Source organism: Bradyrhizobium acaciae (genome assembly GCF_020889785.1).
GTDB lineage: Bacteria > Pseudomonadota > Alphaproteobacteria > Rhizobiales > Xanthobacteraceae > Bradyrhizobium > Bradyrhizobium acaciae.
In genome coordinates this window covers 1-42854 of record NZ_JACMYK010000058.1, presented here as the reverse complement: position 1 = coordinate 42854, position 42854 = coordinate 1, and the positions used below count along the sequence as shown (strand labels likewise).

The 42854-nt window shown below is 65.3% G+C and carries 38 protein-coding genes and 1 pseudogene; 16 read left to right on the top strand and 23 right to left on the bottom strand.

Annotation, left to right across the window (positions count from 1 at the left end):
* Positions 1 to 128: 128 nt before the first annotated feature.
* Both H8A92_RS21895 and H8A92_RS21890 read right to left on the bottom strand, forming a co-directional pair.
* The gene (locus tag H8A92_RS21895; protein WP_229197661.1) at positions 129 to 827 is read right to left on the bottom strand and encodes an RlmE family RNA methyltransferase; all 699 of its coding nucleotides are present in this window, start codon (positions 825 to 827) and stop codon (positions 129 to 131) included.
* A gap of 33 nt (positions 828 to 860) precedes the next feature.
* Positions 861 to 1904 (bottom strand): Ppx/GppA phosphatase family protein, encoded by a 1044-nt coding sequence (locus H8A92_RS21890; protein ID WP_175068452.1) that lies wholly within the window; start codon positions 1902 to 1904, stop codon positions 861 to 863.
* Between the two features lie 218 nt (positions 1905 to 2122).
* Between H8A92_RS21890 and H8A92_RS21885 the strand changes: the two genes are divergently transcribed.
* Positions 2123 to 4495, top strand: a complete 2373-nt coding sequence (locus tag H8A92_RS21885; protein ID WP_229197660.1) for a xanthine dehydrogenase family protein molybdopterin-binding subunit — start codon at positions 2123 to 2125, stop codon at positions 4493 to 4495.
* Positions 4496 to 4659: 164 nt separating this feature from the next.
* Here the strand turns inward: H8A92_RS21885 and H8A92_RS21880 are convergent, their stop codons facing one another.
* Entirely contained in the window at positions 4660 to 5460 is an 801-nt protein-coding gene (locus H8A92_RS21880) for a hotdog family protein (protein ID WP_229197659.1), read from the bottom strand.
* 135 nt (positions 5461 to 5595) lie between these two features.
* Between H8A92_RS21880 and H8A92_RS21875 the strand changes: the two genes are divergently transcribed.
* From H8A92_RS21875 to H8A92_RS21865, 3 genes are all read left to right on the top strand, one after another.
* Entirely contained in the window at positions 5596 to 6093 is a 498-nt protein-coding gene (locus H8A92_RS21875; protein WP_229197658.1) for a YaiI/YqxD family protein, read from the top strand.
* A gap of 4 nt (positions 6094 to 6097) precedes the next feature.
* The gene (locus H8A92_RS21870; protein ID WP_229197657.1) at positions 6098 to 7915 is read left to right on the top strand and encodes an ABC-F family ATP-binding cassette domain-containing protein; all 1818 of its coding nucleotides are present in this window, start codon (positions 6098 to 6100) and stop codon (positions 7913 to 7915) included.
* A gap of 123 nt (positions 7916 to 8038) precedes the next feature.
* Entirely contained in the window at positions 8039 to 9118 is a 1080-nt protein-coding gene (locus H8A92_RS21865; RefSeq protein ID WP_229197656.1) for a D-TA family PLP-dependent enzyme, read from the top strand.
* Here H8A92_RS21865 and H8A92_RS21860 read toward each other — a convergent pair.
* Positions 9115 to 10017 (bottom strand): LysR family transcriptional regulator, encoded by a 903-nt coding sequence (locus tag H8A92_RS21860; RefSeq protein WP_229197655.1) that lies wholly within the window; start codon positions 10015 to 10017, stop codon positions 9115 to 9117. The genes H8A92_RS21865 and H8A92_RS21860 overlap by 4 nt on opposite strands.
* Before the next feature lie 93 nt (positions 10018 to 10110).
* Between H8A92_RS21860 and H8A92_RS21855 the strand changes: the two genes are divergently transcribed.
* Complete coding sequence (locus H8A92_RS21855; RefSeq protein ID WP_229197654.1) at positions 10111 to 11328, top strand: MFS transporter; 1218 nt, start codon at positions 10111 to 10113, stop codon at positions 11326 to 11328.
* Between the two features lie 86 nt (positions 11329 to 11414).
* Here the strand turns inward: H8A92_RS21855 and H8A92_RS21850 are convergent, their stop codons facing one another.
* From H8A92_RS21850 to H8A92_RS21810, 9 genes are all read right to left on the bottom strand, one after another.
* Positions 11415 to 12635, bottom strand: a complete 1221-nt coding sequence (locus tag H8A92_RS21850) for a TIGR03862 family flavoprotein (RefSeq protein WP_229197653.1) — start codon at positions 12633 to 12635, stop codon at positions 11415 to 11417.
* Between the two features lie 2 nt (positions 12636 to 12637).
* Positions 12638 to 13555, bottom strand: coding sequence for an SDR family NAD(P)-dependent oxidoreductase (locus H8A92_RS21845; RefSeq protein ID WP_229182806.1), 918 nt, complete (start codon positions 13553 to 13555; stop codon positions 12638 to 12640).
* A gap of 273 nt (positions 13556 to 13828) precedes the next feature.
* Positions 13829 to 13975 (bottom strand): hypothetical protein, encoded by a 147-nt coding sequence (locus H8A92_RS21840; protein ID WP_229182807.1) that lies wholly within the window; start codon positions 13973 to 13975, stop codon positions 13829 to 13831.
* 242 nt (positions 13976 to 14217) lie between these two features.
* On the bottom strand, positions 14218 to 14697 hold the full coding sequence (locus H8A92_RS21835) for a MaoC family dehydratase (protein ID WP_229197652.1): 480 nt from the start codon (positions 14695 to 14697) through the stop codon (positions 14218 to 14220).
* Between the two features lie 14 nt (positions 14698 to 14711).
* Positions 14712 to 16436, bottom strand: a complete 1725-nt coding sequence (locus H8A92_RS21830) for an AMP-binding protein (RefSeq protein ID WP_229197651.1) — start codon at positions 16434 to 16436, stop codon at positions 14712 to 14714.
* A gap of 135 nt (positions 16437 to 16571) precedes the next feature.
* The gene (gene mmsB, locus H8A92_RS21825) at positions 16572 to 17459 is read right to left on the bottom strand and encodes a 3-hydroxyisobutyrate dehydrogenase (RefSeq protein WP_229197650.1); all 888 of its coding nucleotides are present in this window, start codon (positions 17457 to 17459) and stop codon (positions 16572 to 16574) included.
* A gap of 24 nt (positions 17460 to 17483) precedes the next feature.
* On the bottom strand, positions 17484 to 18566 hold the full coding sequence (locus H8A92_RS21820; RefSeq protein ID WP_229197649.1) for an enoyl-CoA hydratase/isomerase family protein: 1083 nt from the start codon (positions 18564 to 18566) through the stop codon (positions 17484 to 17486).
* Complete coding sequence (locus H8A92_RS21815) at positions 18563 to 19708, bottom strand: isobutyryl-CoA dehydrogenase (protein WP_229197648.1); 1146 nt, start codon at positions 19706 to 19708, stop codon at positions 18563 to 18565. The genes H8A92_RS21820 and H8A92_RS21815 overlap by 4 nt, the downstream gene beginning before the upstream one ends.
* Before the next feature lie 119 nt (positions 19709 to 19827).
* The gene (locus H8A92_RS21810; RefSeq protein ID WP_229197647.1) at positions 19828 to 21324 is read right to left on the bottom strand and encodes a CoA-acylating methylmalonate-semialdehyde dehydrogenase; all 1497 of its coding nucleotides are present in this window, start codon (positions 21322 to 21324) and stop codon (positions 19828 to 19830) included.
* A 120-nt stretch (positions 21325 to 21444) separates the two neighbouring features.
* Between H8A92_RS21810 and H8A92_RS21805 the strand changes: the two genes are divergently transcribed.
* Complete coding sequence (locus tag H8A92_RS21805) at positions 21445 to 22362, top strand: LysR family transcriptional regulator (protein ID WP_229197646.1); 918 nt, start codon at positions 21445 to 21447, stop codon at positions 22360 to 22362.
* A 100-nt stretch (positions 22363 to 22462) separates the two neighbouring features.
* The gene (locus H8A92_RS21800) at positions 22463 to 22957 is read left to right on the top strand and encodes a ParB N-terminal domain-containing protein (protein WP_229197645.1); all 495 of its coding nucleotides are present in this window, start codon (positions 22463 to 22465) and stop codon (positions 22955 to 22957) included.
* Positions 22958 to 23011: 54 nt separating this feature from the next.
* Here H8A92_RS21800 and H8A92_RS21795 read toward each other — a convergent pair whose 3' ends face one another.
* Both H8A92_RS21795 and H8A92_RS21790 read right to left on the bottom strand, forming a co-directional pair.
* Positions 23012 to 23620, bottom strand: coding sequence for a TetR/AcrR family transcriptional regulator (locus H8A92_RS21795; RefSeq protein WP_163161018.1), 609 nt, complete (start codon positions 23618 to 23620; stop codon positions 23012 to 23014).
* Positions 23621 to 23680: 60 nt separating this feature from the next.
* Positions 23681 to 24220 carry a PaaI family thioesterase gene (locus H8A92_RS21790; RefSeq protein ID WP_229197644.1) on the bottom strand — a complete coding sequence of 180 codons (540 nt, stop codon included), beginning with the start codon at positions 24218 to 24220 and terminating at the stop codon, positions 23681 to 23683.
* 132 nt (positions 24221 to 24352) lie between these two features.
* Here H8A92_RS21790 and H8A92_RS21785 point away from each other — a divergent pair, with 132 nt between their 5' ends.
* Together H8A92_RS21785 and H8A92_RS21780 are read left to right on the top strand one after the other, a co-directional pair.
* The gene (locus tag H8A92_RS21785; protein WP_229197643.1) at positions 24353 to 25123 is read left to right on the top strand and encodes an enoyl-CoA hydratase; all 771 of its coding nucleotides are present in this window, start codon (positions 24353 to 24355) and stop codon (positions 25121 to 25123) included.
* A gap of 321 nt (positions 25124 to 25444) precedes the next feature.
* A complete protein-coding gene (locus tag H8A92_RS21780; protein WP_229197642.1) occupies positions 25445 to 27724 on the top strand; it encodes an FdhF/YdeP family oxidoreductase in 2280 nt (759 codons plus the stop codon).
* A 104-nt stretch (positions 27725 to 27828) separates the two neighbouring features.
* On the opposite strand, the gene H8A92_RS21775 is transcribed toward H8A92_RS21780, so the two are convergent.
* From H8A92_RS21775 to H8A92_RS40840, 3 genes are all read right to left on the bottom strand, one after another.
* A complete protein-coding gene (locus H8A92_RS21775) occupies positions 27829 to 29415 on the bottom strand; it encodes a hypothetical protein (protein WP_229197641.1) in 1587 nt (528 codons plus the stop codon).
* Positions 29416 to 29648: 233 nt separating this feature from the next.
* Positions 29649 to 30908, bottom strand: coding sequence for an MFS transporter (locus tag H8A92_RS21770; RefSeq protein WP_229197640.1), 1260 nt, complete (start codon positions 30906 to 30908; stop codon positions 29649 to 29651).
* 138 nt (positions 30909 to 31046) lie between these two features.
* Entirely contained in the window at positions 31047 to 31175 is a 129-nt protein-coding gene (locus tag H8A92_RS40840) for a hypothetical protein (protein WP_274613443.1), read from the bottom strand.
* A 27-nt stretch (positions 31176 to 31202) separates the two neighbouring features.
* On the opposite strand from H8A92_RS40840, the gene H8A92_RS21765 reads away from it, so the two are divergent.
* From H8A92_RS21765 to H8A92_RS21745, 5 genes and pseudogenes are all read left to right on the top strand, one after another.
* Entirely contained in the window at positions 31203 to 31370 is a 168-nt protein-coding gene (locus H8A92_RS21765; RefSeq protein ID WP_229197639.1) for a hypothetical protein, read from the top strand.
* 245 nt (positions 31371 to 31615) lie between these two features.
* Positions 31616 to 31861 (top strand): hypothetical protein, encoded by a 246-nt coding sequence (locus H8A92_RS21760; RefSeq protein WP_229197638.1) that lies wholly within the window; start codon positions 31616 to 31618, stop codon positions 31859 to 31861.
* A gap of 45 nt (positions 31862 to 31906) precedes the next feature.
* On the top strand, positions 31907 to 33103 hold the full coding sequence (locus tag H8A92_RS21755; protein WP_229197637.1) for an acetyl-CoA C-acyltransferase: 1197 nt from the start codon (positions 31907 to 31909) through the stop codon (positions 33101 to 33103).
* Positions 33104 to 33313: 210 nt separating this feature from the next.
* Positions 33314 to 34618: an MFS transporter gene (locus H8A92_RS21750; RefSeq protein WP_229197636.1), complete on the top strand. Its 1305-nt coding sequence runs from the start codon at positions 33314 to 33316 to the stop codon at positions 34616 to 34618.
* Positions 34619 to 35064: pseudogene (locus tag H8A92_RS21745) on the top strand (DUF3734 domain-containing protein); the annotation flags it as partial.
* 149 nt (positions 35065 to 35213) lie between these two features.
* Here H8A92_RS21745 and H8A92_RS21740 read toward each other — a convergent pair.
* The gene (locus H8A92_RS21740; protein ID WP_163161937.1) at positions 35214 to 36773 is read right to left on the bottom strand and encodes an acyl-CoA carboxylase subunit beta; all 1560 of its coding nucleotides are present in this window, start codon (positions 36771 to 36773) and stop codon (positions 35214 to 35216) included.
* A complete protein-coding gene (locus H8A92_RS21735) occupies positions 36703 to 37677 on the bottom strand; it encodes an IclR family transcriptional regulator (RefSeq protein ID WP_229197635.1) in 975 nt (324 codons plus the stop codon). The genes H8A92_RS21740 and H8A92_RS21735 overlap by 71 nt, the downstream gene beginning before the upstream one ends.
* A 130-nt stretch (positions 37678 to 37807) precedes the next feature.
* On the opposite strand from H8A92_RS21735, the gene H8A92_RS21730 reads away from it, so the two are divergent.
* Positions 37808 to 38029 carry an acyl-CoA carboxylase biotin carboxyl carrier protein subunit gene (locus tag H8A92_RS21730; protein WP_229197634.1) on the top strand — a complete coding sequence of 74 codons (222 nt, stop codon included), beginning with the start codon at positions 37808 to 37810 and terminating at the stop codon, positions 38027 to 38029.
* Positions 38030 to 38312: 283 nt separating this feature from the next.
* A complete protein-coding gene (gene glsA, locus H8A92_RS21725) occupies positions 38313 to 40172 on the top strand; it encodes a glutaminase A (RefSeq protein ID WP_229197633.1) in 1860 nt (619 codons plus the stop codon).
* Positions 40173 to 40360: 188 nt separating this feature from the next.
* Here the strand turns inward: glsA and H8A92_RS21720 are convergent, their stop codons facing one another.
* The 3 genes from H8A92_RS21720 to H8A92_RS21710 all read right to left on the bottom strand — a co-directional run bounded on the left by H8A92_RS21720 (position 40361) and on the right by H8A92_RS21710 (position 42801).
* Positions 40361 to 40888: a carboxymuconolactone decarboxylase family protein gene (locus H8A92_RS21720; protein ID WP_229197632.1), complete on the bottom strand. Its 528-nt coding sequence runs from the start codon at positions 40886 to 40888 to the stop codon at positions 40361 to 40363.
* A 420-nt stretch (positions 40889 to 41308) separates the two neighbouring features.
* On the bottom strand, positions 41309 to 41668 hold the full coding sequence (locus tag H8A92_RS21715) for a Zn-ribbon domain-containing OB-fold protein (protein WP_229197631.1): 360 nt from the start codon (positions 41666 to 41668) through the stop codon (positions 41309 to 41311).
* Positions 41665 to 42801 (bottom strand): thiolase family protein, encoded by a 1137-nt coding sequence (locus H8A92_RS21710; protein ID WP_229197630.1) that lies wholly within the window; start codon positions 42799 to 42801, stop codon positions 41665 to 41667. The genes H8A92_RS21715 and H8A92_RS21710 overlap by 4 nt, the downstream gene beginning before the upstream one ends.
* Positions 42802 to 42854: the final 53 nt, after the last annotated feature.

Here is a 42854-nt window from a genome sequence, read left to right as displayed (position 1 = left end):
GAGCCTCTTCGGCGAGCCTCGAAGGATGGACGGGCACCAGCCGGACCGCGCTCCCTTCGAGACGCGCGGAGCCTGTCATCGGGCCGCACTGTGCGCGGACCCGTTGGCGCTCCTCAGGGTGACGGTCACTACGCTCCGCGCAATGACGACTGCTGCCCGCGAAACCCCGTCGCCAGCACGTAGCGCTCGGACGAATCCTGCCGGCTGGCGGACGGCTTGACGTGGCGGACGGCGGCGAAATCGCGCTTCAGCTGCGCTACCAGCTCGGCGTCGGCACCGCTCTGAAACACCTTCGCCAGGAACGTGCCGCCGGGATTGAGCACCTCGCCGGCAAAATGCGCGGCGGTCTCGACCAGGCCGATGATGCGGAGCTGATCGGTCTTGCGATGGCCCGTGGTGTTGGCGGCCATGTCGGACATCACGAAATCGGCGCGGCCGCCCATCATCGCGATCAGCTTTTCCGGCGCGTCATGGTCGAGGAAGTCGAGCTGCGCAAAGGTGACGCCGGGAATCTCGCCCATCTCGAGCAGATCGATCGCGATCACCTTGCCCTTGCCGTCGGCGGCGCCGGTGCGCTTGGCCGCGATCTGGCTCCAGCCGCCGGGCGCCGCGCCGAGGTCGACCACGGTCATGCCCGGCTTGAGCAGGCGATACTTGTCGTCGATCTCGAGCAGCTTGAACGCCGCGCGCGAGCGGTAGCCCAACGCCCTGGCCTTGGCGACGTAGGGATCGTTGAGCTGGCGTTCGAGCCAGAGTTTCGACGACAGCTTTCGCTTGCCGCCGCTCTTGACCGTGACGTGCAGCCGCCCGGTGGTGTCTTTCGCCATGATCTTTCTTGGATTGGTGTGATTGGGCGTGTTCTAGCACGCCCGCAGCGCGCCGTCCTCGCGCATCATCTCGACCAGCATGCCCTCGCGCAGGCCGCGATCGGCGACGCGCAGCCGCGGCATCGGGAACGCGTTGCGGATCGCATCGAGGATCGCGCATCCGGCGAGCACCAGATCGGCCCGCTCGACGCTGATGCAGTTGTTGCTGACGCGCGCCTCATAGCTCATGCCGAGCAGCTTCTGGATCGTCGCGGTCACGTCGCAATCGTTCATCCAGATGCCGTCGATCCGGCGGCGGTCGTAGCGCGACAGATTGAGGAAGACGCCGGCGAGCGTGGTCACGGTGCCCGAGGTGCCGAGCATGTGCATGTCGCGCAGATCCTTGCCGTGCTCGGCCGCGAACGGCGCGACATGGCGCGCGACCTCGTCGATCATCTGCGCATACAAATCCCTGGTGACGTTCTTGCCGCCGAAATGCTCGGCCAGCGTCACGACGCCGAGCGGGATCGACATCCACGCCTTGATGCGCGGCGGCGCATCGGGCGCGTCGGGGTCGCGCTCGATCCGCACCAGCTCGGTCGAGCCGCCGCCGATGTCGAACAGGATGGCGCCCCGCCCCTTCGGGTCGAGCAGCGGCGAGCAGCCGATCACAGCGAGCGTCGCCTCGGTCTCGCGATTGATCACCTCGAGCTCGATGCCGGTCTCGGCTGCAACACGCGCGCGAAAGCTCTCGGCGTTGCCGGCGGCGCGACAGGCCTCGGTGGCGATCAGCCGCAGCCGGCGGGCCTTGCGATAGCGGATCTTGTCGCTGCAAATGGCAAGCGCGGCAATCGCCCGCTCGATCGCCGCCTCGCTGATCGAGCCGGTCGCGGCGATCCCCTCGCCCAGCCGGATGATCCGCGAGAAGGAGTCGACCACGCGGAACCCGTCGCCAGTGGGACAGGCAATCAAGAGTCGGCAATTGTTGGTGCCAAGATCGAGCGCGGCGTAGACGCCGCTTTCCGCGGCTGCCGCAACCAACCCTGACGGGGCTTCGCCGGCCGGAGGGCCGTCGCAAAGCCGCACATGGTCGTTCATCAAAACTGTCTTTCCGCAGCACCCCAAGGTCGATCCATGGGGATCCTTGGGCCCGCCGAATAATTGTCGTTCACGGAAACTTTAGCAGCGTCAAAGCCCTGCGCAACTCCGTTCACATTGGGTCCATGTCCAATCGGGCGTTGTCGTTAAGGGGGGTGTGCGTTATCTCCTCAGCGCCCCCAAACGCCACCAAATCCGGGCTTTTCAGGTCATTTTCGATGCAAGATCATACGTCGCCCGCCTCCCTCGAAAACGCTATCGCACTGCAAAAATACGGTGTCGGACAGCCTGTTCGACGAAAGGAGGACGACACCCTGGTGCGCGGCAAGGGCAAATACACCGACGATTTCTCCCTGCCCGGTCAGGCTTACTGCTGGATGGTTCGCTCCTCCCATGCCCACGGGACCATCAAGGGGATCGACACCGAAGCCGCCAAGACGATGCCGGGCGTGCTCGGGGTGTGGACCGGAGCCGACCTCGCAGCCGCCGGCTACAAGCCCTTCACCTGCGGCCTGCCGCTGAAGAACCGCGACGGCTCGCCGCTGCTGCAGACCAACCGCCCTGCGCTGGTGACCGACAAGGTGCGTTTCGTCGGCGATCCCATCGCCTTCGTCGTGGCCGAAACCGCGGCACAGGCGCGCGATGCGGCCGAGGCCGTCGAGGTCGACATCGAGCCGCTGCCGGCCGTGACCGACGCGGCAGAAGCTGCCAAGCCCGGCGCACCGCAGCTCTATGACAACATCCCCAACAACGTCGCGCTCGATTACCACTATGGCGACACCGCCAGGATCGAGGCAGCGTTCGCCGGCGCCGCGCATGTGACGAAACTCGACATCGTCAATACCCGCGTCGCGGTGGTCTCGATGGAGCCGCGCGTCGCGCTCGCGCACTACGACAAGAAGTCCGAGCGCTTCACGCTGCAGGTGCCGACCCAGGGCGTGTCCGGCAACAAGGCGATCCTGGCGCGCCTGCTCAACGTACCCGCCGACAAGGTCCGCATCCTCACCGGCAATGTCGGCGGCTCGTTCGGGATGAAGAACCTCAACTATCCCGAATACACCTGCATCGCGCATGCGGCGCGCGAACTCGGCCGGCCGGTGAAGTGGCTGGATGAGCGTTCGACCAGCTTCCTCTCAGACAGCCAGGGCCGCGCCCAGCTGATCCATGCCGAGCTCGCGCTCGACGCCGACGGCAAGTTCCTCGCGGTGAGGCTCTCCGGCTACGGCAATCTCGGCGCCTACATCACCGGCGTCGCGCCGGGCCCGCTGTCGCTCAACACCGGCAAGAACCTCGCCAGCGTCTATCGCACGCCGCTGCTCGGCGTCGACATCAAGACGGTTTTGACCAACACCACATTGATGGGCGCCTATCGCGGCGCCGGCCGGCCCGAGGCGAACTATTACATGGAACGGCTGATCGACGCCGCTGCCGACGAGATGGGCATCAATCGCTTCACCTTGCGCAAGCGCAACTTCATCAAGCCGTCGCAGCTGCCGTTCCCGGCCGCCTCCGGCGTCACCTATGACAGCGGCGATTTCGCCGGCGTGTTCCAGAAGGCGTTGGAGATCTCCGACTACGAGAACTTCGCCAAGCGCAAGAAGGAGAGCAGGAAGAGCGGCAAGCTGCGCGGCATCGCGGTCGGCTCCTATCTCGAGGTCACGGCGCCGCCGTCCGGCGAACTCGGCAAGATCACCTTCGAGCCCGACGGCTCGGTGAAGCTCACCACCGGCACGCTCGACTACGGCCAGGGTCACGCCACCCCGTTTGCGCAGGTGCTGTCCGAGCAGCTCGGGGTACCCTTCGAGAAGATCACGCTCGAACAGGGCGACAGCGATCTCGTCCGCTTCGGCAACGGCACCGGCGGCTCGCGCTCGATCACCGCGACGGGACAGGCGATCGTCGAGGCCTCCGCGCTGGTGGTCGAGAAGGGCAAGAAGGCCGCCGCGCACATGCTGGAGGCGTCCGAGGCCGACATCGAATTCGGCCAGGGCCGCTTCACCATCGCCGGCACCGACCGCTCGATCGGCATCATGGAGCTCGCCGAGCGGATGCGCGACAGCAAGATGCCGGAAGGCACACCCGAGACGCTCGACGTCGATCACGCCACCAAGGAGACCGCGTCGACCTTCCCGAACGGCTGCCACGTCGCCGAGGTCGAGATCGATCCCGACACCGGCGTGACGCGGATCGTGCGTTACTCCGCGGTCAACGACTTCGGCACGGTGGTCAATCCGATGATCGTCGCCGGTCAGCTCCATGGCGGCGTCGCGCAGGGCATCGGCCAGGCGCTGATGGAGGAGGTCAGCTACGACGCCTCGGGCCAGCCGATCACCGGCTCCTTCATGGACTATGCGCTGCCGCGCGCCGGCGACGTGCCGTCGATGGAGGTCGGCGATCACCCCTCGCCGGCGAAGTCCAACCCGCTCGGCACCAAGGGCTGCGGCGAAGCCGGTTGCGCCGGCAGCCTGGTCTGCATCGTCAACGCCGTGGTCGACGCGCTGTCGGAGTACGGCATCAAGCACATCAACATGCCGCTGACGCCGGAACGCGTCTGGCGCGCGATCCAGGACGCCAAGGCGAACGCGGCGTAAGGGCGCGCCGCTTCACCACCATCCTCCGCTGTCACCACCCGCGAAAGCGGGTGGTCCAGTATTCCAGAGACAGCAGTTGTTGAGCCGAGAGGCCGCGGCGTACTGGATACCCCGCCTGCGCGGGGTATGACACCGTTGGTGCGGGAGGGCCTTGCCCCTTCCTGCTACGCCGCCGCCTGCTCGCGCGGCTGGGTGATCGCGATGTGCCAGCAATGCGCGAGCGGCACGCCGTTGCCGAGCACCAGCGCGTCGAGCTCGACGAAGCGATGGCCCTTCTTGTCGTAATTGCCGATCACCTTGGCACGCGCCGTCAGCTCGTCGCCGATCTTGCCGGCCGACAGCAGCTGCATCCTTGTGCCGACATGGATCCAGGGTCCGAGGATCGCGTTGTCGACCAGCACCTTGTTCATCACCCGCGGCAGCAGGCCGGGATGGCCGAGACCTTCGCGCAAATAGATCGGGTCAGTCTCCCTGATGTCGGCGAGATACTCCTTCGCGGCATCGCCGGACCAGTCGCGCGGGATGGTGCCGAGCCATTTGCCCTCTTCATAGGATGAGGCGCTGACCGGCTTGCGTTCGGCGACCGCGGCGACCTGCTTGTAATCGTCGAGCACGAATTTCGGCGCTGAGGCCGGCAACGATGCGGTGCCGGTGGCGCAGAGTTCGCCGCGGCTGGTGAGCTCGATCGACAGTCCATTACCGGTTTCCCGGCCGGTCAATTCCGCGATCTCGCCGTCATAGACCGGCTTGACGAAGCGTGCCTCGATCAGGCCGCGTTCGAGGAAATCACGGCCCCACTTCTCGACCGGCAGATGCATCATGTAGGCCATCACGTCGACGCCGGGCACCAGACCGCCGGAAAAGCCGAACTTCCGCGCCACGGTGTCGTCGTGGATCTTGTTCTCCGACAGTTTCGAGGTGTTGTAGGCGGAGACGCGATAGGTCTGCGTAGCCTTCGAATCCATGGGGTTTCCCCTTATTTCGGTTGTTTTTCTCCGGCAATCGTAGTCGAAGCGAGCCTCGTGGCAAGCCTCTCGTTTTGCTCGCAATTTTCCGCCCGATGGAGTACACGCAGGCCGCGCCTGCCAACCCTGGAATCGATGACCGAAACCCCTGCTCCCACCCGCATCTATGTCGACGCCGACGCCTGCCCGGTGAAGGATGAAATCTATCGCGTGGCGATCCGGCTCGGCGTGCCCGTCAGCGTGGTCGCGGGCAATTTCATCCGCGTGCCGCAGGATCCGCTGATCGAGCGCATCGCCGCCGGTTCCGGCATGGATGCGGCCGACGATTGGATCGCGGAACGCGCACACGAAGGCGACGTCGTGATCACCGCGGACATTCCGCTGGCGAGCCGCTGCGTCAAGGCCGGTGCCGACGTGATCGCGCCGAACGGCAAGCCGTTCACGGAGCAGTCGATCGGCATGACGCTTGCGGTGCGCAACCTGATGACCGACCTGCGCTCGTCCGGTGAGATCACCGGCGGGCCGAAATCATATTCGCCGCGCGACCGCTCGACCTTCCTGTCGACGCTCGACCAGACCATCCGCCGTATCCAGCGCCGCCGCGCCGAGCAGGCGCCGGCGAACGGGGGTTAGCGCGATGGCCCCGCCCCTCATCCAGCTCAAGAACATCAGCCTCACGTTCGGCGGCACGCCGCTGTTGACCGGCGTCGAGCTGTCGGTCTCCGCGGGCGAGCGCGTCTGCTTGATCGGCCGCAACGGCTCCGGCAAATCGACGCTGCTGCGGATCGCGGCCGGGCTGGTCGAGCCCGATGCCGGCAGTCGCTTCGTGCAACCCGGCGCCACCATCCGCTATCTGCCGCAGGAGCCTGACTTCGGCGAGCACAAGACGACGCTGGCCTATGTCGAGGCCGGCCTTGGCCCCGGCGACGACCACTACCAGGCGCGCTATCTGCTCGAACAGCTCGGCCTCACCGGCGAGGAAGATCCGGCGCATGTCTCCGGCGGCGAGGCGCGCCGCGCGGCGCTGGCGCGTGTGTTGGCGCCCTCGCCCGATATCCTGCTGCTGGACGAGCCGACCAACCATCTCGATCTGCCGACCATCGAATGGCTCGAAGGCGAATTGGAAAGCCGGCGCTGCGCGCTGGTTCTGATCAGCCACGACCGCCGCTTCCTGACCAATCTGTCCCGCTCGACCGCCTGGCTCGACCGCGGCCGGATCAGGCAGATCGATCGCGGCTTCGGCGCGTTCGAGGAATGGCGCGACGAGGTGCTGGCCGAGGAAGAGCGCGAGCAGCACAAGCTCGACCGCAAGATCGTCAACGAGGAGCACTGGCTGCGCTACGGCGTCTCCGGCCGCCGCAAGCGCAACGTCAAGCGGCTCGGCAATCTGCACGCGCTGCGCGACCAGCGCCGCGACTACCGCGGCGCCACCGGCAATGCCACGCTCGCCGCCGCCGAGGCCGAGAAATCCGGCCGCCTGGTGATCGAAGCCAAGAGCATCGACAAAGCCTTTGGCGAGCGCAAGATCGTCGACGGGTTCTCGACCCGAATCCAGCGCGGCGACCGCGTCGGCATCGTCGGCCCCAACGGCGCCGGCAAGACCACGCTGGTGCATCTGTTGATCGGCAACGATCCGCCCGACTCCGGCTCGGTGCGATTGGGCGCCAATATCGAGATGGCGACGCTCGACCAGCATCGCGAGAGTCTCGATCCGAAGCTGACCTTGGCCGAGGCGCTCACCGGCGGCCGCGGCGATCACGTCATGGTCGGCGACAAGTCGAAGCACGTCATCGGCTACATGAAGGACTTCCTGTTCGCGCAGGAACAGCGCGGCACGCCGCTGGAGGCGCTCTCCGGCGGCGAGCGCGGCCGGCTGATGCTGGCGCGCGCATTGGCAAAACCGTCGAACCTCTTGATCCTCGACGAACCGACCAACGACCTCGATCTCGAAACCCTCGACGTGCTCGAGGACATGCTCGGCGACTACGAGGGCACGGTGATTTTGATCAGCCACGATCGCGACTTCCTCGACCGCGTGGTGACATCCGTGATCGTGCCCGAAGGCCAGGGCCGCTGGATCGAATATGCCGGCGGCTACTCCGACATGCTGGCGCAGCGCGGCGCCGACGTGAAGCGCGAGACCGTGAAGGCGGACGCCCCGACTGAAGAGAAGAAGGAAGCCAAGGCTGCCGCGGCACCCACTGCCGCGCCAAAACGACGGCTGAACTTCAACGAGAAGCACGCGCTCGAGACGCTGCCGAAGACGATCGACAGACTGCACGCCGAAATCGCCAAGCAGCAGAAGCTGCTCGACGATCCCGACCTCTACAGCAAGGACCGCAAGAAGTTCGACGCAGCTTCCGCCGCGATCGCCAAGGCGCAGGAAGAGCTTGCCGCCGCCGAGGACCGCTGGCTCGAGCTCGAGGTGCTGCGCGAAGAGATCGAACAGGCGTAGTTCGCATGGAAATGGTCGTCATTGCGAGGAGCGAAGCGACGAAGCAATCCACGGCACCGCATGCGCGGATGGATGGATTGCTTCGCTCCGCTCGCAATGACGGAAACAACCGGAGTTGACCCAATGACCACGCCCCTCGCCGCCAAGATCGCCAAGGAATACGGCACGCCCTGCGCCGTGATCGACATGGACCGGGTCGAGCGCAACATCGCGCGCATCCAGAAAGCCTGCGACGAGGCCGGCGTCGCCAACCGCCCGCACATCAAGACGCACAAGAATCCGATGCTGGCGCAGCTGCAGATCAAGGCCGGCGCCAAGGGCATCACCTGCCAAAAGCTCGGCGAGGCCGAGATCATGGCGGATAGCGGCATCGACAACATCCTGATCAGCTACAATCTGCTCGGCGACGAGAAGATGGCGCGGCTCGGCGCGCTGCAAGGCAAGGCCGACGTCACCGTCGCCGCCGACAATTCGGTCGTGGTCGGCGACCTGCCGAAGGCCGCAGCCGCCTCCGGCCGCCCGCTTTCGGTCGTGGTCGAGTGCGACACCGGCCGCAAGCGCGCCGGCGTCGAAACCCCGCGTGAGGCGATCGCGCTGGCGCGCGAGATCGCGGCCTCCAAGGGCCTGACTTTCGCAGGCTTCATGCTGTACCCGACCGAGACCGGTTGGGCGGACGCGCAGAAATTCTACGACGAGGCGCTGGCCGGCGTCCGCGCCCACGGCCTGGATGCGGCCATCGTCTCCACCGGAGGCACGCCGAATCTGGTGAACATCGGCAAGCTCAAGGGTGGCACCGAGCACCGCTTCGGCACCTACATCTACAACGACCGCATGCAGGTCGCGGCCGGTGTCGCCACTTGGGACGATTGCGCGCTGCATATCTATTCCACCGTCGTCAGCCGCGCCGGCCCCGAGCGCGGCATCCTCGACGCCGGCTCCAAGACGCTGACCTCGGACACCGGCGGCCTCGAGGGCCACGGCCTGATCCTTGAACATCCCGAGGCCAAGATCGCGCGCTTCGCCGAGGAGCACGGCTTCCTCGATCTCTCCCGCAGCAACACCCGGCCCAATGTCGGCGACGTCGTGCGGATCGTGCCCAATCACGTCTGCGTCGTCGTCAACATGATGGACGAAGTCGTGATGGTGCGCGGCGACGAGATCATCGGCGCGTTGCCGGTGGCGGCGCGCGGCAAGCTGCGCTAGCCGCGAATCAGAGCCTGCAGTTCCCGATCGAGCGCCGAGCGAAACACCTCGATCGGCCGCGCCAGGCGGCCGGCCGGCGGACGATGCACGATCCAGGCCCGGACCGCAGGATTGAAATCCGCGATCTTCACGATCTTGAGCCGGCCCTTGAACGCGCTGCGCTTCAACGCGATCGGCGTAACGAGCCCGACGCCGAGGCCGCGCGCCACCAGTGACAGCCGCAGCTCGCTGTCGAGCGCCTCGACCGCGATGTTGAACGGCAGATGCGCGGCATCGAAATGGCGCTTCAGCGTCTGGCGGAAACCGCAGCCATCCTGGTTGATCACCCAACCAGTCCGCGACAGCCATTCGAGGTCGACTGACTTCGGCGTCTTCATGTCGCGCGCCACGACGAACACCACCGGCTGCGCTCCGAGATCGGAGGCGGCAAGATCGTCGGGCGGCGCGGTGCCGTCGGGCAGGCAGATCGCCGCGGCATCGAGCTCGTTGCGGCTGACCCGCTCCATGTGGTTGGGCGACCAGCCCGAGACGACACGCACGGCAAGCGCGGGGAATTCGCCGCGCACCGCATCGAGCGGTCCGGTGAGCCCCGCCTCCGACAAAAACGGCGTCAGGCCGAGCCTGAACTCACCGCGCACCACACCGTCATTGGCGACGCCCGACTTGAGGTCGTCGAGCATGCGGAGCACGCGGCGACCCTGCTCATAGGCCTCGATCCCCGCGGCCGTCGGCCTCAGCGGTTTCGACAGCCGGTCGAGCAGCTGCGCGCCCAGCATCTCCTCGAGATTCTGGATCCGCCGCGTCACGCCGGGCTGGGTCAGGTTCAGCCGCGCCGACGCCGCGACGATCGATCCGGTCTCCACCACGGCGACGAACGCCACGAGGTCATGGGTATTCATAACAATCTCGCATATTCTTCATCATCTTATTTGAATTGTAGCATATTAGGCCGATCCCCTAAAGGGGGCCTCGCCAGTTCCTCGCGAGGTCCCATGACCATTTCCGAAGCCACCAAACTCTCCCCTGCGCGCGCCGTCTCGGTGCGTCCGCTGATCTGGATCGGCGCCATCACCACCGGCACCGTCGTCACCAACCTGTTCGCCCCGCAAATCCTGGTCGGCCTGATGGGCCGCTCGCTCGGCATGACCGCGTTGCAGGCCGGCCTGATCTCGACGTTGACCCTGCTCGGCTACGCGCTCGGCCTGTTGCTGCTGGTGCCGCTGGTCGATCTCGTCGAGAACAAGCGGCTGATCCTGCGGACGCTGGCCTGCGCCATCGTCGCCGCGATCGGCACCGCGATGGCGCCGACGCCGCTGATGCTGCTCGCCGCCACCTTCATTCTCGGCGCGTCCTGTGCTGCGATCCAGATGGTGGTGCCGCTGGTGGCGTCGATGGTTCCGCCGGAGCGCCGCGGACAAGCGATCGGTGATGTCATGAGCGGCCTGATGATCGGCATCCTGCTGTCGCGGCCGATGGCAAGTCTGATCGCGGACAGCTGGAACTGGCGCGGCTATTATTTTACGTCGGCCACCTTGATGATGGTGCTCGGCTGCGCGCTGGCGCGCTACTTGCCGACTCTGCAGCCGACAGCGAAGGTCAGCTACGGCGGGCTGCTGCGTTCATTTCCAAGACTGCTGCGAGAGGAGCCGGTGCTGCGCGTGCGGTCCTGGACTGCGGCGCTGGTGATGGCATCGTTCACCGCATTCTGGGCTGCCGTGGCGCTGCGCCTGCCGGATGCGCCGTTCAGGCTCGACGCCAAAGGCATTGCGCTGTTCGCACTGATCGGTGTCGCGGGCGCGGCGGCAACGCCTCTCGCAGGCCGATGGGGCGATCGCGGTCTTGCACGGCCACTCCTGATCGTCTCGCACCTTCTGATCTCCGGCGCGCTCGCACTCTGCGCCTGGGCCGGCGCGATCGAGTCGCCGATCGCAGCCCTTTCGCTGCTTGGCGTCGGCGCCGTGCTGCTCGATTTCGGCATCACCACCGATCAGACGCTCGGCCGCCGTGCCGTCAATCTGTTGCAACCCGAGGCGCGCGGCCGGATCAACGGCCTGTTCGTGGCGCTGTTCTTCATCGGCGGTGCGGTCGGTGCGGCGGCAGCGTCCGCAGCATGGAGCTTTGGCGGGTGGACGGCGGTCTGCGCGGTGGCCGCGGCGTTCGGCATACTCGGACTGATCACCGACATCGTTACAAAGACCGGTTCGGATTGAGTCGCATAGGATGGGTAGAGCGCAGCGAAACCCATCATGTCGCCGCGCGGATCAAAGTCGATGGGTTTCGCTGCGCTCTACCCATCCTACGATTGCTGCGCGAGCCACCGTAGCACGCCCTTCCCTGCCGCCACCCCCGTCGCGAACGACGCCTGCAACAGATAGCCGCCGGTCGGTGCTTCCCAGTCGAGCATTTCGCCGGCGGCGAAAACACCGGGCAATCGCCGCAGCATGAAATGGTGGTCGAGTTCGTCGAATCTGATCCCGCCCGCACTCGAAATCGCGCGCGCGATCGGCGCGACGCCTGATATCTCGATCGGCACCGCGTTGATCAGCGCGGCCAATTCGGCCGGCGGCAGCAAAGCCAGCGATCGGCCGGAGGCGACTGCCGCCTCCTGCAACAATCCGACGCCGACCGACGAGAGCTGCGCCGCCTTGCGCAGGAAATTGGAGAAGGACTGCTTGCCCTTTGGCACCGACAGCCGCGCGATCAGGTCGTCGCGCACGGCATCGGGCCGCAGCGCCACGCTGAGCGTCGCCGTTCCCTTCGCGAGCACCGCATCGCGCAATTCGGCCGACAATGCATAGATGGCGCCACCCTCGACGCCGGCGCGGGTGACGATCGCCTCGCCGCGCACCGTATGCGCCCCGATCGTGAGCGAGACGCCTTTGAGCGGCTGGCCTTCAAACCGGTCGCGGAAGATATTTGACCACGCAACCGTGAAGCCGGAATTGGCTGATTTCATCGGCGCCACGGCAACGCCCTTCGCGGCGAGGATGTTCGCCCAAGCGCCATCGGAGCCGAGCCGCGGCCAGCTTGCACCGCCGAGCGCGAGCACGGTCGCCTCGGCGTTGACCGTGCGCGGGCGGTCCGGTGCCTCGAACAGCAGTCCGCCGCTCGCCTCCCATCCGGTCCAGCGATGCCGGAATGCGAACACAACGCCTGTCGCATCGAGCCGGCGCAGCCAGGCGCGCAGCAGGGGCGAAGCCTTGAAGGCCTCGGGAAACACCCGGCCGCTGGTGCCGATGAAGGTCGGCTGGCCCAGCGCCGCGCTCCAGGCGCGCAACGCATCGGGCGGAAATGCCTCGACCGCTTTCGTCAGGTGCGGCATCGCCTCGCGATAACGCCTCAGGAAGTCCGGCATCGGCTCGGAGTGCGTGAGGTTGAGCCCGCCGCGGCCGGCCATCAGGAACTTGCGGCCGGCCGACGGCATCGCGTCATAGACGGTGACCTGTGCGCCGCCCGCCGCAAGAGTTTCCGCCGCCATCAGGCCGGCAGGTCCGGCTCCGATGACGGCGACGATCATGCTCAGAGCTTGATCCCGGCCCGCGCTGCGGCCTGGGCGACATACTTCTGGGTCTGCTCGAATGCGCCCTGCAGCGCCTTCGCGGTCGACATGTCGGCGATGTCCTTGAAGTGCGCGGCGACGCCGTCGGGCGTCCACTCGGACTGCGGCAGGTTGACGCCTTCGGTCTCCAGCACCCGGATCACCGCGAACGAGCCGGCACCGGCGCCCATGATGGTGCGGGTCGGCGCGTCTTCCGAGAGCAGGAATTCGACCGCCGGCGTGATTGCCTCCGGCTTCATCAGCTGAAGCGCCTGCGGCGGCAGCAGTTCCTCGGTCATGCGGGTCGCAGCCGTCGGCGAGATGGTGTTGACCTTGATGTTGTTCTTGCGGCCCTCTTCGGCGAGCACGTTCATCAGGCCGACCATGCCGGCCTTTGCCGCGCCGTAATTGGCCTGGCCGAAATTGCCGAACAGGCCGGACGACGAGGTCGTCAGCACGATGCGGCCGTAATTGCGCTCGCGCATGCCGGCCCACACCGCCTTGCAGCAGTAGAAGGTTCCGGTGAGATGGACGTCGAGCACCTTGGCCCAGTCGGCGACCTCCATCTTGGCAAACGACTTGTCGCGCAGGATGCCGGCATTGGCGCACAAGAGGTCGACGCTGCCCCACTCCTTGGTGGCGCGCTCGACCATCGCGCTGACCTGCTCGAAGTTCGAGACGTCGGCGCCGTCGGCCATCGCGGTGCCGCCGGCCTTGCGGATCTCCTCGACCACGGCCTCGGCCGGCGACAGCGAACCGCCGGTGCCGTCGCGCGCGCCGCCGAAATCGTTGACCACGACCTTGGCGCCACGGCTGGCAAGGCCCAGCGCATGCGCCCGCCCAAGACCATTGCCAGCGCCCGTGACGATAGCGACGCGTCCGTCAAACCTAATTGCCATGCCGTAAATTCCTGTTGTTCCCTTCTGCCCTTGGGAGAAGGTGGCGCGCGCAAGCGTGCCGGATGAGGGGTTCTCTCCACGGATGAGCACGCGGAGAGAAACCTCTCACCCGGCTTCATCTCGCTTCATCTCGCTCCGCTCGATTTCGTCACCCTCTCCCACAAGGGGAGAGGGTGCACGCCCGAGCGGCATGAAAAGGTTGGGGACTTTTGAGCAGCGATGGATGGCCGGGTCAAGTCCGGCCAGGAGAAGCCGGGACAGCGGCCGGGCGCGCTAGACGTCAGGGGTCATCGACCCGCAGGGCTTCAGGCTTTTGAGCAGGTGCCCGTTCCAGCACTCGTGGTGCTCCTGGGCGTAGCTGATCGAGCCGATCACAATCAGAGCGACTACGACAAGTCCGGCGACGATGTTCTGCACCATGGCTGCCACTCCCGGGACCGCACCGCCTAAAGCAGGCATGATGGACACCAGGGATCAAAGCCGTCAATGCGCCACTTGGACTAAAGCGAGCTAGCTCCACCGCTTCCGCCTGCGGGAAAGGTGGAGCTACTCAACCATCTGCGAGAGCCTTTTCCGTTCCGATGGAATCGGAACGGGACTCCGGATTCTTGTTCGGAGCGTTTCCTTCACGCGTACCGGTGCCCACTCCGCTGGAAAACGCTCTAGCTGAAATAGATCAGGCCGAGCCAGTCGGCGACCAGCGCGGGCTTGTCCTCGCCATCGATCTCGACCGTGACATTGGTGCGCGACAGCAGTTCCTTCGGCTTGCGCAGCGTGGCTTCCGCCAGCACGAAGCGGCCGCGCACGCGCTTGCCCGAGCGCACCGGCGAGATGAAACGCAGCTTGTCGAAGCCGTAATTGACGCCCATCGCAGTGCCCTCGAGCACCGGCATCACCTCGTAGGACATGATCGACAGCAGCGACATCGTGAGGAAGCCGTGGGCGATCGTGGTGCCGAACGCGGTCTCCTTCCTGGCGCGCTCCGGATCGACATGGATGAACTGGTGATCCTCGATCACGTCGGCATAGGTGTCGATGCGGCCCTGATCCAGCAGGTGCCACGAGGACACACCGATCTCCTTGCCGACCATGCCCTGGTAGGTTTCCAGCGACACCGGCGGCTTCTTCCAGACTTCGTTCATTTGGCTAACCTCCGCTAACCGGAGGTCCGCACCTTCTGCAGCTCCGGAAATTCTTCCTCGCGGAACTCGGCTCCGCGCAACGCATCGCTTCTGACATCGTCATGTTCGAGCCGGCGCAACTGCACCCGACGGATTTTTCCAGAAATCGTCTTGGGCAGTTCGGTGACCAGCTCGATCTTGCGGATGCGTTTAAACGGTGCGAGCCGCGTGTGCAAATGTTTGAAGATCGACAGCGCCGTCTCCGGGCTGCGCTCGACACCGGAGACCAGCAGCACATAGGCCTTGGGGACTGCCAGCCGGATCGGATCCGGGCTCGGCACGACGGCCGCTTCCGCCACCGCGTCATGCTCGAGCAGCACGCTTTCGAGCTCGAACGGCGAGATGCGGTAGTCGGATGATTTGAACACGTCGTCGGTGCGGCCGACGAAGGTCAGATAGCCATCGTCATCGGTGAACACGACGTCGCCGCTGCGATAGATATCGCCGTCGGTGCCGATCAATCTGCCGTCGTCGCCCTGATAGCCCTGCATCAGGCCCGCCGGCCTGTCGGCGCCGAGCAACAGCGTCACCTCGCCTTCCTTCGCGGGGTGACCGTCATTGTCGGTCACCTGCACGCGATAGCCCGGCAGCGGCCGGCCCATCGAGCCGACCTTCACCTTCTGTCCCGGCGAATTGCCGGCCAGCGCCGTGGTCTCGGTCTGGCCGTAGCCGTCGCGGATGGTCAGGCCCCAAGCGGATTTGACCTGGTCGATGATCTCGGGATTGAGCGGCTCGCCGGCGCCGCAGACTTCACGCAGCGAAACCTTGAAGCTCGCGAGGTCTTCCTGAATGAACATCCGCCACACTGTCGGCGGCGCGCACAGCGTGGTGACGCCGCAGCGGCCGATGATCGAGAGCAGCCCCTTCGCCTCGAAGCGTGGCTGGTTGGCGATGAAGATCGTTGCGCCAGCATTCCACGGAGCAAAGAAGCAGCTCCAGGCATGCTTGGCCCAGCCGGGCGAGGAAATGTTGAGATGGATGTCGCCGGGTTGCAGGCCGATCCAGTACATGGTCGAGAGATGGCCGACCGGATAGCTGCGCTGGCTGTGCCGCACCAGTTTTGGCTTCGCCGTGGTGCCCGAGGTGAAATACAGCAGCATCGGATCGTCGGCCTTGGTCGGGCCGTCGGCCGTGAACGCGTCGGATTGCTTCGCTGCGTCCTCGAACGGCAGCCAGCCGTCCTGTGTCTGCGTCGTGCCGACCACGATGCGGACAAGCTTGTCGCTGCCGAGGCCCGCGAATTTCGCGACCTGATCCTGCGTCGCGACCACCGCCTTCGCCTTGCCGCGGTCGAGCCGGTCGCGCAATTCATCCGCGGTGAGTAGCGTGGTTGCGGGGATCACGACGACGCCGAGCTTCATCGCCGCCAGCATGGTCTCCCACAGCGGCACCACATTGCCGAGCAGCAGCAGCAGATGATCGCCGCGCTTCAGTCCCTGCGCGCGCAGGAAGTTGGCCACTCGATTGGAACGTCGCGACAATTCTGCAAACGACAGCCTGGTCTCGTTGCCGCTGGCGGCATCGACGATCCACAGCGCCGTCCGGTCGCGGCTGTCGACATTGTGCGCCAGCTCGGCATCGAACCAGTCCAGCGCCCAGTTGAACGGCACCGGATCGGGCCAGCGAAATCCCCTCACCGCCGCGTCGTAGTCGGTGCGGTGCTTGAGCAGAAAGGCGCGTGCGTCCTGAAATGTGGTCATCCGGCTTCACCACGTTTTATGGCGTCATCCTGAGGAGCCGCGCCTCGCGCGGCGTCTCGAAGGATGGCCACAGGCACTGCGTTCAGCATCCTTCGAGGCTCGCTGGCGCTCGCGCCTCAGGATGACGCATAGAGATTACTTCCCAGCGAGGCTGCGAACGTGCTGGATAATTCCGGAAAAGTCGACCCCGCCATGACCCGACGCGTCGAAGGTCTTATAGAGCTCCTGCGCATGCTTGCCGAGCGGCGTCACCGCACCGGCGGCGTTGGCGGCGTCCTGCGCCAGCGTCAGGTCCTTCACCATCAGGTTGGATGCGAAACCCGGCTTGTAGTCGTTGTTGGCCGGCGACGTCGGCACCGGGCCGGGAACCGGGCAATAGGTGGTGAGCGACCAGCACTGGCCCGACGAGGTCGAGGCGACGTCGAACAGCGCCTGGTGCGACAGGCCGAGCTTTTCGGCCAGCACGAACGCCTCGCCGACCGCGATCATGGAAATGCCGAGGATCATGTTGTTGCAGATCTTGGCCGCCTGCCCCGCGCCGCCGGCGCCGCAATGCACGATCTTCTTGCCCATGTTGGCCAGCATCGGCTGGGCCGCCGCGAAGGCGTTCGGCTCACCGCCGCACATGAAGGTCAACGTCGCGCCCTTGGCGCCGCCGGTGCCGCCGGAGACCGGCGCGTCGACGGAGGCCATGCCATGCTTGGCCGCAAGCGCATGCGCCTGCTTGGCGCTTTCGACGTCGATGGTCGAGCAGTCGATGATCAGCGCGCCTTTGCTCATGGCGGGAAGCACTTCGTTCCAGACACCGAGCACGTGCTTGCCGGCCGGCAGCATGGTGATGACCACGTCGGCGCTCTTCACTGCACTGACGCTGCTCTCGGCGATCGCGGCACCGTCGCTCTTGGCCTGATCGCGGGAAGCGGCAACCAGATCGAACGCGGTCACCTTGTGTCCGGCCTTGACCAGATTGGCCGCCATCGGCCCGCCCATATTGCCGAGCCCGATGAATGCGACGTTTGCCATGGGAGTCCTCCGCTTGCGACGTTTCTATTTGCCGTCAGGAAATTTCAGTTCGTCGGCGCCGATCTCGGCGAAGTAAGGCGCCAGCATTCCGGGCGTCACGTCTTCGATCCGGCTCGGCTGCCACTTCGGATTGCGGTCCTTGTCGATCACGGCGGCGCGCACGCCTTCGCGGAAATCGTCGCTGGCGAACACTTCGAGCGCGGCGCGATATTCGCGCACCAGGCACTCTTCCACCGTCTCGGTCGCCCGCGCCAGCCGCAGCAGCTTCAGTGTCACCACCATGCCGCGCGGCGATTTTTCGCCGAGCGTCTTCAAGGTCGACTGCGCCAACTCCGAGCCATCGGCCTCCAGCGCCACAACGATGTCTTCCATCCGTCCGCGAGCGAACCAGTCGTCAATTTTTTCCTGGAGTGCGGCCACGGGACCTGCCTTCTCGCCGGTCGCAAAGCCCGCGATCAGCCGGTCGATCGCGGCCGAGTTGGTGCCCGGCGCAATCTTGGTCAGCGCCTCGCGCAACGCCGGGAGTTTTGCGCTCGGCACCACAGCGTCGGCGAATTTGGCGTAGATCGCGTCCGGACCATTCATGGTGGTGCCGGTAAGACCAAAGTAAGTCCCGATCTCGCCCGGCGAACGCGACAGCAGATAGGTGCCGCCGACGTCAGGGAAGAAGCCGAGCCCGACCTCGGGCATCGCGAGTTTCGTCCGTTCGGTCACCACGCGGTGGCGGCTGTGCGCCGACAGCCCGACGCCGCCGCCCATCACGATGCCGTCCATGAAGGCGACATAGGGTTTCGGGAACTTCTTGATCCGCGCGTTGAGGATGTACTCGTCACGCCACAGGATCTTGCCGAGATCGCCCTTGACCTTCGAGCTTTCCCAGAGCGCGCGGATGTCGCCACCGGCGCACAGCCCGCGCTCGCCGGCCCCCTCCAGCACGATGACCGCAACATCGGGATCGGCTTCGAACACGTCGAGCGCCTTGTCGATGTCGTGGAACATCTCCAGTGTCACGGCATTGATCGCCTTCGGCCGGTTGAGCCGGATGATGCCGGCCGCCCCTTCCTTGCGCGCGATCAGGTCGCCTTCGGCAGCGGCCGCATCATTCATCGTGCGCCCTCGATCAACTTGCGCGACACGATCAGCCGCATGATTTCATTGGTGCCTTCGAGGATCTGGTGCACCCGCAGATCGCGCACGATCTTCTCGACGCCGTATTCGCTGAGATAGCCGTAGCCGCCGTGCAGTTGCAGCGCCTGGTTGGCGACCTCGAAGCCGACATCGGTGCCGAACCGCTTGGCCATCGCGCACAGCATGGACGCGTCAGCATCCTTGCGGTCGAGCGCGGCCGCCGCGCGCCACAGGAAGGTGCGCGCCGCCTCGAGCTCGGTCGCCATGTCGGCGATCTTGAACTGCAGCGCCTGGAATTCGTCGAGGCGTTTGCCGAAGGCCTTGCGGTCCTTCATGTAGGCCAGCGCCTTGTCGAGCGCCGCCTGGGCGCCGCCGAGCGAGCACGCCGCGATGTTGAGACGACCGCCGTCGAGGCCGGCCATCGCGATCTTGAAGCCGATACCCTCTTCCCCAAGCCGGTTCTCCACCGGTACGCGCGCGTTCTCGAACACGACCGCGCGGGTCGGCTGTGCATTCCAGCCCATCTTGCGCTCATTGGCGCCGAACGACACGCCCGGCGTCTTGCCGTCGATCACGACCGTCGAGACGCCACCAGGGCCTTCGCCGCCGGTGCGCACCATCGCGACCAGGAGATCGGTGCTGCCGGCGCCCGAGATGAACTGCTTCTGGCCGTTAAGCACATAATGATCGCCGTCGCGCACCGCACGGGTGCGAAGCGCGGCGGCGTCGGAGCCGGCGCCCGGCTCGGTCAGGCAGTAGCTGGCGATCAGCTCCATGGTGCAGAGCTTCGGCAGCCATTGGTGGCGCTGGGTGTCGTTGCCATAGGCATCGATCATCCAGGACGCCATGTTGTGGATCGAGATGAAGGCCGACGTGGTCGGGCAGCCCGTCGCCAGCGCCTCGAAGATCAGCGCCGCGTCGAACCGCGTCATCGCCGAACCGCCGACATCATCCTTGATATAGATGCCGCCGATGCCGAGGCCGGCGGCCTCGCGCATCACGTCGACCGGAAAGTGCTTCTTCTCGTCCCATTCGAGCGCGTGCGGCGCGATCCTCGAAGCCGCAAATGCCCGCGCCATGTCGCGAACCGCGATCTGGTCCTCGTTGAGAGCGAACTGCATTTTGGCTGCTCATTGTTGTCGTCATTGCGAGGAGCGAAGCGACGAAGCAATCCATTCTTCCAGGTCGAAGATAGTTGGATTGCTTCGCTGCGCTCGCAATGACGGCCTAGGCTACACCATCACTTCATCGTCGGGATCGAGAACTCCGCACCGTCCTTGACGCCGGACGGCCACCGCGAGGTCACCGTCTTGGTCTTGGTGTAGAAGCGGATCGAGTCCGGGCCGTGCTGGTTGAGATCGCCGAATCCGGACTTCTTCCAGCCGCCGAAGGTGTAGTAGGCGATCGGCACCGGGATCGGCACGTTGATGCCGACCATGCCGACATTGACCTTGGCGGCGAAGTCGCGCGCCGTGTCGCCGTCGCGGGTGAAGATCGCAACGCCGTTGCCATAATCATGGTCGGACGGCAGCGCGAGCGCCTCGTGGTAATCGTGAGCGCGCACCACCGAGAGCACCGGGCCGAAGATCTCTTCCTTGTAGATCCGCATATCCTTGGTGACGTTGTCGAACAGCGAACCGCCGAGATAGAAGCCCTTCTCGTAACCCTGCATCTTGAAGCCGCGGCCGTCGACGGCGAGCTTGGCGCCTTCCTTGATGCCGATGTCGATGTAGCTCTTGACCTTCTCGACCGCCTCGCGGGTCACCAGCGGGCCGTAATCTGCCGACGGATCGACCGACGTGCCGATCTTGAGCGACTCGACGCGCGGGATCAGCTTTTCCATCAGGCGATCGGCGGTGGTCTTGCCGACCGGCACCGCAACCGACACCGCCATGCAGCGCTCGCCGGCCGAGCCGTAGCCAGCGCCGATCAGCGCATCGACGGTCTGGTCCATGTCGGCATCGGGCATGATGATGGCGTGGTTCTTGGCGCCGCCGAAGCACTGGCAGCGCTTGCCGGTCTGCGCGGCGCGTTCATAGATATATTGTGCAATGGGCGTCGAGCCGACGAAGCCGATCGCCTTGATATCGGGATCGTCGAGGATGGCGTCGACCGCTTCCTTGTCGCCGTTGACGACGTTGAGGATGCCGGCCGGAAGCCCTGCTTCGATCATCAGCTGGGCCAGCGCCATCGGCACGCCGGGATCGCGCTCGGACGGCTTCAGGATGAAGGCGTTGCCGCAGGCGATCGCGGGCGCGAACTTCCACATCGGGATCATCGCCGGGAAGTTGAACGGCGTGATGCCGGCGACCACTCCGAGCGGCTGGCGCATCGAATAGATGTCGATGCCGGGGCCTGCGCCCTCGGTGTACTCGCCCTTCATCAGATGCGGAATGCCGCAGGCGAACTCGGCGACTTCGAGGCCGCGCTGGATGTCGCCCTTGGCGTCGGGAACCGTCTTGCCGTGCTCACGCGCCAGCAGCTCGGCGAGCTTGTCGTAGTCGCGCTGCACCAGCTCGACAAACTTCATCATGACGCGGGCGCGGCGCTGGGGGTTGGTCGCGGCCCATTCCGGCTGCGCGGCCTTGGCGTTCTCGACCGCGGCGCGGAGCTCGGCCTTGGAGGCCAGCGCCACCTTGGCCTGGACGTCGCCGGTCATCGGCTCGAAGACATCAGCCGTACGGCCCGACGTGCCCTTGACCTCCTTGCCACCGATGAAATGTCCGATTGAGCGCATGGATAAACCTCCCTGAAGGACCTGAATCGCCAGCCGGCCGGCGGGATCACTTTACAAACCCTATTGACCCTGCATTTTATAGGATTCAAGTCCGATAAATTGCACCATAGATGTGCGGAAATGCTGGATCAAGGCGGCGGCACAATCGACTGGGATGACTTCCGCTTCGTGCTTGCCATCGTGCGCGGCGGGTCGGTTTCGGCTGCCGCCAAGCAGCTCGGCGTCGATCATGCCACAGTGATCCGGCGTGTCGACCGGCTGGAGCGCCACCTCTCCGCAAAACTGTTTGATCGCCGCAAGACCGGCTATCTCCTGACCGAGGCCGGCCAGCGTGTCGCCGACAGCGCGGAAGCGATGGAATCCACCATCGTCGCCAACCAGGAGGCGGTGGGTGGCTCGCGCGCGCATCTCACCGGCACGGTGCGGATCGGCGCGCCCGACGGCTTCGGCAGCCACTTTTTGGCCTCGCGGCTGGTCAAGTTCACCGAGCGGTACCCCGATCTCGATCTGCAGCTTGTCGCCACCGCGCGGCTGTTCTCGCTCTCCAAGCGCGAGGCCGACATCGCGATCAGCCTGACCATGCCGAAGGAAGGCCGCATCGTCGGCCGCAAGCTGCTCGACTACACGCTCGGGCTTTATGCCGCACCCCGCTATCTCGCGCAGGCGCCGACCATTGCCGCCCGTGCCGACCTGCCGCGGCACCGCTTCGTCGGCTACATCGAGGAGCTCTTGTTCACGCCGGAGCTCGACTACCTGCCGCAGGTCTCGCCGAAGATCTCGGCGAAGTTCCGCAGCGCCAATCTGATCGCGCAGCTCAACGCCACCATCGCCGGCTTCGGCATCGCCGTGCTGCCGCACTTCATGGCGACCGCGCACCCCGAGTTGCAGCCGGTGCTGCGGGACGAGGTGCGGATCTCCCGCACGTTCTGGCTGCTGATGCACGCCGACAGCAAGGACCTCGCCCGCATCCGCGCGGTGGCGGATTACATTTACGAGACCGTGGAAGCCGAGCGCGCGCTGTTCAGCGGGCCGGCCTGACCAGCCCGACCCATCGAGCACAGCTGGAGAAATGCCTTGGCGGCGTGGAGCTTCATCCTTAAACCGTATTGTGGACGGATCCTGAGGAGGGAGTAACACTGTGCCCGACCCGGAAAGTCTTCCAATCGACCAGATCTACGTTCCCGTTAAGAAGAGGAAAACCCTCAGGCCTGAGCTGGTTCAAGAGATCGCGGCGAGTATTCTGGAGGTTGGGCAACAAATGCCCATTCTCGTTCGACCTGATGATGGCCGGCTCGTTTTGCTCGAGGGATTACATCGGCTCGAGGCCTGCAAGGCGCTCGGCGAGACGACTATTCTCGGAGTCCGGGGTTCAGCAGAGACTGCTCACCACAAGACGCTGTTGTCCGACGGAGCTGAAGCCGAGGCAGAGCGGGACAAGATGGCGCGACTGAAGAAGCTGCGCCTCGAAAAGGAAGCTTCCGCGACGGCGGCCAGGGAAACTGCATCAGCCGAGCTTCGGTCACCTCGTTCCGGCACGAGTATCAGACGAGGGTCGTCGGGCGATCCACCGTCGAAAACACGGACGCTGTCGGAATGGCTCACGCAACAAAAGCGCGATGGTGGTCGTTATTGATTGCCGACTTGGCCACCAAAGCGGGAAGAAGCATACGGTGGGCCAGGAACTGCCCTAGTTCGCTTTGGCACGCGGCTTCTTCGCCGCTGTCGCGCGGCCGAGCACCGCCTCACGCCCGGCCGACAGGATCTCATCGGACATTTCGCCATTGCCCGCGATCCGCGACATCACGATGGTGCCCATCATGGTCGCGAGCGCGGCCATCGCCTGCTTGCGCGCGGCCTTGCGCGGCAGGTCCTGGATCTGGTCGGCCATCATGTCGATCATCTGGTCGAGCTTGAGGGCAAAGGCCTTGCGGGTCTTCGGGCTCTCGCGGGCGATCTCGGCACCGAGCGCCGGCACCGCGCAGCCCTGGCCCGGGTCGTCGCGATGCACCGCCGAAAGATAGCCGTCGACCATGGTCGCGAGCCGCTTCTCAGGCGGCACCTCTGCAGTCACCTTGCGCCAGCGCTCGTTGGCGCGATCCATGGCGTAGTTGAAGGCCTCGATCACCAGCGCCTCGCGCGAATCGAAATGTGCGTAGAAGCCGCCATGGGTCAGGCCGGCGTCCTTCATCAGGTCGGCGACGCCGATGCCATGGGCGCCCTTCTCGCGCAGCCGCGTCGCGGCCTTCTTCACGATCCGCGCGTGGGTTTCCTGCTTGTGTTCTTTCGAATAGCGCATGCCGCTCTCATGGAATGTTTCTAATCATATAATAGCAGATTTGCGCCGGGAATGCTGCACTTATTTCGCTTTCGGTTCCCCTCCGAGCATCGAAAATGTCGCAGTCGCGTGCACCGCAAGATTGGCCCTTCCGTCGCGGACGAAGCCCTCGGTGTAGCTGGTCTGCCGGCCGAGCTTGATCACCTTGCCCTCGGCCGAGATGGTTCCGGAGCGCGCGGACAGCGGGCGCAGATAGGTCAGCTTGAGGTCCAGGGTCACCGAGGTCTGCCCCGCCGGCAGCATGGTCGAGATCGCACAGCCCATCGCGGTATCGAGCAGCGCCGCCGCGGTCGCGCCGTGCAGCAGGCCGATGGTGTTCTCGAGGCTCTCATGCGGCTCGAGTTCCATGACGATGCGGCCCTCCTCGACCACGGCGACGCGGAAACCGATCAGCTTGGCCATCGGCGGCGGCGGCAACCGGCCGTCGCGGATCGCGCGCATCGCCTCGATGCCGGACATCGGCAGCGCCGCCTTGGCGACCGGCCCGGGCGCCTGCCATTCCACCACGCGTACGCGCTTCAGATCGGGCGAATGAAGATCGGCGGTCTCGGCGGCGGTCATGACGGCTCCATTTATATGATGAATATAATTCTATATATCCGCTCCGTGCGGCGCAACTGTCGCACCGTGCTTGACAGAGACGTGCTTTGTCCGGGACATGGCGCGATCAATTCCTGCGCCGGGACTTTTTCCATGGACATGCTCAATCCCCACTGCGGCATCGACCGCGACGAAAGAGGCGTCGTCCGCCTCATGATCTGCAACGCCGGCAAGCTGAACATCGTCAGTTCAGCCGTGACCGACGGCGTCCGCGAAGGCTTCGAGCATCTGGCTGCCGACCGTACCATCCGCGCGGTGATCCTCGCCGGCGAGAGCGAGCGCAGCATGATCGGCGGCGCCGACATCAAGGAGATGGCGACGCTCGACCAGAAATCCGCCGAAGCCTTCATCAGCCGCCTGCGCGATCTCTGCGAGGCCGTGCGCAAATTTCCGGCGCCTGTGATCGCCCGCCTGCCCGGCTGGTGCCTCGGCGGCGGCCTCGAGGTCGCGGCCGCCTGCGATGTCCGCGTCGCCGCCCATGACGCAATGTTCGGCATGCCCGAGGTGCGCGTCGGCATCCCCTCGGTGATCCATGCCGCGCTGTTGCCGCGCCTGATCGGCTGGGGCCGTGCCCGCTGGCTGATGATGACCGCGGAAAACATCGACGCCCAAACCGCGCTCGCCTGGGGCCTGGTCGACACCGTGGCAAAGCCCGGCGGCCTCGACGAGGCCGTCGAGCATACCGTGAAGGCGCTCTTGGAATGCGGCCCCGAAGCGCTGCGGATCCAGAAGGACCTGCTGCGCCAGTGGGAAGAGCTGCCGCTGACGGAGTCGGTCAACCTCAGCGTCGGCGTGTTCGGACAGTCGTTCCAGACCGGCGAGCCGCAGCGGCTGCTGCAGGGGTTTCTGGATCGGAAGCGGTAGCCGCAGACGCCTGTAGCCAAATGGAGCGCCGCGAAATCCGGGGTGCGTCATCCGCGGAACGAGTTGTCCCGGTTTACGCGGAGCCTGTCATCGGGCGCGCGTTCGCGCGACCCGTTGGCTCCATCCAGGCTACGCGTTTGACGGACTGTTGACCGCAGGCCTCAGCAGACTAGTCTAACCTCCATCGCGAGGCTGGCGCTTCTGATCGAGAACGTCGATCGAAGCGCGCCCGATCTCGCGAACTGCCGCGCACGCGGCCAACAAAACAATCACTTTCGGGACCAACGCACGGGGCACACTCCAACAATTGCAGGAGGACATATGGTCCAGAAGCGCGACGTTCCCGGTATCCGACCCTATGATGCTCCGGCCGGCGGCTGGGGCGCCCTCAAGGCCACTGCGATCGCGGTGCGCGACCAGATGGAGCTGGTCGAGGCGCCGATCACGCTGCTCCGCACCAACAAGCCCGACGGCTTCGATTGTCCGGGCTGCGCCTGGCCCGACAAGGAGCACACCTCCACCTTCCAGTTCTGCGAGAACGGCGCCAAGGCCGTGACCTGGGAGGCGACCAGCAAGCGCGTCACGCCTCAGTTCTTCGCTGACCACACTGTCACCGAACTGCTGACCTGGACCGACTTCCATCTCGAGAACGAGGGCCGCCTGACCGACCCCCTCGCCTATGACGCCGCGAGCGACACCTACCAGCCGATCACATGGGATAACGCCTTCGCGCGGATCGGCGAAACGCTCCGCAGCCTGCCCAATCCAGACATGGCCGAGTTCTATACCTCCGGCCGCGCCTCGAACGAGGCCGCCTTCCTGTTCCAGATCTTCGCGCGCGAATACGGCACCAACAATTTCCCCGACTGCTCGAACATGTGCCACGAGGCGACCAGCGTCGGGCTGCCGCAATCGATCGGCATCGGCAAGGGCACGGTATCGCTGGACGATTTCGACCACTGCGAGCTGATCATCGCGATGGGCCACAACCCCGGCACCAACCATCCGCGCATGATGGGCACCTTGTGGGAGGTCTCGCGCCGCGGCGTGCCGATCATCGTGTTCAATCCGCTGCGCGAGCGCGCGCTGGAGCGCTTTGCCGATCCGCAGGATCCGATCGAGATGGCGACGCTGGGCTCGACCCGCATTGCCTCGACCTATTATCAGCCGAAGGTCGGCGCCGACGCCGCGGTGCTGAAGGGCGTCATGAAGGCGCTGATCGAGAAGGACGACGCGACGCACCACGTGCTCGACCATGCCTTCATCGCCGAGCACACCAACGGCTTTGCGGCGTTCGCCGCCGATCTGCGCGCGACGCCGTGGGACAAGATCGAGACCGTCTCCGGCTTCAGCCGCGCCCAGCTCGGCGAGGTCGCGGCCGCCTACGCCAAATCCAACGCCACCATCGTCACCTACGGCATGGGCATCACCCAGCACATGCGCGGCACCGACAACGTCCAGCAGATCGCAAACCTGCTGCTGCTGAAGGGCAACTACGGCAAGCCCGGCGCCGGCATCTGCCCGCTGCGCGGCCACTCCAACGTGCAGGGCAACCGCACGGTCGGCATTACCGAGAAGCCCAACATCCCGATGTTCGAGGGCATCGAGCGTACCTTCGGCTTCAAGCCGCCGAGCCATCACGGCCACGACGCGGTCGCGGCGATGGAGGCGATCGACGACGGACGATCCAAAGTGCTGGTCTGCCTCGGCGGCAATTTTGCCATCGCGCTGCCCGATCCCGAGCGCTGCACCGCCGCCATGCGCAAGCTCGAGCTCGCCGTCCATCTCGGCACCAAGCTCAACCGCTCGCATCTTCTGGTCGGCAAGCAGTCGATCATCCTGCCGGTGCTGGGCCGCACCGAGCGCGACCTCCAGGCCTCCGGGCCCCAGGTCGTGACGGTCGAGGATTCGATGTCGATGGTGCACGCCTCGCGCGGCAAGCTGACCCCGGCTTCCGAAAATCTGCTCTCGGAATCGGCGATCGTTGCCGGCATGGCGATGGCAACCCTGCCGGCGAGCAAGGTGCCGTGGACCGACCTGATCGCCGATTACGACCGCATCCGGGACGCCATCGAGGGCGTCTTCCCGGACTTCAAGGATTACAACGCGCGGATCCGGATTCCCGGCGGCTTCCGCCTGCCGCTGCCGCCGACCGAGCGCAAATGGACCACGGCGTCCGGCAAGGCCGAATTCCTGATCTTCGACGGCCTCGAAGAGGACCCGGTGCTGTCGGACAAGTCAGTCCTCAAGCTCGCCACCATCCGCAGCCACGATCAGTACAACACCACGATCTATGGCTTGAACGACCGCTATCGCGGCGTGTTCGGACGCCGCGACGTGCTGTTCGCCAACGAGGCGGACTTGACCGCGCGCGGCCTCGCCCATGGCGATCTCGTCGAGATCGAAACCGCGCTGCCCTCGGGCGAGCCGCGGCGCCTCACGCTGACCGCGATCGTCTACGACATCGCCCGCGGCTCGGTCGCCGCTTACTATCCGGAGGCGAACGGCCTCGTGCCGCTCGACTATCAGGACAAGGAAAGCGGCACGCCGTCGTACAAATCGGTGCCTGTCCACATCCGCCGCGCCGCCCAGGCGGCGTGAGCGCAATCCTCTCGCAGCACCGATCTTTCGATCGCAGCCAAAACGAGTGGACGCGGACCGAGGCGTTCAACCTCGATCCGCGTCCTTCGTGGATTGCTGCGTTCCTAGTCCTCGGATTCGACGAAGGGCGGCCTGAAATAGCCGGCCTGGACGCCGAGCTGGAATCGGCCGATCGATCGGTAGTCAGCGAGATTGCTGCTCGGCTGCGGCGTGTTGTAGCCGGCGAACACGATCGTCACGGTGCGCTCGTCGGTCAACACCGCTTGCGGATCGTAGACCCGGCCGCTGAAGAAGTTCGTGGTGTAGCCCTTCCCCGGCGGCACGAATGGCGCCACCTGCGCGGCCGTCAGCCTGTCGGCGCCCTGGACGTTCACGAGCGGCGCGTTCAACGGATACGGGCGCGGGCCCGCGGGATCGACCACCGTATCCGTGGACAGGATCGGGTTGTCGAAGCCGTTGACCACGTGCCACTTCAGGAGATCGCCGGCGCTGCGAACCGGATTGTCGGTTTCGGCATAGCCGACGAAATGGAAGCCGTCGGAATCGTTGTCCAGGCAGTTTCCGGCGCCGAAGAACATGCCGAAGCGTCCGTCATGGATGCGCAGGATGCTGCCGCTGCCGAGCCAGCGAATGCCGTTCAGCGCGATCGTGGTCTGGTCGTTGAGGCCAGTCGCCGCGCCGACGTCGGTAAAGTTCACGCCGTCCGAGGTCGTTGCGACACGGATCGTGATCACGTCGTGGTTGGTCTTCCTCGGCTTCTTGTTGACGAGGTTGGTCAGCGCAAAGGCCGGCGTCGCCGGGCACACCTGGGTTGCCGGGAAGTTCTTGTCGCCGGGGGTGAGATTCTTGGAGACGTAGACGACGGCCGTCTTCTCGCCCATGTGCACGGAGCCCAGGATGGCATCGGGGTCCGTCAGACCGGTGGTCGCGGTCGCCGTGGCTTCGAGCTTGGGATAACCGCCGGACGCAAGCGGACTGACATATCCGAACTCCCGAAGTCCGAACAACGAGAAGTCCTCCTCGCCACGGTGAAGCGGATGGACCACGAGCTGATCGCTGTCGATGTGACCGTCGGCACGGTTGAGGTGATAGATTCGTTGCCTGCCCTTCACGGACAGCACGAAGGCGTGTCCGAGCCCGTTGTCGCCAGCGTTCGCGCTCGACGAGCCATATGCGGTCTTCACGCCATTGACGTTCACGTTCAGATTGTCCGGGTCGGTCGCATCCCACGGGCAGTAGGGATTGAGCGCCAGGGCCTTGCCCCTGAACTGCCAGGTCGCACCCCAGTCCGTCGAGATCGCCGCGACCGTCGCCTCCTGCTCGTTCCGCGGGCGGTAGTCGAACAGGCCTTCGAGAACGGCCCCGCGTCGGCGAACGAAGGGAAAGTAATAGGGCTGCATCACGCTCTTGCCGTGATTGATCGTGGTTTCTCCGCTCGCCGAGCAGTAGTCAGCATAGGGCGTCCCGTAGAGGGCCGGATTGTAGGGCGGCGTGAGGCTGCCGGGCGGCACGATGCCGGACGCATCATGATGAAAATGTTGTCCGGACTGATGCAGCGTCCACGGCCCGTGCTCGATCACGGATTCCGTCAGGCTGTTGGGAACGAATGAGAATGTGGAGCCGGCATGGACGGTCGATGCGGCCGCGAGCAAGACACCGGCGGCGGCAGTGCCAAAGAGCAAGCGCGTCATGGAGCTGAGCCTTTTTGTCAGGGGGGCAATTCGATAGATCAGGCAATGCGGAGGGCGCCCCGGAAATATGCGGAGCGTTGCAAGCCGGATCGACACCTAACACCGGCCTCCGACAGACATGTGACGGCTGGATGTCCTCCACAGCCAATCCGCGCGGGCTTCGCTGTTCGAGCCGCGAGCGGGCAAACCGCGCATCCACAGCTGCGGCCGCGGACGTGTCGCCGTGCCCGTCGTTACCTGGCGTTCGCCGGTGCGTGCACCGGCCAGAGATCGGCGCGCCAGTGCAGCGCGATCGCCAGCATCGCGATGAAGCCGGCGGCGGCGAGCAGCGTGCCGGTTGCGGTGTAGCCGATCAGGTCGATCAGGCTGCCGGCCGCGAGCAGGCCGAGCGGCAGGCCGTAGATCACCATCATGCGCACGCCCATCACCCGGCCGCGCAGATGCGCGCTGGCATTGCGCATCAGCATCACGGCCGCCGAGATCATCGACATGCTCTGCGCGATGCCGGCCAGCACCAGGCAGGCCATCGCCACCGGCATGGTTCTGAGTTCGACGAAGACCAGCAGCATCGCATACCATGCGAGCGTCGCGCCGATCAGGAGCCGCGCGATGCGCACACCACCGGCCATGCTGAGCGTGATCGAGCCGATCAGCGAGCCGACCGCAAAACTCGCCGAAAGATAGCCGAGGCCGGTCTGGTCGGTGTGGAAGATGTCGCGCGCCACGAAAGGCAACAAGCCGTTGGTGAGCGGAAACGCCGTGAGATTGGCGAGGAACGCGACGCAAAGCGCGGCGCGCATGCCGGGCCCGCTCCAGGCGTAAACAATGCCTTCCTTGAGGTCGCGGAGCAGTTTCGAGCCCGGCAGGTCGATCGCCGCCTGATCCACCGTGCCGTGCGACTTCGGACGGCTCATGCAGAGCATCAGGATGGCGGCGACGAAATAGAAGCAGGCGATCCCGACATAGACGTAGCCGATGCCGAGCGCCGCGAACAATCCCGCCCCGGTCAATGCGCCGGCGATGCGTGCCGAGTCCTGCGTGGTGCGCGCCAGGCTGATGGCGCCGACCAGTTGCTGGGGCGGCATGATATCGGCGAGCAGCGCGCCGCGCACACCGAGATCCGACGGGCGGATCACCCCCATCAGCGCAACGATGATCATGACATTCAGCGGGGCGAGATGTCCGGTCAGCGCCAGCGTCATGATGGTGCCGGCGAGCGCCGTATAGGCAAAGCGCATCACGGCCAGCAGATCGCGATGTCCCATGCGATCGCCGATCATGCCGACGACAGGCGCGACCAGGGTGCCGACATATTGCAGCGAAGCCATCACGGTCAGCAGCAGGACCGAACCGGTCTCGACCATGATGTACCAGCCGAGCACCAGCGTCTCGACCTCGAACGCCCAGGAGGTGAGCAGGTCGGACGGCCATTGAAAGCGATAGCTGCGGATGCGAAATGGTGCGAGCGCGGAGGTCCGCGTGGTCCCGCTCAAGACGCGATGACGCGTGTCACGGCGTGTCCTGCCCTTTTCTTGGTTCTTCTGGGTCTCGATTCCGGATGTTGATTCGGAGTCTTGATTCTCTTGAGAAAACGTCCTTGTTCCGGCAGGGTACCGCCGAGGCGATCGGTGTCAATCGAAGCCGCCGCATGCGGCCATGCGTGACGGCATCAGCGGCAGCTTGCTGCACTGCCCGCCCGGTCCCGTCCAGCGCGTGCCGCCGGCTATCCACTCCGCCCACGGCAGGGATCGTGCTAGCATGCCCACTCCGAAACACCGGAGGACGCCATGACAGCCTTCGAAGTTTTCGCGATCTATGTGACGCCCTTTGTGATCATCGGGATCGCAATCAAGCTATTGATGAAGCGTTACGCCGTCGATCTGCCCGATGTGCAGAAGCAGGCTGGCTCCGCGCCGAAGCGACGATTCTTGCTCGGCGTCTGGCGGAAAGACTAGGCCTCGGATTGTAGGATAGGTAGAGCGAAGCGAAACCCATCGATTACGAAATCCAAAACGCGGGCGCGTCATCTCGCCAGAACGCGACACAAAGATCCATCACCGTCATCCTGAGGTGCGAGCCTCTTCGGCGAGCCTCGAAGGATCGACGGCCACCAGCCGGGCCGCGAATCCTTCGAGGCTCGTTCCGCTCGCACCTCAGGATGACGGTTCGAGAGCTTTCGCCGGGACGACGATAGTTGGCAATGGACCGCGCAACCCATGCGCTGTCGTCCCGGCGAAGGCCGGTACCCAAAATCCCAAATGCTGCTTGTTGCGCGATGCCGGAACGACGAATTCACCAACAACATCCGCCGCGGCGGATGGATCCGGCCTTCGCCGAGACGACAGCCGCGCAGGAGGAAGATCGCGCGCCATCATCCGGCCATTCATGCGAACACGACATTTTGTCATGGAAGCTGGAGTTGCATTTTTTGCATCGCATCATATGATGCATATAATCCAATCAAATCGCCGGCATTGAAGGGAATCCTGCCATGGCAACCAGCACCGATCCCGTCGTCATCCTCTCCGCCGCCCGCACCCCGCTCGGCCGCTTCATGGGCGAACTCACGCCGTTGGCGGCGCACAGGCTCGGCTCGCACGTGATCGGCGCGGCGCTGGAGCGCGCAAAACTCGCGCCTGAACGCATCGACGAGGTGTTCATCGGCAACGTGCTGCCCGCCGGCCAGGGCCAGGCCCCGGCTCGCCAGGCCGCGCGCGGCGCCGGGCTGCCGGATGCCACCGGCGCCACCACCGTCAACAAGGTCTGCGGGTCCGGCATGAAGGCAACCATGCTGGCGCACGACATCATCAAGGCCGGCTCGGCCGAGATCGTGCTGTCCGGCGGCATGGAGAGCATGAGCAACGCGCCCTATCTGCTGCAGAAGGCGCGGGGCGGCTATCGCGCCGGCCACGACCGCATTATCGACCACATGATGATGGACGGGCTCGAGGACGCCTATGAGACCGGCCGCTCGATGGGCGATTTCGGCGAGGCGACCGCGGAGGCCTATCAGTTCACCCGCGCCGACCAGGACGCCTTCGCGATGGAGACGCTGAGCCGCGCCCGCAAGGCGGTCGAGAGCGGCGCCTTCAAGGCCGAGATCGCGCCGATCACGCTCGCCGAGAAAGCCGGTCCGCGCATCATCGCCAATGACGAGCATCCGCTGAAGGTCGATCCGGCCAAGATCCCCGGCCTGAAGCCCGCATTCCGCGCCAACGGCACCATCACGCCGGCCGCCTCCTCGGCCAACGCCGACGGCGCCGCGGCGCTGATTCTGGCGAAGCGTTCGCTTGCCGACCGCGACGGATTGCCGGTGCTGGCCGAGATCAAGGGCCACGCCACCCACAGCCAGGAGCCGCAATGGTTCACCACGGCGCCGATCCCGGCGATCAGAAAACTGCTCGACAAGGTCGGCTGGAGTGTCGGCGACGTCGATCTGTTCGAGATCAATGAAGCGTTTGCGGTGGTCGCAATGGCGGCGCAACGCGACCTCGGCATCCCGCGCGATCGGCTCAACATCAATGGCGGCGCCTGCGCGCTCGGCCATCCGATCGGCGCCACCGGGGCGCGGCTGATCGTGACGCTGCTGCACGCGCTGGAGGCGCAGAACCTGAAGCGCGGCGTCGCGGCGCTGTGCATCGGCGGCGGCGAAGCCACCGCGATCGCCGTGGAGCGGGTCACGCACTGATCCCGCGCACCGGCAGCGCGAGCGAAGCGAAGCAATCCATGTCTCGGCGCAGGCCGAACCATGGATTGCTTTGTCGCTATTGCTCCTCGCAATGACGGCAGGGGCGTAGCGAGTCCGAAAACGAGGGAACAATGTCATTTTAGACATGGCGCTCTCGTGCCATATTGTGCATCAAGAATAGTACCCTCATCGCATTTCATCCGGGGCCCAATGATCTCGAACTGGCTTGCTTCCACCCTCGCCCGCCGCAATATCCACTACGGCTGGGTGATGGTCGCCGTGACGTTCCTTGCCGCGCTGATCTCGGCCGGCACTGTCGGCGCGCCCGGCGTCTTCATCGTGCCCTTGCAGAAGGAATTCGGCTGGTCGACCGCCGAGATCTCCTCGGCACTGTCGATCCGCTTCATCCTGTTCGGGCTGATGGCGCCGTTCGCCGCCGCGCTGATGAACCGCTACGGCCTGCGCAACGTGACGCTGGCGGCGCAACTGATCGTGGTCTCCGGCCTGCTGGCCTCGCTCGCCATGACGCAGGTCTGGCAGCTGATCGCGCTGTGGGGCGTCGTGATCGGGATCGGCACCGGCATGACCGCGCTGGTGCTCGGCGCCACCATTGCCACGCGCTGGTTCGTGGCGCGGCGCGGCCTCGTGATCGGCATGCTCACCGCGAGCGTCGCGACCGGGCAGCTCGCCTTCCTGCCGCTGCTCGCCACGATCACGGAGCGCTATGGCTGGCGCGTCGCGCTTGGGTTCGTCTGCATCATGCTCGGCGTCGCCGCCTTTGCGGTGCTCATGCTGCTCCGCGACCGGCCGAGCGATGTCGGCCTACGTCCGTTCGGCGACGAGGGCACCGCACCCCTTCCCGCGCCGCCGCCGGCCACCGCGCCGATCATGGCAGCCGCGCTCGGCACGCTGCGCGACTCATCGAAATCGTCGGTGTTCTGGATCCTGTTCGCGACGTTCTTCGTCTGCGGCGCCTCGACCAACGGCCTCGTCCAGGTCCATTTGATCCCAATGTGCCTCGATTACGGCATCCCGCAGGTGCAGGCCGCGAGCCTGCTCGCCGCGATGGGCATCTTCGATTTCTTCGGCACCATCATATCGGGCTGGCTGTCCGACCGCTTCGACAATCGCAAGCTGCTGTTCTGGTATTACGGGCTGCGCGGGCTGTCGCTGCTCTACCTGCCGTATTCCGACTTCACGTTCTACGGGCTGTCGCTGTTTGCCATGTTCTACGGCCTCGACTGGATCGCGACCGTGCCGCCCACCGTGCGGCTCACCGCGCAGCGCTTCGGTGCCGAGCGCGCCAACCTGGTGTTCGGCTGGATCTTTGCCGGCCATCAGCTCGGCGCCGGTGCCGCCGCATTCGGCGCCGGTGTGTCGCGCACGGTCTATTCAAGCTATCTGCCGGCGTTCTTCATCGCCGGGGCGCTTTGCGTGATCGCCGCCCTGAGTGTGCTGGCGATCTCGCGACCGCAGCCCAAGGTCGCGCCGGAGGCGAAACCGGTCCCGGCATAACATTCGCTGGTGTTCCAAGTCGACCAGTTCTCGGCACGCGGCGCTCTACCGCGTGACATCCAGGACGTGATGGCCCGCCACAAGGACATCATGTATTCGTCGCGCACCCGCTACAACGGCGACGTCTACGGGAAGACCTACATCTGCGTACCGCCCTGCACAACGCGCTGGCGAAAATCCCCGACGATCATCTGTCGGAAGACGAGCGCCAGCTCAAGAAGGCGAACAGCCGGCTGCCGGGGATCACGCTGCTGCAACTGATCTGTCAGCAGAAGGCCTATGAGGGCGACGCCAAGGACCACGAATTCTCCGGCACCTCGATGCGCGAGCACTGGGCGAGCGGACACGAGGACACCAAGCGCTCGCTGAAACGCCGCGACTGGATCAAGATGCCCGAGAACGGCATGGGCATCGTGATCCACGACGTGCATCGCGAGGCAGAGTAGTAAGCGGACGCTCCTTCACCCTCATTGCGAGCGAAGCGAAGCAATCCACGCCTCCCCTCAGGGATAGATGGATTGCTTCGTCGCTTCAGCGCAAAATTGCTTTGCAATTTTGTCGCGAGCTCCTCGCAACGACGGCGGAGGAAAAGCCGTTACGGCCGCGTCGACATGTTGCTCGGCGGCCCGGCCTTGCGGATCGGCTCGGCGAGGCGCGCGAACTCGCAGAGCAACGAGCGCGTCTTGCGCGGGTCGATCACCTCCTCGACCCAGAACTTCTCGGCCGAGCGGAACGGCGAGCGCAGCTTGTTGAGCCGATCCTCGATCTCGCGCAGCTTGGCGGCGGGATCGGCGGCGGCATCGATCTCGGCGCGATAGGCGGCCTCGATGCCGCCTTCGAGCGGCAGCGACCCCCAATAGGCCGACGGCCAGGCGTAGCGCATCGAGAAGCGGTTGGCCGGCTGATGCACCACGCCGGCGACGCCGAAAGCATTGCGGATGATGATCGTGCACCACGGCACCGTGCTCTGGTTCACCGCGGCCATTGCCCGCACGCCGTGGCGGATGGTCGCCGACTTCTCCGCTTCGAGCCCGATCATGAAGCCGGGGCAGTCCATCAGATAGACCACCGGCAGATGGAAGGTCTCGGCGAAGTCGACCCAGCGCACCACCTTCTGGCACGCGTCCGAAGTCCATGAGCCGCCGTAGTGGAAGGGATCGCTGGCGAGCAGCAGCACCGCCCTGCCCTCGATCCGCGCCAGTCCCGTGATGACCGGCCGGCCGAAATTCGCGGCGACCTCGAAGAACGAGCCCTTGTCGACGACGGCCTCGATGATCGGCCGCATCTTGTAGACCTGCCGCCGGTTGCGCGGCACGGCCTTCAGCAGTGACTCCTCGGCCCGTTCCGGATCGTCGGTGCAGGGAATGGTCGGCGGCAGGTCGTAGACCGACGCCGGCAGATACGACAGGAAGCGCCGCGCATAGTCGAACGCCTCCTCTTCCGTCTCGACGGCCTGATCGATCGCGCCGGCGCGGGTCTGGATATCGGCGCCGCCAAGCTCCTGCTTGGTCAGATCCTGGCCGAGCCGCTTCACCACCGGCGGGCCGGCGACGAACATCGCGGAGCTCTTGGTCATGACCGAATAATGCGTGGCGGCCAGTCGCGCGGCGCCGAGGCCCGCGACCGAGCCGAGCCCGAGACCCACCACCGGCACGCGCGCAAGATTGGCGGTCGTGTACCAGTACCAGCGCGTGCCGCCGACGCCGCCGGGCAGATTCGCAGCGCCCCTGGTCTCGATCGTCTTCACCGAGCCGCCGCCGCCGGAGCCTTCGATCACGCGAACGATCGGCAGGCGGAAATCATGCGCCATTTCCTCCGCCATCAATGGCTTGGCGGAAATCGATGCATCCGCAGAGCCGCCGCGGACGGTGAAATCGTCGCCGACCACGACCACGGTGCGGCCGTCGACCCTGGCGCGGCCGAACACGCAGTTCGCCGGCGTCAGATTCTTGAGTTCGTTGCTCTCGTCGTATTCGGCGATGCCGGAGATGGCACCGACTTCGTGAAAGCTGTTCTGGTCGACGAGCTTGTCGATGCGCTCACGAACCGTGAGCCGGCCCTGGTCGCGTTGCCGCTTGACCTTGTCAACGCCTCCCATCTCCCGCGCGAACGCTTCGCGCCGGGCGAGGTCGTCGAGTTCCGGCTTCCAGTTCATTCACTGCTCCCGTCTTGATGATTTTGTTGTTGTTATGGGTGGTCACCGGAAGCGACTTGCGTTCGATCCGATTGCTGAAGATGTCGCCGTCGGCGCCTTCGAGCAGGCTGCCGAGTGCAGCGGCGAGCTCGACCATTTGCGGCGCGACCTCGCGATGCAGCCGCTGCTCGTCATACATCGCCGACAGCAGGCCGATCGTGGTGACCACATAGGTTTGATATTGCGGCGACCATAGCGGCACCGCGACGCCGTTGATGTGCGGGCTCCACAGGCCGCAGGCGACGACGTAGCCGTGCTCCTGCAAATGACGGCGGTTGGCCTCGATGCGCGGCGTCAGCATCTTGGCGCCTTCGGGCAACTCGCCTTCCATCTCCGCGATCAGCGCGTCGCCGATCGCGGGATCGAGCGCTGCGGTGTAGGCGTGGCCGGCGGCGGTGGTCGCCATCGAGATGCGGCTACCGGTCGCCTCATGCAGGCCGAGCGCGTTCGCCGCGCGGGCGAACTCCAGATAGACCAGATGAAAGCGGTCGGGGATGACGAAGCCCACGGTGCCGGGCAATTGATCGGCGACATCCTGCAAACGCAGCCGGATCAGATTGCGAAGCTGCAACCCCTTCATCATCGAGGTGCTCATCGCGACCGCACTCGGGCCGATGCGATATTTCTGATCGCGCGGCAGATAGACGAGCTGTCCCATCCGCGTCAGCGTGTGCGTCAACCGCGACACCGTCGAACGCGGCAAGCCGCAGCGGTTCGAGATTTCGAGATTGCCGAGCCGCGCTTCGTGTCCCTCGAAGCATCGCAACACATCGAAGGCGCGCGACACCACCTGGATGACATCGCCATCACCAGTCTCGCTGGCGAGCATTCCCTGCCTGCTAAGCCGTTCCGAGCGCCGTCCCATTTTGTTTGGCTCCATTCCGTCATGCGGAATAAAATTCCACTTGCAGATCAAGCTACCTCAGGCAATCTGCTGCCACAACAAAAAGCCGTTCGCCGGATGAAATTTCCGCAAGACGGTATCGGAGAGTGGAATGCCAGAGATCAAGGTTGTGACCGAAGTTGCCGGGCGCGTTTGCGCGCTTCCTGTTGAAGCCGGCAACAGCATCGGCAGCGGCGACGAGATTGCGTTCGTCGAAGCGATGAAGATGGAGATTCCGGTCACATCGACGACGGCAGGTAAAATCAAGTCGATTCTGGTCAGGATCGACGATGTCATCGCTGAAGGCCAGGCCATCGCGATCGTCGAGACTTGAGCGGCGGACCGTCAGGCCGCCCCGCGCGGATCAAATTCCCAGATGCCACATCCCCGACAGCGGCTCCTCAGGAGCCGCCCGGAGGCGCATGCTGTTTCGCTCTCGAAACATTCCCGGCCTAAAAGTTTCATACGACGATACATTTGCCGAGCAACCGCTCGTTTTGTGAACATCTGTTCGAAAGCCGACAGCCCACAGGCTCGCGCCTGCTCGGGCGCCTCACCGCCGACGTCGCTGCGCGCTCGGTTGCACGCGCCCTGATTGCGTTGCACAACAGGAGGTGATGAAACGATCGCCTCCTCCCGTCACCGCCAGCACCGTCAACTGGGCCCGCTCGCAGCCGCCTTTGCTGCGGTTTCTGCACACTTGTTACGCAGACTTCCTCCCGGAGATCGCCGGCGCGGTCGCCGACTACATCCCCGAGCTCGGCAAGGCCGACCCTGCCCATTTTGGCATCAGCCTTGCGACGCTCGACGGCCATGTCTACGAGGTCGGCGACACCAGGGTGCCCTTCACAATCCAGTCGATGTCGAAGCCGTTCGTGTTCGCGCTTGCGCTGGACACGCTGGGCGCCGAGCGGGTGGAAAGCGTGATCGGCGTCGAGCCGTCCGGCGACCCCTTCAATTCGATCCGGCTCAATGCCGAGAACCACCCGTTCAATGCGATGGTGAATGCCGGCGCGATCGCCTGCTCCGGCCTGCTCCATGCCGACAAGGGCGACGGTGCATTCGACTACATCCGCCAGGCACTCGGCCGCTTCGCCGGACGCGAGCTCGACGTCGACGAGGCGGTTTACGCCTCCGAGAGCGCCACCGGCGACCGCAACCGGGCGATCGGCTATCTCCTGCGCACCAACAGCGTGATCACCGACAACGTGCCCGCGGTGCTCGACGTCTATTTCCGGCAATGCGCCATCCTCGTCACCGCGCGCGACACCGCCGTGATGGCGGCAACGCTGGCCAACCGCGGCATCAATCCCCTGACCGGCGAGCAGGTGGTGACGCCCTACGCGATCGCCCGCACGCTGTCGGTGATGACCTCGTCCGGCATGTACGACTTCGCCGGCGAATGGATCTATCGCGTCGGCATCCCCGCCAAGAGCGGCGTCGGCGGCGGCATCCTGGCGGCGCTGCCGGCCCGGCTCGGCCTCGGCAGCTACTCGCCGAAGCTCGACAAGCACGGCAACAGCGTGCGCGGCATCAAGGTCTGCGAGACGCTGTCGGCGCATTACGACCTCCACATGCTGAACCGCAGCGACGACGCCCGTCACAGCATCATCGCCGATTACAATATCGGCAAGAACCCGTCGCGCCGGGTGCGCCGGCCGCAGGAGCAGGAGATCCTGGCCAAACACTTCCAGGAGGTGCGCGTGATCGAGCTGGTCGGCACGCTGTCGCTGTCCAATGTCGACTATGTCTCGCGCCGCCTCGCCGGCAGCCCGCGTCCGGAGTTCGTGATCTTCGACCTGCGCCGTGTCACCGCGACGACCCGCGCCGGCGCGAGACTGGTCGCGGAGGCCTTCCAGGAACTGGCCGAACTCGGCGTGACCGTGATCCTGTCCGGCATCAAGCGAACCTCGCGGGAGTGGACCACGATCAGCGAGTGGACCAACCGGCTCGGCAATATCAGGGATTTCTATCTGCTCGACACTGCGATCGAGTGGGCCGAAGACCAGATTGTCTACCGCTATGGCGGCTCGATCGACTTCCTCGAAACCACAGAGCTTTCCGAACAGCCCCTGCTCGCCGGACTGAGCGAGGCTGAGATTGCCGATCTTGCCGCGCTCTGCACGGTCAGGACCTACCAGCCGAACGAGAAGATCATCGCCGCCGGCAGCGAGGCGATCTCGCTGTTCTTCCTGCGCAGCGGGGTGGTCCATGTCACCCTGCCCGACGGCATCCGGCTCGCGACGCTGACCGCCGGCATGGCATTCGGCGAGATGGCGCTGCTAGAGCCGAACCGCTCGGCCGACGTCCTCGCCGACATGTCGGCCTCCGCCTATGAGGTGGCGATCGGGGATTTCGAGCGCTTCCGCGAGCAGCACCCGCGCGCCGGCGAACGGATCATGCGCAACCTCGCACAGATCCTCGCCGAGCGGCTGATCGTGGCGAATGCGAAGGTCGATCTGCTGACATCGGGGTAGATTTCCGTCGGCAGCGCGAGGATTTGTGCAACTCATCATGCCCGGGCTTGACCCGGGCATCCACGTCTTGGTGGCGACCGTGAAGACAGACGTGGATGGCCGGGTCAAGCCCGGCCATGACGTCGGAGGGTGCATGCGCTCCGGCCTCTCCCCGCAAGCGGGGCGAGGCAAGAAGGCGCAGTGAGCGATCAGCTCACCACTTCCGTGACCGGCTGCATGTCGATCTCGAAGGTCTCGAGAAACTTCGAGGTCATGATGTAGAAGCCGACCGAGAGCTGGAGCTCGATCAGCGCCCCCGGCGTCAACAGCGCCGCGATCGCCTTGAAGGTCGCATCCGTCGGCTTCTTCAGCTTGACGATCTCGTCAGTGAAGTTCAGCGCCGCGCGCTGCACCTCGTTGAAGCAGGTCGCGGACTGCCAGTTCTCCAGTGCTGCGTTCTGTTCGTCGGTGACGCCGACATTCTTGCCGATGCGCTTGTGCGCGACGATCTCGTAAGGCGCCTCGCAGAGGATACCGGTGCGCGTGATCGCAAGCTCGCGCACGACGGGATCGAGCTCGCCCTTGTGGCGGATCGCGCCGCCGAGCCGGCAGTACTGTTCAAAGTAGCTCGGCGAATGCGCCATCATGCGGAAGATGTTGGCGTTGCGGTTCTTGTCGAGGATCTCGCGGGTGCGCGGGCTAGCCTTTGCGGGATCCGAATAGTCGATACGGGCCATTTCCTAACCTTGATCTTGCTGTCGTTTCTATCGGGTTCCGAAACAGTATCCGCGGACCGTCGCAGGAGCAACACGCGCGAGTCAAATTGCCGCCGCATTCCGAGACAACCCTGACACAGTCGATGTTCGCTGAGTGGGGACTCATCAAGGCGAATGCTCGACGCGGGGTGTTCCGAGTAAAAAATCTGGCCGTCGAGCGCGCAATCCGCGCAACGATGAGTCACGCCCAAGTCTAGGGGAAACGCATGAAGGAAGCCACCAAGAGGGCGGCCTCGGAAGCGCTTGCGCAAATGCTGGCGGTGACGGCGATGCTCGTCATCGCCAGCTTTGTTTTCTATTGGCGATAGTGTCCGCAAACTCGAGGGGCAGGAGTGATCTGGTTCAGCCTGGTTTCGCGTTCTGACCGGATCGCTCAGCCCCTCATTTCGCCTTTGCGAAATACGGAACCAGCCGTCCCGCAAATTGCGTGAAGCGTGCCAAGACCTTGTCGCCGATGGCGAGGTCGTTGTCGCCATGGGCCATCATGCGAAAGCCCTCGTCGGCATCGACCAGCACGATGTTGTAGGGCACATGCGCCCGCGTCTCCGGCGTCGCGGCGCGGCAGACCAGCGATGTCGCATACACCGTCCCTGCCCCGCTCGCGCGATGCTCGGCCAGATCGGGTGAGCCGCAGGCCGCGCAGAAGCTGCGGCGGAAATATTGCCGCGCGCCGCAGGCGTTGCAGGCCTGATAGGCGATGGCTTCCGCGCCCTTGGTCCAGTCGGCGATCGGTCCACTCATCGCACGCGCTCCAGGAACATGCTGACATGCGACGACAGCACGCCGCCGTCGCCGTGCAGCAGCGCCACCGAGGCATCGCGCACCTGACGGTTTTCGGCGCGGCCGGTCATCTGCAGATGGGTCTCGACCAGATGCGCCATCGCGCCGCCGACGCCGCAATGGCCATAGCTGAGCAGACCGCCATGGGTGTTGAGCGGCATCTCGCCATCCCCGTTGAAATAGCCGGCGCGCACCTGCGCCGCCGCCTCGCCCCGCCCGGCGAGACCGAGATCTTCCAGCAGCATCGCGAGCGTGATCGTGAAGCTGTCGTAGACCGCTGCGTAGCGCACGTCCGAGATCACTATGCCCGACGCCGCTTTCGCCTTCGCGATCGAAATCTCCGCGCCGAGTTCGCTCAACGCGGGCGCAGCCGTGATGTGCTGATGGGTGTGCGCCTGGGCGCAGCCGCGGACACGAACCTGCTGCTCGCCGGTCGCCTCGCGGCTGATCACGCAGGCCGCGCCGCCATCGGAGACCGGGCAGCAGTCGAGCAGCTTGAGCGGCATCGCCACCGGCTTCGAGGCCATGACGTCCGCAACGGTGATCGGCTCGTGGAATTGCGCGCCGGGATGCGTCAGCGCGTGCTTGCGCATCAGCACCGCAAACTCGGCAAGGTCCTCCTGCGTGAGACCGTATTCGTGCATGTAGCGGGTCGCGACCAGGCCGTAATAGGCCGGGATCGTCGGGCCGAGCGTCACCTCGTAGTCGGGGTGGCCGACCTGGGCCAGCGCCTGGATCGAGGCGTCGCGGCTTTGCCCGGTCAGCCGGTTCTCGCCGCCGACCACCAGCACGTGTTTTGCGACGCCGGCGTCGACGAGGTGATGCGCCAGCATGGTCATCGCGAGCCCGGTGGCGCCGCCGACCTGCACGGCATGGGCGTAGGACGGGCGAATGCCGAAATGCTCGGCGAACACGGTGGCGAGCATGATGTGCGGCGACACCGTGGAGTAGCCGCACAGGATGCCGTCGATGTCCGAGCGCTTCAGCCCGGCATCGGAGATCGCAAGCTCGGCTGCCTTGCTCATCAGGTCGAGCGAGGACAGGCCCTCATGCTTACCGTAGGATGTGAGGCCGACGCCGGTGACGAAGCTCATCTTTTAACCTCCCCTTGCAAAGGGGAGGTCGGCTTGCGCGAGCAAGCCGGGTG

What these genes read in the sequence shown, in the direction of transcription:
- H8A92_RS21895 (WP_229197661.1), bottom strand. Translation starts at nt 827, where the DNA reads ATGGCGAAAGACACCACCGGGCGGCTGCACGTCACGGTCAAGAGCGGC.
- H8A92_RS21890 (WP_175068452.1), bottom strand. Translation starts at nt 1,904, where the DNA reads ATGAACGACCATGTGCGGCTTTGCGACGGCCCTCCGGCCGGCGAAGCC.
- H8A92_RS21885 (WP_229197660.1), top strand. Translation starts at nt 2,123, where the DNA reads ATGCAAGATCATACGTCGCCCGCCTCCCTCGAAAACGCTATCGCACTG.
- H8A92_RS21880 (WP_229197659.1), bottom strand. Translation starts at nt 5,460, where the DNA reads ATGGATTCGAAGGCTACGCAGACCTATCGCGTCTCCGCCTACAACACC.
- H8A92_RS21875 (WP_229197658.1), top strand. Translation starts at nt 5,596, where the DNA reads ATGACCGAAACCCCTGCTCCCACCCGCATCTATGTCGACGCCGACGCC.
- H8A92_RS21870 (WP_229197657.1), top strand. Translation starts at nt 6,098, where the DNA reads ATGGCCCCGCCCCTCATCCAGCTCAAGAACATCAGCCTCACGTTCGGC.
- H8A92_RS21865 (WP_229197656.1), top strand. Translation starts at nt 8,039, where the DNA reads ATGACCACGCCCCTCGCCGCCAAGATCGCCAAGGAATACGGCACGCCC.
- H8A92_RS21860 (WP_229197655.1), bottom strand. Translation starts at nt 10,017, where the DNA reads ATGAATACCCATGACCTCGTGGCGTTCGTCGCCGTGGTGGAGACCGGA.
- H8A92_RS21855 (WP_229197654.1), top strand. Translation starts at nt 10,111, where the DNA reads ATGACCATTTCCGAAGCCACCAAACTCTCCCCTGCGCGCGCCGTCTCG.
- H8A92_RS21850 (WP_229197653.1), bottom strand. Translation starts at nt 12,635, where the DNA reads ATGATCGTCGCCGTCATCGGAGCCGGACCTGCCGGCCTGATGGCGGCG.
- H8A92_RS21845 (WP_229182806.1), bottom strand. Translation starts at nt 13,555, where the DNA reads ATGGCAATTAGGTTTGACGGACGCGTCGCTATCGTCACGGGCGCTGGC.
- H8A92_RS21840 (WP_229182807.1), bottom strand. Translation starts at nt 13,975, where the DNA reads ATGGTGCAGAACATCGTCGCCGGACTTGTCGTAGTCGCTCTGATTGTG.
- H8A92_RS21835 (WP_229197652.1), bottom strand. Translation starts at nt 14,697, where the DNA reads ATGAACGAAGTCTGGAAGAAGCCGCCGGTGTCGCTGGAAACCTACCAG.
- H8A92_RS21830 (WP_229197651.1), bottom strand. Translation starts at nt 16,436, where the DNA reads ATGACCACATTTCAGGACGCACGCGCCTTTCTGCTCAAGCACCGCACC.
- mmsB (WP_229197650.1), bottom strand. Translation starts at nt 17,459, where the DNA reads ATGGCAAACGTCGCATTCATCGGGCTCGGCAATATGGGCGGGCCGATG.
- H8A92_RS21820 (WP_229197649.1), bottom strand. Translation starts at nt 18,566, where the DNA reads ATGAATGATGCGGCCGCTGCCGAAGGCGACCTGATCGCGCGCAAGGAA.
- H8A92_RS21815 (WP_229197648.1), bottom strand. Translation starts at nt 19,708, where the DNA reads ATGCAGTTCGCTCTCAACGAGGACCAGATCGCGGTTCGCGACATGGCG.
- H8A92_RS21810 (WP_229197647.1), bottom strand. Translation starts at nt 21,324, where the DNA reads ATGCGCTCAATCGGACATTTCATCGGTGGCAAGGAGGTCAAGGGCACG.
- H8A92_RS21805 (WP_229197646.1), top strand. Translation starts at nt 21,445, where the DNA reads ATGCTGGATCAAGGCGGCGGCACAATCGACTGGGATGACTTCCGCTTC.
- H8A92_RS21795 (WP_163161018.1), bottom strand. Translation starts at nt 23,620, where the DNA reads ATGCGCTATTCGAAAGAACACAAGCAGGAAACCCACGCGCGGATCGTG.
- H8A92_RS21790 (WP_229197644.1), bottom strand. Translation starts at nt 24,220, where the DNA reads ATGACCGCCGCCGAGACCGCCGATCTTCATTCGCCCGATCTGAAGCGC.
- H8A92_RS21785 (WP_229197643.1), top strand. Translation starts at nt 24,353, where the DNA reads ATGGACATGCTCAATCCCCACTGCGGCATCGACCGCGACGAAAGAGGC.
- H8A92_RS21780 (WP_229197642.1), top strand. Translation starts at nt 25,445, where the DNA reads ATGGTCCAGAAGCGCGACGTTCCCGGTATCCGACCCTATGATGCTCCG.
- H8A92_RS21775 (WP_229197641.1), bottom strand. Translation starts at nt 29,415, where the DNA reads ATGACGCGCTTGCTCTTTGGCACTGCCGCCGCCGGTGTCTTGCTCGCG.
- H8A92_RS40840 (WP_274613443.1), bottom strand. Translation starts at nt 31,175, where the DNA reads ATGCTAGCACGATCCCTGCCGTGGGCGGAGTGGATAGCCGGCGGCACG.
- H8A92_RS21765 (WP_229197639.1), top strand. Translation starts at nt 31,203, where the DNA reads ATGACAGCCTTCGAAGTTTTCGCGATCTATGTGACGCCCTTTGTGATC.
- H8A92_RS21760 (WP_229197638.1), top strand. Translation starts at nt 31,616, where the DNA reads ATGGACCGCGCAACCCATGCGCTGTCGTCCCGGCGAAGGCCGGTACCC.
- H8A92_RS21755 (WP_229197637.1), top strand. Translation starts at nt 31,907, where the DNA reads ATGGCAACCAGCACCGATCCCGTCGTCATCCTCTCCGCCGCCCGCACC.
- H8A92_RS21750 (WP_229197636.1), top strand. Translation starts at nt 33,314, where the DNA reads ATGATCTCGAACTGGCTTGCTTCCACCCTCGCCCGCCGCAATATCCAC.
- H8A92_RS21740 (WP_163161937.1), bottom strand. Translation starts at nt 36,773, where the DNA reads ATGAACTGGAAGCCGGAACTCGACGACCTCGCCCGGCGCGAAGCGTTC.
- H8A92_RS21735 (WP_229197635.1), bottom strand. Translation starts at nt 37,677, where the DNA reads ATGGGACGGCGCTCGGAACGGCTTAGCAGGCAGGGAATGCTCGCCAGC.
- H8A92_RS21730 (WP_229197634.1), top strand. Translation starts at nt 37,808, where the DNA reads ATGCCAGAGATCAAGGTTGTGACCGAAGTTGCCGGGCGCGTTTGCGCG.
- glsA (WP_229197633.1), top strand. Translation starts at nt 38,313, where the DNA reads ATGAAACGATCGCCTCCTCCCGTCACCGCCAGCACCGTCAACTGGGCC.
- H8A92_RS21720 (WP_229197632.1), bottom strand. Translation starts at nt 40,888, where the DNA reads ATGGCCCGTATCGACTATTCGGATCCCGCAAAGGCTAGCCCGCGCACC.
- H8A92_RS21715 (WP_229197631.1), bottom strand. Translation starts at nt 41,668, where the DNA reads ATGAGTGGACCGATCGCCGACTGGACCAAGGGCGCGGAAGCCATCGCC.
- H8A92_RS21710 (WP_229197630.1), bottom strand. Translation starts at nt 42,801, where the DNA reads ATGAGCTTCGTCACCGGCGTCGGCCTCACATCCTACGGTAAGCATGAG.